This is a genomic window from Pontibacter akesuensis, from assembly GCF_001611675.1.
In the GTDB taxonomy this organism is placed as follows: Bacteria; Bacteroidota; Bacteroidia; order Cytophagales; family Hymenobacteraceae; genus Pontibacter; species Pontibacter akesuensis.
Map to the genome: position 1 here is coordinate 4,606,303 of NZ_CP014766.1, position 57,671 is coordinate 4,663,973.

48 protein-coding genes and 1 tRNA gene (2 of these 49 only partly in view) are annotated in these 57,671 nt (G+C 49.3%); 21 read left to right on the forward strand and 28 right to left on the reverse strand.

Annotated features, from left to right (window positions below; all coding sequences use genetic code 11):
* Together A0W33_RS19525 and mnmA are read right to left on the reverse strand one after the other, a co-directional pair.
* Positions 1–142 carry the start of a hypothetical protein gene (locus A0W33_RS19525; RefSeq protein ID WP_068839757.1) on the reverse strand. Its footprint begins 614 nt before the window's first position, so the window shows 142 of its 756 coding nt (coding positions 1–142); its start codon is at positions 140–142; the stop codon falls past the left edge of the window.
* Complete coding sequence (gene mnmA, locus A0W33_RS19530) at positions 142–1,269, reverse strand: tRNA 2-thiouridine(34) synthase MnmA (RefSeq protein WP_068839758.1); 1,128 nt, start codon at positions 1,267–1,269, stop codon at positions 142–144. The genes A0W33_RS19525 and mnmA overlap by 1 nt, the downstream gene beginning before the upstream one ends.
* A gap of 245 nt (positions 1,270–1,514) precedes the next feature.
* Here mnmA and trpF point away from each other — a divergent pair, with 245 nt between their 5' ends.
* Positions 1,515–2,138 carry a phosphoribosylanthranilate isomerase gene (gene trpF / locus A0W33_RS19535; RefSeq protein WP_068839759.1) on the forward strand — a complete coding sequence of 208 codons (624 nt, stop codon included), beginning with the start codon at positions 1,515–1,517 and terminating at the stop codon, positions 2,136–2,138.
* 129 nt (positions 2,139–2,267) lie between these two features.
* On the opposite strand, the gene trmB is transcribed toward trpF, so the two are convergent.
* From trmB to holA, 9 genes are all read right to left on the reverse strand, one after another.
* A complete protein-coding gene (gene trmB / locus A0W33_RS19540; protein WP_068839760.1) occupies positions 2,268–2,921 on the reverse strand; it encodes a tRNA (guanosine(46)-N7)-methyltransferase TrmB in 654 nt (217 codons plus the stop codon).
* 2 nt (positions 2,922–2,923) lie between these two features.
* Positions 2,924–4,216: a bifunctional folylpolyglutamate synthase/dihydrofolate synthase gene (locus A0W33_RS19545; RefSeq protein ID WP_068839761.1), complete on the reverse strand. Its 1,293-nt coding sequence runs from the start codon at positions 4,214–4,216 to the stop codon at positions 2,924–2,926.
* A gap of 18 nt (positions 4,217–4,234) precedes the next feature.
* Positions 4,235–5,155 carry a hypothetical protein gene (locus A0W33_RS19550; protein WP_068839762.1) on the reverse strand — a complete coding sequence of 307 codons (921 nt, stop codon included), beginning with the start codon at positions 5,153–5,155 and terminating at the stop codon, positions 4,235–4,237.
* Positions 5,156–5,163: 8 nt separating this feature from the next.
* Positions 5,164–5,562, reverse strand: coding sequence for an ExbD/TolR family protein (locus A0W33_RS19555; RefSeq protein ID WP_068839763.1), 399 nt, complete (start codon positions 5,560–5,562; stop codon positions 5,164–5,166).
* A 2-nt stretch (positions 5,563–5,564) separates the two neighbouring features.
* A complete protein-coding gene (locus tag A0W33_RS19560; protein WP_068839764.1) occupies positions 5,565–6,275 on the reverse strand; it encodes a MotA/TolQ/ExbB proton channel family protein in 711 nt (236 codons plus the stop codon).
* A gap of 1 nt (position 6,276) precedes the next feature.
* On the reverse strand, positions 6,277–7,425 hold the full coding sequence (locus tag A0W33_RS19565) for an HU domain-containing protein (RefSeq protein ID WP_082815314.1): 1,149 nt from the start codon (positions 7,423–7,425) through the stop codon (positions 6,277–6,279).
* 9 nt (positions 7,426–7,434) lie between these two features.
* Positions 7,435–9,123 carry a TonB-dependent receptor gene (locus A0W33_RS19570; RefSeq protein ID WP_068839766.1) on the reverse strand — a complete coding sequence of 563 codons (1,689 nt, stop codon included), beginning with the start codon at positions 9,121–9,123 and terminating at the stop codon, positions 7,435–7,437.
* Positions 9,124–9,153: 30 nt separating this feature from the next.
* Positions 9,154–12,285, reverse strand: a complete 3,132-nt coding sequence (locus A0W33_RS19575; RefSeq protein ID WP_068839767.1) for a tetratricopeptide repeat protein — start codon at positions 12,283–12,285, stop codon at positions 9,154–9,156.
* A gap of 269 nt (positions 12,286–12,554) precedes the next feature.
* Complete coding sequence (gene holA, locus A0W33_RS19580; protein WP_068839768.1) at positions 12,555–13,601, reverse strand: DNA polymerase III subunit delta; 1,047 nt, start codon at positions 13,599–13,601, stop codon at positions 12,555–12,557.
* 224 nt (positions 13,602–13,825) lie between these two features.
* Here holA and A0W33_RS19585 point away from each other — a divergent pair, with 224 nt between their 5' ends.
* On the forward strand, positions 13,826–14,989 hold the full coding sequence (locus tag A0W33_RS19585) for a hypothetical protein (RefSeq protein WP_082815315.1): 1,164 nt from the start codon (positions 13,826–13,828) through the stop codon (positions 14,987–14,989).
* 133 nt (positions 14,990–15,122) lie between these two features.
* Here A0W33_RS19585 and A0W33_RS19590 read toward each other — a convergent pair whose 3' ends face one another.
* Positions 15,123–15,704 (reverse strand): hypothetical protein, encoded by a 582-nt coding sequence (locus tag A0W33_RS19590; RefSeq protein ID WP_068839769.1) that lies wholly within the window; start codon positions 15,702–15,704, stop codon positions 15,123–15,125.
* 247 nt (positions 15,705–15,951) lie between these two features.
* On the opposite strand from A0W33_RS19590, the gene tyrS reads away from it, so the two are divergent.
* Positions 15,952–17,256, forward strand: coding sequence for a tyrosine--tRNA ligase (gene tyrS, locus A0W33_RS19595; protein WP_068839770.1), 1,305 nt, complete (start codon positions 15,952–15,954; stop codon positions 17,254–17,256).
* A gap of 74 nt (positions 17,257–17,330) precedes the next feature.
* Here tyrS and A0W33_RS19600 read toward each other — a convergent pair whose 3' ends face one another.
* Both A0W33_RS19600 and A0W33_RS19605 read right to left on the reverse strand, forming a co-directional pair.
* Positions 17,331–17,525: a histone H1 gene (locus tag A0W33_RS19600; protein WP_068839771.1), complete on the reverse strand. Its 195-nt coding sequence runs from the start codon at positions 17,523–17,525 to the stop codon at positions 17,331–17,333.
* Positions 17,526–17,630: 105 nt separating this feature from the next.
* A complete protein-coding gene (locus A0W33_RS19605) occupies positions 17,631–18,869 on the reverse strand; it encodes an aminotransferase class I/II-fold pyridoxal phosphate-dependent enzyme (RefSeq protein ID WP_068839772.1) in 1,239 nt (412 codons plus the stop codon).
* Positions 18,870–19,079: 210 nt separating this feature from the next.
* Between A0W33_RS19605 and accC the strand changes: the two genes are divergently transcribed.
* Complete coding sequence (gene accC, locus A0W33_RS19610) at positions 19,080–20,579, forward strand: acetyl-CoA carboxylase biotin carboxylase subunit (RefSeq protein WP_068839773.1); 1,500 nt, start codon at positions 19,080–19,082, stop codon at positions 20,577–20,579.
* 119 nt (positions 20,580–20,698) lie between these two features.
* Here accC and bshB1 read toward each other — a convergent pair whose 3' ends face one another.
* The 8 genes from bshB1 to A0W33_RS19650 form a co-directional block, all read right to left on the reverse strand.
* Entirely contained in the window at positions 20,699–21,418 is a 720-nt protein-coding gene (gene bshB1 / locus A0W33_RS19615; RefSeq protein ID WP_068839774.1) for a bacillithiol biosynthesis deacetylase BshB1, read from the reverse strand.
* Positions 21,419–21,432: 14 nt separating this feature from the next.
* Entirely contained in the window at positions 21,433–22,485 is a 1,053-nt protein-coding gene (locus A0W33_RS19620; RefSeq protein ID WP_068839775.1) for a M23 family metallopeptidase, read from the reverse strand.
* 142 nt (positions 22,486–22,627) lie between these two features.
* A complete protein-coding gene (gene trxB, locus A0W33_RS19625; protein ID WP_068839776.1) occupies positions 22,628–23,566 on the reverse strand; it encodes a thioredoxin-disulfide reductase in 939 nt (312 codons plus the stop codon).
* Positions 23,567–23,714: 148 nt separating this feature from the next.
* A complete protein-coding gene (locus A0W33_RS19630) occupies positions 23,715–24,578 on the reverse strand; it encodes a sigma-70 family RNA polymerase sigma factor (RefSeq protein ID WP_068839777.1) in 864 nt (287 codons plus the stop codon).
* Between the two features lie 194 nt (positions 24,579–24,772).
* A complete protein-coding gene (gene pnp / locus A0W33_RS19635) occupies positions 24,773–26,911 on the reverse strand; it encodes a polyribonucleotide nucleotidyltransferase (protein WP_068839778.1) in 2,139 nt (712 codons plus the stop codon).
* 131 nt (positions 26,912–27,042) lie between these two features.
* Entirely contained in the window at positions 27,043–27,318 is a 276-nt protein-coding gene (gene rpsO, locus A0W33_RS19640; RefSeq protein WP_068839779.1) for a 30S ribosomal protein S15, read from the reverse strand.
* A gap of 111 nt (positions 27,319–27,429) precedes the next feature.
* Positions 27,430–28,842, reverse strand: coding sequence for an LptF/LptG family permease (locus tag A0W33_RS19645; protein ID WP_068839780.1), 1,413 nt, complete (start codon positions 28,840–28,842; stop codon positions 27,430–27,432).
* 100 nt (positions 28,843–28,942) lie between these two features.
* Positions 28,943–29,347, reverse strand: coding sequence for an START-like domain-containing protein (locus tag A0W33_RS19650; RefSeq protein ID WP_068839781.1), 405 nt, complete (start codon positions 29,345–29,347; stop codon positions 28,943–28,945).
* Between the two features lie 135 nt (positions 29,348–29,482).
* Here A0W33_RS19650 and A0W33_RS19655 point away from each other — a divergent pair.
* A tRNA-Met gene (locus A0W33_RS19655) sits at positions 29,483–29,556 on the forward strand.
* 197 nt (positions 29,557–29,753) lie between these two features.
* On the opposite strand, the gene A0W33_RS19660 is transcribed toward A0W33_RS19655, so the two are convergent.
* Entirely contained in the window at positions 29,754–31,646 is a 1,893-nt protein-coding gene (locus A0W33_RS19660; protein ID WP_068839782.1) for a vWA domain-containing protein, read from the reverse strand.
* 112 nt (positions 31,647–31,758) lie between these two features.
* On the opposite strand from A0W33_RS19660, the gene A0W33_RS19665 reads away from it, so the two are divergent.
* Positions 31,759–32,358, forward strand: a complete 600-nt coding sequence (locus tag A0W33_RS19665; protein ID WP_068839783.1) for an RNA polymerase sigma factor — start codon at positions 31,759–31,761, stop codon at positions 32,356–32,358.
* Positions 32,345–33,745 carry a TonB family protein gene (locus tag A0W33_RS19670; protein WP_068839784.1) on the forward strand — a complete coding sequence of 467 codons (1,401 nt, stop codon included), beginning with the start codon at positions 32,345–32,347 and terminating at the stop codon, positions 33,743–33,745. The genes A0W33_RS19665 and A0W33_RS19670 overlap by 14 nt, the downstream gene beginning before the upstream one ends.
* A gap of 216 nt (positions 33,746–33,961) precedes the next feature.
* Here A0W33_RS19670 and A0W33_RS21015 read toward each other — a convergent pair whose 3' ends face one another.
* Positions 33,962–34,114, reverse strand: coding sequence for a hypothetical protein (locus tag A0W33_RS21015; protein WP_157578088.1), 153 nt, complete (start codon positions 34,112–34,114; stop codon positions 33,962–33,964).
* Between the two features lie 339 nt (positions 34,115–34,453).
* Here A0W33_RS21015 and A0W33_RS19675 point away from each other — a divergent pair, with 339 nt between their 5' ends.
* A complete protein-coding gene (locus A0W33_RS19675; protein WP_068839785.1) occupies positions 34,454–36,055 on the forward strand; it encodes an alpha-amylase family glycosyl hydrolase in 1,602 nt (533 codons plus the stop codon).
* A 111-nt stretch (positions 36,056–36,166) separates the two neighbouring features.
* On the opposite strand, the gene A0W33_RS19680 is transcribed toward A0W33_RS19675, so the two are convergent.
* Positions 36,167–38,092 (reverse strand): ABC-F family ATP-binding cassette domain-containing protein, encoded by a 1,926-nt coding sequence (locus tag A0W33_RS19680; RefSeq protein ID WP_068839786.1) that lies wholly within the window; start codon positions 38,090–38,092, stop codon positions 36,167–36,169.
* Between the two features lie 335 nt (positions 38,093–38,427).
* Here A0W33_RS19680 and A0W33_RS19685 point away from each other — a divergent pair, with 335 nt between their 5' ends.
* Positions 38,428–38,979, forward strand: a complete 552-nt coding sequence (locus A0W33_RS19685) for a 2'-5' RNA ligase family protein (protein WP_068839787.1) — start codon at positions 38,428–38,430, stop codon at positions 38,977–38,979.
* A gap of 430 nt (positions 38,980–39,409) precedes the next feature.
* Positions 39,410–41,620: a catalase gene (locus A0W33_RS19690; RefSeq protein WP_068839788.1), complete on the forward strand. Its 2,211-nt coding sequence runs from the start codon at positions 39,410–39,412 to the stop codon at positions 41,618–41,620.
* A gap of 81 nt (positions 41,621–41,701) precedes the next feature.
* Here A0W33_RS19690 and A0W33_RS19695 read toward each other — a convergent pair whose 3' ends face one another.
* Entirely contained in the window at positions 41,702–42,673 is a 972-nt protein-coding gene (locus A0W33_RS19695) for a deoxyhypusine synthase family protein (RefSeq protein ID WP_068839789.1), read from the reverse strand.
* A 238-nt stretch (positions 42,674–42,911) separates the two neighbouring features.
* Positions 42,912–43,454: an ATP-dependent protease subunit HslV gene (gene hslV / locus A0W33_RS19700; RefSeq protein ID WP_068839790.1), complete on the reverse strand. Its 543-nt coding sequence runs from the start codon at positions 43,452–43,454 to the stop codon at positions 42,912–42,914.
* Between the two features lie 222 nt (positions 43,455–43,676).
* Between hslV and A0W33_RS19705 the strand changes: the two genes are divergently transcribed.
* The 7 genes from A0W33_RS19705 (at position 43,677) to A0W33_RS19735 (ending at position 52,809) form a co-directional block, all read left to right on the forward strand.
* The gene (locus A0W33_RS19705; RefSeq protein WP_068839791.1) at positions 43,677–46,172 is read left to right on the forward strand and encodes a zinc-dependent metalloprotease; all 2,496 of its coding nucleotides are present in this window, start codon (positions 43,677–43,679) and stop codon (positions 46,170–46,172) included.
* A gap of 282 nt (positions 46,173–46,454) precedes the next feature.
* Complete coding sequence (locus tag A0W33_RS19710) at positions 46,455–48,068, forward strand: CTP synthase (RefSeq protein ID WP_068839792.1); 1,614 nt, start codon at positions 46,455–46,457, stop codon at positions 48,066–48,068.
* A gap of 29 nt (positions 48,069–48,097) precedes the next feature.
* On the forward strand, positions 48,098–49,930 hold the full coding sequence (yidC, locus tag A0W33_RS19715; protein WP_068839793.1) for a membrane protein insertase YidC: 1,833 nt from the start codon (positions 48,098–48,100) through the stop codon (positions 49,928–49,930).
* An 85-nt stretch (positions 49,931–50,015) separates the two neighbouring features.
* Positions 50,016–50,603, forward strand: coding sequence for a hypothetical protein (locus A0W33_RS19720; RefSeq protein WP_068839794.1), 588 nt, complete (start codon positions 50,016–50,018; stop codon positions 50,601–50,603).
* A 4-nt stretch (positions 50,604–50,607) separates the two neighbouring features.
* Positions 50,608–51,105, forward strand: a complete 498-nt coding sequence (locus A0W33_RS19725) for a DUF6438 domain-containing protein (RefSeq protein WP_068839795.1) — start codon at positions 50,608–50,610, stop codon at positions 51,103–51,105.
* 293 nt (positions 51,106–51,398) lie between these two features.
* Positions 51,399–51,947 carry a YsnF/AvaK domain-containing protein gene (locus A0W33_RS19730; RefSeq protein ID WP_082815316.1) on the forward strand — a complete coding sequence of 183 codons (549 nt, stop codon included), beginning with the start codon at positions 51,399–51,401 and terminating at the stop codon, positions 51,945–51,947.
* Between the two features lie 46 nt (positions 51,948–51,993).
* Positions 51,994–52,809 (forward strand): YsnF/AvaK domain-containing protein, encoded by an 816-nt coding sequence (locus tag A0W33_RS19735; protein WP_068839796.1) that lies wholly within the window; start codon positions 51,994–51,996, stop codon positions 52,807–52,809.
* Between the two features lie 84 nt (positions 52,810–52,893).
* Here the strand turns inward: A0W33_RS19735 and A0W33_RS19740 are convergent, their stop codons facing one another.
* Positions 52,894–54,549: an ABC transporter substrate-binding protein gene (locus A0W33_RS19740; protein WP_068839797.1), complete on the reverse strand. Its 1,656-nt coding sequence runs from the start codon at positions 54,547–54,549 to the stop codon at positions 52,894–52,896.
* Positions 54,550–54,631: 82 nt separating this feature from the next.
* Here A0W33_RS19740 and A0W33_RS19745 point away from each other — a divergent pair, with 82 nt between their 5' ends.
* The 4 genes in view from A0W33_RS19745 to A0W33_RS19760 are tightly spaced (at most 12 nt apart) and all read left to right on the forward strand, a layout consistent with a single transcriptional unit that may run on beyond the window.
* Complete coding sequence (locus tag A0W33_RS19745; protein WP_068839798.1) at positions 54,632–55,312, forward strand: metal-dependent hydrolase; 681 nt, start codon at positions 54,632–54,634, stop codon at positions 55,310–55,312.
* An 8-nt stretch (positions 55,313–55,320) separates the two neighbouring features.
* Positions 55,321–56,103 (forward strand): ParA family protein, encoded by a 783-nt coding sequence (locus A0W33_RS19750; RefSeq protein ID WP_068839799.1) that lies wholly within the window; start codon positions 55,321–55,323, stop codon positions 56,101–56,103.
* 12 nt (positions 56,104–56,115) lie between these two features.
* Positions 56,116–57,033, forward strand: a complete 918-nt coding sequence (locus tag A0W33_RS19755) for a ParB/RepB/Spo0J family partition protein (RefSeq protein ID WP_068839800.1) — start codon at positions 56,116–56,118, stop codon at positions 57,031–57,033.
* 6 nt (positions 57,034–57,039) lie between these two features.
* On the forward strand, positions 57,040–57,671 hold the 5' portion of the coding sequence (locus A0W33_RS19760; protein ID WP_068839801.1) for a DUF5683 domain-containing protein. It continues 40 nt past the right edge of the window; only the first 632 of its 672 coding nucleotides appear in the window; the start codon lies at positions 57,040–57,042; the stop codon falls past the right edge of the window.

Below are 57,671 nucleotides of genomic sequence, written 5' to 3' on the forward strand. Positions count from 1 at the left end.
TGACATTATAAATGCGGTAACTGCCCACCTCAAGCGGATAATACGCATAGCCCATTGCCTCCGGGTCCGGTTTCACAAAACTTTGCTCACAGGCTGTAACCAAAGCGGTCACCATCACCAACAGAAAGAGGGCTTTCTTCATTACTGCAAAACGTTCAGGTTATACTCCATGTTATAATTTGTCTCAATCCAGCCGCCGCCCACTACATCGTCGCCTTCATAGAACACGGCTGCCTGACCAGGAGCGATGGCATGTACGCCACTCAGGAAGTGAACTTTCATCTTGTCTCCCTCCTGCTCAATTATAGCTTCTGTGCCCGAATCGTTATAACGAACTTTGGTAACGGTTGGGATCGGCTGCCCAATGAGGTTCTCATACTTTGACATGTTGAGCTTGCCTACCGTCATCGCATTTTTAGAGAGCTCTTCGTAATTACCCAGCACCACGCGGTTCATTTCCTTCTCAATCCTAGTTACATAGGCTGGAAACCCTAAAGCAATGCCTAAGCCTTTTCGCTGCCCAATGGTATAGAACGGATAGCCCTCGTGCTTGCCTACTACGGTGCCATCCTCCAGCACAAACTCGCCACCGGCAACCTGCTCTTCCAAACCCTCTACACGGCGCTTCAGGAAGCCGCGGTAATCATTATCCGGGATAAAGCAGATTTCATAAGACTCTGGCTTATTAACCAACTCTGTAAAACCACGCTCTAGCGCCATCTGCCTGATTTCTGATTTGTGCAGCTTGCCTAGCGGAAAAATTGTACGGCTCAGGCTCTCCTGCGAAATTCCCCACAAAGCATAGGATTGGTCTTTATTGTCGTCAAGTCCCTTGGAGATAACATAACGGCCGTTTTCCTCACGCAGGTTAGCATAGTGACCTGTTGCTATATAATCGCAACCCAGCTGATCCGCACGGCGCAACAGCGCGTCCCATTTAATGTGCGTGTTGCAAAGTACGCATGGGTTTGGCGTACGGCCTGCCAGGTACTCATCCGTGAAATGGTTGATTACAAAATCACCAAACTCTTCGCGGATGTCAATAATATAGTGCGGGAAACCCAATTGCACGGCTATGTTGCGCGCGTCGTTGATGGAATCGAGGCTGCAGCAGCCTGTTTCTTTTTTGCTGGCGCCACTGGAGGCGTAGTCCCACGTTTTCATGGTCATCCCCACTACCTCGTAGCCCTGCTCATGCAGCATTACGGCAGCCACCGAACTGTCGATGCCGCCGCTCATGGCTACTAATACCCTTCCTTTTGTACTCATTATATTTAAAGGTATGTCTGTCTATCTAAAATTAAAATCAAATTGATACAAATATAGCAACAACTATAGAGTTATAAAGTTTCAGATTCTAATTAATACAGCTACTTAAGCGAAAGACACCGTAGAAAAGAAAGCGTTGTATGCAAAAAGAACAAAAAAGTTTGGGTAGATAGCGAAATAGGCTTTTACTTTGGGCTAAGAAAAAAGCAGAAAAATCGATCACTAAATATAAAGTATAAATTACCATGGGCCTACGTACCTCTGTGATAGTAAATGGGATAAACAACCTAAGCGATGCGCGCTACTGCGCAGGCATGGGTGTGGACATTATCGGATTTAACCTGAAACTGGACGATCAGGAGCGTGTGCAGCCCAATACTCTGAAAGAAATCACAAGTTGGGTAGCCGGCGTGAAGCTTGCAGGCGAGTTCTTAAGAGCCAGACCCGATACGATAAATGAGATAGCCTCAGAATTTAACCTCGATTACATCCAGCTGAACATCCCTTACCTGATTGATGAAATTGAGGAGATCAACCTACCGGTAATTCAAAAGGTGTTTATCAATAAGGACACTGTTGAAAGTGAACTCCTGGAAATGATGGAACTGTATAGTTCTGTGGTGCATGCTTTCATACTTTACTCTGATGATTTTGATAAAGTAGATGAAACGAATGCGCCTTTCCTGGCTGACATCTGCAAGCGGTTTGATGTCTACATTGGCTTCGGATTGGATAAAGGCAATATCAACACGGTGTTGAAGAAGATTAAGCCTACCGGCATCGGACTACAAGGCGGCCATGAAATTAAGCCGGGCCTAAAGGATTTTGACGAACTGGCCGAAATTTTTGAAGAGATTGAGGAAGCTTAATTTAGTTCTGAGTATCGAGTCACGAGTTCTGATTTAAATTTTTTTAGCTGCTAAGCAACGAGGCCAGCCGGTGTACCGGCTGGCCTCGTTGCTTTCAAATCTTTACCTAAATTTCTCAGGACTCAGAACTCACACTGAGTACTGCAGGTACTTAATCTTTATACCCTCAGCCAGGTAGCGTTTCTCATAGGTAGTTTGAATACCCATGGTATGCTCCTGCAGGTCGGAGTTATAGAGGTCTTTCGTCTGTAGCAAGTTCTTTACCTTTCGATCAGCGAGTATTTCAAGCGTATAATCGAAGAGCGGCTCGTTATCTGTTTTAAAATGAATAATGCCTCCTGGCTTAAGAATTCGCTCGTACAGTTCCAGGAAACGCGGAGAAGTTAGCCGGCGCTTGATGTCACGGTCGCGCGGACGTGGGTCCGGAAACGTAATCCAGATTTCGTCGATTTCATTTTCAGCGAACAATTCGCCAATGTTTTCGATAAAAGCGCGAAGGAAGGCAACGTTTTCAAGCTCCTCCTCCATCGCCATGGTACTGCCCTTCCAGATGCGGGCTCCTTTGATATCGGATCCGATAAAGTTTTTATCCGGAAACAAGCGGCCCATGCCCACGGTATACTCTCCGCGGCCGCAGCCCACCTCCAGCACAATTGGATTATCGTTGTTGAAGTATAATTTTCGCCAGTTACCCGCTAACTGGTCATACAGCTCATTGCCTGGTTCGAAAACGTTCTCGCGTTCCGCTACCACGGCGAATTTCGCCATTTTAGATCTTCCCATACTTATAGTTCTTCAATTTCAGCAACCACAAAGGTACTACCTCCTATAAAAATAACCTCATCGGGCGCTGCATTTGCTTTTGCCGCTGCTACGGCCTCAGTCACAGTTTCGAAGCCACTACCTTTCAAGCCTACTGCTTCTGCCTTTGTCATAAGTTCATGCGCTGGTAGCGCACGGGGAATGGCAGCTTGGCAAAAATAATAAGTATAAGTTAGTGGTAACAACTGCAGAATGGTAGAAACATCTTTATCGTTAACGGCACCAAAAACAAAATGCACTTGCTTCGGGTGAAGTTGCTTAAGCCCCTGAAGTATCTGTTTAATCCCGTCTTCGTTATGGCCTGTATCACAGAGCATCAGCGGATGCTCCTGCAGCACCTGCCAGCGACCTTTTAGCCCAGTGATACCTTTCACGTTGGCCAGCCCTGCACGTACCGCTTTATCGGAAATTGCAAAGCCCTTTTCGTGCAGCAGCTTCAGCACCTGCAGTACCCCCGGCAGATTATACATCTGATACGCCCCTGCCAGATCAAGCTCCAAGCCCTGCAGGAAAACCTGCTCCTTGTAGTACACCTGAAAAACTTGCCGTTGCAAGCTGGAACTGGTCACCTCTACTCTGAATTGGTCATCGGCGAAGTATAGCGGTGCAGTTACCTCCTCCGCCTTCAACTCAAATACCTCCTGGGCCTCCACCTGCTTTATACTTATGACCGCTGGAATACCAGGCTTGATGATACCGGCTTTTTCAGTGGCGATGGCAGTTATGGTATCACCCAGCATGCTCTGGTGGTCGAGGCTGATGTTGGTAATGAGCGTAATTTCGGGGGTGATAATGTTGGTGGAATCAAGACGACCTCCCAGTCCTACTTCTATCACGGCGATATCTACCTGCTCCTCTGCAAAATATTTAAAAGCCAGCGCTACCGTCATCTCAAAAAACGAAGGCTGTACCTGCTCAAAGAGCGATTTATACTTCCCCACGAAATCGACAAGGTACTCCGGCGGCAGTTCCTGTCCGTTTACGCGCACGCGCTCTGTAAAGGACTTTAGGTGCGGCGAAGTATAAAGACCTGTCTTATAGCCCGCCTGCTGCAGCACAGCCGCCAGCATGTGCGAACTGCTGCCCTTGCCGTTGGTGCCGCCCACATGAATGCTCTTAAACTCGTGCTGCGGCTGCCCCATAACCTCGCAAAGGGCTATAATGTTGTCGAGGCTCTTCTTAAAAGCAGCATTGCCGATGCGTTGGTACATCGGCAATTGCTGGTATAGGTAATCAAGACAATCTTGATAAGTCATCAAAAAGAATAATATAACTTAGTTAGCCCTAATTCTGAATGTTACAAAACCTGTAGCTCCGGAAGAATTTCCGGTACCTCCTGTTCGGCTAAAAGTGGTTTTACGCAATTGATCTTCGTACCACTTCTTTACCTGTGGCGACACGTTGCTTTCAATTGTGTTGATGCCGATCAGATTTCCGTCCCCATCAATTTTTATCTGAAAGCGGATGATACCGGTTTCGTTGCTGTAGGGGTCGCGCTTGGGCTCAATGTCGTAGCGCCAGCCTGCCATGTCAAGTGATCCGCCTGCACCGCCGCCTGCTTTGCCATACATGGCTTTCGAGTTGATGTCCCCGTCCGGACTGCCTTTGTCGCCCACTTTACCGGTATCGTCACCGTTGTTGTTGCCGGTAGCGTTATCGGATGTGCCGTTTTTACCGGTGCCAGTGCTTGTTGTTGGCTTGCCAGGATAAAGTGACTTTGGCTTCTCCGGCTCTTTGGCAACAACCTCTTCTTTAGGCGGTGTCTTCGTTTCCTTCTTCACCACTTCTTCCTTTGGCTGTGGCTTTGGCTGAGGCTTCACTTCTTCCTTTACCGTAACAGGCGCATCAGCTGTGGTGGTCACCACCTTGGGCGCCTCTACTGGTGTGGGTGGAGTGGCAGGCGAAGGCTTTACAACCGGCTCCGGGTCCGGCAGCGGGTCTGGCTCAGTTGGCGCAGGTTTGCTGTCCTCCACATTCTTCGATTTGTTCGGCGTAGCCATGGTCTGCACATCGCCACTTCCCTGCTCGTCTGTGCCGAAGTTCATCATAATGCCCAGTTCTTCGGCTGGAGGATCAGGTGCGCGCCAGGCCAGCATGTAAATCAGGAAAAGCAGGATAAGCGCATGCAAGCCAATGCTGACACCGGCCGCTATGCGTTTATTCTTTTCTTCTTCCTGTGAGTGCGCTATTGCCATAGTATAAGTTATTCAGTACCCGGCACGGTAGCCAGTGTTACAGATGCATTTAAATTCTTGGCGATACCGGCCACCTTTACCAGGTACTCCACCGGAACGCTCTTGTCTACATGTAACACAACTGCGCCCTGCTCTGTTCCCTGCAGCAAAGCGGTAAGCTGTGGCTCAATATCCTCTAGCGCAACAGGCTTGTCGTTTACAAAATACTGCAAGTCATCTGTGATCGTCACGCTGATCTTCTGCATCACGATATCACTAGCCTTGCTGCTCGGCAAACTCACCGGCAGGCCCGAAGGGGTTACAAAGTTAGAGGTCAGCATGAAGAAGATCAGCAACAAGAAAATAATGTCCGTCATAGACGACATGCTGAACTCGGCGTTGACCCTGTTTTTAGAGCGGAAATTCATGCTTAAAGCTGTGGTTCTTGTAAAAGATCAAGGAATTCAATGGAGGAGTACTCCATGGAATGCACAATGCTGTCGATTTTGGATACCAGGTAGTTGTACCCGACATAGGCAGGCAGACCAATAATCAAACCGGTTGCCGTTGTTACCATGGCCTCATAAATACCGCTGGAAAGCAGCTTCGGGCTTACAGAACCCTCTGCCTGGGCAATAGCGATAAAAGCACCGATCATACCTGTAACCGTTCCCAAAAAGCCCAGCATCGGCGCGGCACCGGCAATAGTTGCCAACGCAGACAAGTTCTTCTCCAGGCGGCTGATCTCAATTTTGCCTACGTTCTCGATAGAAGTCTCTATGTTCTTCAGCGGGTTTCCGATGCGGGAAACGCCTTTAGAGATCATGCGGGAAACGGGTGTGTTGGTTTGGGCACAAAGCATTTTCGCTCCGTTGATATCGCCAGCAAGTACCATGCTTTTGATCCGGTCGTTGAAACCCTCGGGGTTTTGTGCGGCTTTCTTCAGTGTCAGGTAGCGCTCCACAAAAATGTAGATAGCAACCAGCGACAACAGCGCCAGCGGAATCATGAACCATCCCCCGGCCAGGGTAAGGTCCCAAAGTGAAACAGATGTTTCAGCAGCAGCTTCAGCCCCTTCAGCTAAAGCAGTAGTCGTATCGGCAGGTGCCGAAGTGGTGATTTGTAATAAGAGTGACGTCATGTTAATTAGTAAGTACCCAAAGTGTTTCTCCGAATTTTTTTCTATAAGTGTTAAGTTCTGCCTGTGCTTCTTCTTTGGTTGAGAAATCAGCCACTGCTACCCTGTAAAGTCTGCTGCCAGGGCCAGGAAGTACCACCTTCACATCACCACCATCCTTTTTAAGTATGGCACGGCTTTCTTCCGCATTCTCTAAACGCACATAGCCGCCGGTTATGATATAAAAACGGCCGTCGTTGGCATTCACTATGTGTGCGGGCATCTTTGCTTCTTCCTCTTCTACTACTGCCACCTCTGTAACACTCTCTGCTGCAGCAAATTCAGCAGCATCATCTGAAGCCATACTTGCAGAATCAACAACTATTTCTTCCTCGGAGGCAAAAGCATCTGACTCTTCTATACCTGGTTGTGCCACTTCAGGAAGCATAATAGCATAGTGGTGCAGGCGCTCCTCTTCTGTGAAAGGCACGTAATCCGCCGCGTAGCGATCTACCGGGCTGGCTGCATAGGCGCTGTTGCCGCCGTTGAACAGCATGACAGGGTTGAGACTGCTCATGTTGTAGTTCGCCTGCAGCGACAGGAAGTATAAAGCAGACACAGACAAGCCAGCAAGCGCCAATCCGGCGGCCATGTGATACGCCCGTTTGATGCGCTTTCGAAGCGGAAGTGGCTGCTTCTGCTCTGCCAGTTCCTGCTGACGCTCTTTAATAAGGGTGCGAAGCACTGCTGGCTCCTCTACCCGCAGAGGCCTGGCCACCAGTTCCGGCAATCCAAAGCTCTCTTCCAGCATATTGTCTATTTCCACATACTCAAACACCAGACGATGCTCAGAGCTGTATCGGAAAAGCCCTATCTCGCTAAGCTCAAACCGGTTACTTTGCTGCAGCGCATTCTTAGCCGCATGCACAAACTTAGCAACCAGCGCCTGGGCTTCCTCTTTCGAAATATTGTTCTGGTGCGCGATCGTGCTGATCAGCAACCCGTCGTTCAGAACCAGCTTCTCATTGAAAGCAATGGTTTTTGACGGAGGCTGCAGCGTGTGCTTCACAGGGTTTATGCGTGCTGGCACGTAACGAGCTATTAATCCCCCAAAATCAGGGATAATAACACAGTCGTGGTCATACAAAAGTGACTTGATATGCTTCTCAACCATAGGCATTTGTTAGAAAGAATAAGTTACGCCGCCAATCAGATTTATACTTTTATTCGGGTAGTTCACAAAACGCTCGTACTTCTTCCCGAACAAGTTATTGGCCATCAGGAACACGGTAAAGTTGTTCGTGAATTTGTAATCCGCTTTCAGGTTCAGGTCGATGATGGAATCTGTCTGTCGCAGCACCGTTGTTCCATCCGGGCGGGTAATACGGCCAAATGAATCACCAATATAATAAAGTTCTGAATTAAAGAGAATCTTGTCGTAGAAGTTGTAGGTACCGTAAATGCTGGCCATCAGCTCAGGGCGGTGGAAGGGCTGCTCTAAGTTATCTGTGTTATAGCTGTTATAGTCAGCCTTTAAACCCAGTCTAATTTCGTCGGAATAGTTGAAGGACGCCTCTGCAAAAATATTCAACACATTCGTGATGCCGTCGTCATACAGCAGCTCGAACTTGGTGGAGTCCGAAACCGAGTTGTTGTAGAAGTATAAGTTGCGGAAATTCTGGTACGCCACACGTCCATTCAGGTGCACGTAATTGGCAATGTTGGCTTGAAAACCACCGTAAATCTCCAGTCCCTTGTTTACATCGGCCACCTGCACGTTTGGCGCCAGGAATGGATTCTCCTGCGTCAGTTCATATAAAGTGGTCCTTTCAAGGTCACCTCCTATCCCTCCGAACAGCAACAAGTTGCCTTCGATAGGCTCTACAGCCAGGCGCACCATCGGGTACACATTAAACTGACGCGCATCGTTTACCTCGTCGCCCGTATAGGCTACTTTGGCGCCCAATGTCAGGCGTAGGGCGTTGAGCTTGCGCTCGTAAGCTGCATTGAGTTTAAAGAAGCCACGGCCTACGTCTGCGGAGTCTCCATACGACACAAAGGATAAGTCTGCATCTACACGGAATGCTGACAGCTCATCGATGCCATACTCGCTGCGAAGATCAACCGCGAAATTGCTTTCGCTCATGTCGTAGTGATCGTTGATGTAGCGGAAGCGCGCTCCGGCTTTGTAAAGGAAAGGCGCACCGGAGGTCTGGTTATGAAAGTAGCCACCTGCATGGATGCGGTTGAACACCTGCTTGATCGTATCACGATTCACCTCCTGCTCCAACGATGGGGCGTAGCCATAGAAATAATGTTTCTCACGGCCATACTTTACATCGCCGCCAACTGTTAAACCTTTCAAGTAACGCTCGCCATGAACGCCCAGATCAGACTGTGACACAGCAGAGTTATCCTTGTCAACAGGGCCACGGGAAGAGGAAACATGGCTGACGTTGGCGCCATAGCTAGCCGTTTCGCTGCGCTTGTTATGAAAATAGCCTTTTAAGTAAAGTGTCCCGTAGTTGCCCAGGCCGGCCTTCAGGTAATTGCCGTACAGCTTTGTCAGTTCGTCCTGCTTAATGGTCAGCACGCGCATCTGCAGTTCAATGTCCTGCGAAGGCAAGCGGTAATCCGTGAAGCGGTAGCGTACGTTGCGGTCACCGATCTCTGGGGGCGTGATGCGGAATTTCTCGTAATTGCGGGCAGCCTGTGGCAGTTCTATCACACGGTTCTTCTCCACCACCACCTCTGCGTCCTCCAGCTTGGCTCCTTCGTTCCACCCCTGAGTCTGAGCCTGCGTATTGTTCAGGTAACTTTGCCCAACACAAAGCACGATGGCAAGAGAGGCAATTCTAAATTTATTTTTCATGCTGCTGATTCTCTTCTTAAACTAAAATTACTACTTCTGCTGGCCTGTTGAATCAACCGGCTGAACGGTGGTATCCCGAGGTTGGATGGTAGTGTCAACAGGGGCCGAAAGTTGCTGCTGTTGTGGCTGCAGGTTGTTAGGTGCTACCGTTGAGTTTTTGCCCTCCAGCTTTGCCAGCTTCTGCTTCGCCTCGGCCACAATTTCCTGGTTTGGCGCGTTTTCAATGATCGACGTTAACGTGGAGCGCGCCTGGAACATCTCGTTCTGAGCAGCATATATGTCAGAAATTAGCAGGAAAGTCTTTCCAAGCCAGAAATCATAGGAGCCATACTTGTTGCTGAAGGCAAAGGCGTTGTCAAGCGCTTCCTTGTTTTTCTTCTGCTTAAACAATATCTCACTGATCAGGTAATGCGCCTCTGCCCCATTCACATCGTTGGCCGAGGCCTCAGTCTCTCGCAATTCAGTAAGCGCCTGCTCCAGGTTGCCTTGGGCATAGGTGGCTTTACTTCGTAGCAGCAGCGCCAGGTTGTAAGCGTTCAGGTTTGCATTGCCCTGGCTAATCAATTCACCGGCCACGCGCTTGGTAGCTGCATAGTCGTTGGAGCGGTAGTAGCTTTGCATCAATCCTAGCAGCGCTGTTTGCTGCTCTTTTCTGTTCGTGGCCACATCGCGCAGGCGGGTGTAATATTTTATGGCCTCCGCGTAGTTTTTGGCTTCAAACTCCATGTCGGCCACACGTTGGATGGCGCGGTTCACAAACTCGGAGCGGTTCTCGGCAATCACCTGCTTCATCACCTTCATGCCCTGGTCCTTCTTGTTGCTGCGCAGGTAAGAATCTGCCAGGAAATAGCGGGCATCCGGTACGAAGGAGCTCTTTGGATAAGCCGTCAGGTAAGCCTCGAACTTTGCTACCGCCTGCTCATAGCGTTGGTTGAAGTACAATGTTTTAGCTGCTTCGTACTCAACACTTTCTAAGGCATTGCTTTCCGGGTTGGCGGACTTAAACTTGTCTACATAGGTATCGAATTCGCTACTTCTGTTCTCCTGGCCAAGCACCTCCTGCAAGCTATACAAAGCGCCGCTGGCTACTTTAGAGTTCGGGAACTCGTTTAGCACGCGCTGCTGGTCTGCAATCGCCAGATCGTTCTGACGCAGGTTGGTGTAGGCAATGCCACGCTTTTGCAGCGCGTTCGGAACCAGTTTGCTGTCGGGCATTCCGTTGATCAGCTTGGTAAACCCTTGAACGGCCGGCTGGTAGTTGCCCGACTCAAAATCGATGAGTGCATACTGGTACATGGCGTCATCACGGTAGCGGGAATTCGGGAACTTGTTGATCAGTTCCTCCAAGGAGTTCTTCGCTCTGTCGTTTCTGTTAAGGATGCTCTGCACCACGCCTTTCTGGAAAAGCGCATAGTCTCTGTCTGGCGAGCTGCTGGAGATTACGCGCTCGTACAGGTTCAGTGCCTCGTTGTAATTCTTATTTACATAGTATGTATCGGCCAGGCGAACCGTGGCGTCGTTGTAGTTTGGATTGCTGGGCTGTATGTTGTCCAGATAAGCCTTGAAATGTGTCAGCGCCTTATCATACTCCTTTGTGTTAAAGTAGGCGTAACCGATTCCGTAGCGCGACTTAACGTAATAATCTGCTTTGGTGCTCGGCGCGGCGCGGAAAACAGCGCCATAGCTGTTGATGGCATCGTTGTACTTCTGTCCAATAGAATAAGCCTCGCCCTTCACAAAATGGCTGGAGGCTGTCACTTCCTTATCGTAAGGGTACTGCAGCGATTTGTCGAGCATGGCCACCGCCTGTGGAAACTTACTGTCGTTAAACAGGTTTACGCCGTGGTAGTAGGTTACGCGCTGGTAGGTCTGCAGAATACGCCAGCTCTTCTTCTCAAGGCTTTCAATGTGCCGAATGGCCGCGGCATAATCGTTGGAGCCAAAGTATGATTCGCTCAGCAGCCTGTCTGCTTCCTCTGCCTGATCGGATTCCGGATAATTTTTACCAAAATCAGCCAACGTATTGATTACATCGCGGAAGTTGCCGAGCTCAAAGTTTACCTGCGCATATTTCAGCGTGGCAGCTTCTGTCACCGCTTTGTCCTGATCGTTCTTGCGGGCCTGATCAAAGGCGGTGAGGGCGAACTGCTTGTTATCTTCTTTCAGGTAGCTAAGGCCAAGATAATAGGCCGCGCTTTGCCCGAGGGAGTCTTTCTTAAGGGCTATTTCCTTGAAATTGGCAATGGCGTTCTTGTAGTTGTTATTCTTGTAATCAGTAAAGGCGATTTTATACTGCACCACCGGCTCCAGGGAACGCTTGCCCTGGGCATACTGGTTAAAGAACTTGCCGGCTGTGGCGTAGTCTGCCTTCTGGTAATAGGCATCGCCCACGAGCAGCGCAATCTCATCGGCCTGCTGCACCTGTGGCTGCCGCGCCAGCGCTTCTTCGCCGTAGCGGATCACCTCATACACATCCTTCTCCTTGTAAAGAATCTCGGTGATCATGTAAGGCACGATCTGCTTGTAGGCTTCGTTCTTCTCTGCAATCTTCAAATCCGCCTTGGCAGCTGCGTAGTCGCCTTTGCGGTAAGAGATATAGCCGGCATAATAGTTAGAGGCGTACGCAAACCGGTGCTCATCCTCGCGGAAGCCGGTTGTCTTGTTCTTGTCGAACCAGATCTTGGCGTTGTCAAAGTCCTTGGTGGCGAAGTAGGAATAACCGAGTTTAAACTCCAGCTCGTTGTTCTGCTTTATACTTAGCAGGTGGGTCGGCGCATCCTTTAACAGCTCTATCGCCTTTTTGTAGTCCTTCTGCTCAAAGTAATACAAGCCAAGTTCGTAGTTGGCCAGTGCAGTTTTAGGGTGCGTCGGGTATTTGCGAGCAAAATTGAGCACCAACTGTTCCGCATCCGGGTGCAATAAGTACAGACCGCTCAGGGCGTAGTAATACTGCGCATCGGCTGTTTTGGAATCGTCTCCTTTCAGCTCGATGTACTTTTCAAAAGCCTCCTGCGCCGCGCCATACTTGGCCCGGTCAAAAAGCTCCAGTCCTTCATGGAAGTACCTCTCCTCAGCGGTGAACGCCTGCGTGTGCTGTGCCACCGCCACGTGGGAGCCGCCAGCCAATACGGAGGCAAGTGCTATTTTGTAAGCTATCTTCATGTTTACTTTTATTCCCGGAAGGGTTAGCCGTTTTATTCAGATTAATGGAGCAAATAGCAATCGCGGCTGATACGATGCCGCAGCTACTGCCCCACTCAAAGTTAGTAATTTTTAGAGAGCAGCCACTTTCTTTAACATATTAAAAGTTAAAGCCCGGCTGCTATATCCTGTTGCTCTAATATAATGGGGAAAGTCTTTAAATATTGTCTTCTGTGGATAAAAACCTGATGCTTTGGCGCTTATTTTTCACACCTTCCCCTATTACCGGATTAAAAGGGCAAGGCACGAGGCACCGGGTGCAGCACCTTGAACACCAACTCGCGCAAAATGTCCGAATCACTCATATCACCTCCTGTTATGCCTTTCACCTGCAGGTCCGCCACCCGCACAAAGTGAATGATGTCGGTGCACCGCTGCAACGGAAAATGGCGCATGGCCAGCATGTATTCCTTTACCAGAAAACCGCGGTTGCCCAGGCTCTTGCGGATGCCCTGCTCTGATTTGTCCTGCTGCATGTGCAGGGTCAGGATTTTAGTAAAAAAGCTGAACAGCAGCGTCAGGTTGGGGATGAGCGGGTTGCTCTTGGGGTTTGCCTCGAAATAGTTGATGATACGGTTCGCCTTCAGCGCATCGCGCGCAATCAGGGCCGACTGCAGCTCAAAGATGTTATACTCCTTGCTGATGCCCACATTCTCCTGCACCAGCCCCTCGTCTACCGTGGCACCAGGCTTCAGGTTTATCAGGAGCTTATCTATCTCGTTCGCCAGCCGCGACAAGTCCGAACCGATGTACTCGCTTAGCAGCACCACCGCGGGTTGCGTGGCCTTCATTCCTTTGCTGCGCAGGTATGCCGTTACCCAGGCGGGCACCTGGTTGTCGTACAGCTTTTTAGTGGTAAGCAGCGCGGCGTGCTTGTTCACCGCCTTCGCCAGCGACTTGCGCCCGTCCAGCGATTTATACTTGTAGCAGAACACCAGGATGGTAGACGGGAGCGGGTGCTGCAGGTATGCCTCCAGTTGGCGCATGCCCTCCTCCTTCTCAATGTCAAGTATACTTTGTGCCTCTTTCACAATCACCACCGACTTCTCCGACATCATCGGGTAGCGTTTGGCCTGCAGCAGCACCGTCGACACGTCCACATCCTTGCCGTAAAGCACCACCTGGTTAAACCCTTTCTCATGCTCCTGCAGCGCGTGCTGCTCCACATAGTCAGAAATCAGGTCGATGTAGTAAGACTCCTCGCCCTGCAAAAAGTATACAGGTGCAAATTGCCTTTGCTTCAGTTGCTCTAGAATGCCCTCGGGTGTATGCGACATGTTGGGTTGTTCGGGTGATGGCACGGCCTGTTATACTTGTGCTGCTGCCTGCCTTCTACAAATTTAAGGCATCAGCCATAAAAGTAAAGTATAAAAGCACGAATAAAGAAGCCTTTTTTCAACTCCTTCAACCGAACTGAAAACAACGGCCTACTGTTCTTACTCTTGTGGATGGGGGCCCTGCATAGCGCTGTTGCACTCTCCGACAACTGACTAAAGCAAAGATGATTATCAAGTATAGAAATAGCAATCCAGCGCCACGCTGGAAGTATAAAGCGACGCTGGTGTTTGGGTATAGAGTAGCTTTTTGGGGCCTTGCAGCCTTGTTTCTGTTTTTCCTTTTAGCTGCCACGCTGCCAGATAAAGGAGTTTCGCCGCTGGTGCTTAAAACAGAGCAACTGCCTTTCGCACCCAAAGAATTTTACATTGCCGAAGTAGTGGATGCGCGTTCCGACAAAAAAACCGTGGCACGGCTCATTCCTGTACCTGCTCCCGGCGCTGCCTCATCAACAGTGGCTCAGCCAGTGGACTTGCAAGGTGGCGGACTTGCTGCCGTAAAGCAATTTATTAGCAAAGGACTGAAGCAGAACACCAGCTTACGTCCTGTAACCATCCGCCTGAAGGAGATGAGTATCGTTGAAACACCTGCTCCTCAAGGCCGTGTAGAGGGCAAAGCGGTGGTGGGAATGGAATTTGAGGTGATGCGCGAGGGAGAGCTGGTAAAGCTGACCGAATATAGGGGTGGCATGCGCTATATCAGGCCAGCCAGCCAAACCGATGTGGCAGAACCTGCCCTGCGGCAATCGTTGGTGGAGGCGCTAAAATACCTTAACACCTGGATCAACAAAGAGGCTAACACAAACGAAAGTCTCGCCAAAGGAATAAAAGTAAACTTCTCGAACTACAAAGGCGTCGCCTCCAGGGATACAGTATTCTATTCTCCTTCCCGGCTTCTGAAGTGGGATGATTTTAGCGGCAGCCCCTCTAAACCCAGCAAGTATGCGGCCGCTATTTTCCCTTCATTCGACTTTGTGGGCCATACAAAGGTGATTGATGGCATCGTGCATGTGAACCTGGAAATGAAAGTATACATGCTGCCGGCTTCTTCCTGGGTAAAGGCTGGCCATCTGGATGCTTACGGTCTGAACCACGAGCAAAAGCACTTTGACATTGCCAAACTGGTAGCGGAGCGTTTTAAGCACAAAATAACGCCTGAAATCCTGTCCTTAGCCGACTATAACAGCATTATCCAGTACCACTACATCGAGTCGTTCCGCGAAATGAACCAACTGCAGGAGCAGTACGATGCCGAAACGCAGCACGGGCTAAATGAGGCGGCACAGGCGAAGTGGAATAAGAAGCTGGAGGAAGAATTGGGGAAGTTATAGGTTCAACTGTAGTTAATTAGTTTTGTAGATATAACGGATTTGGCTTTGCGGTGGCGTAGCTACCGTAAAGGTTGGGTTAGCGCATGTGCTTCTATTTATCTAAGTTACTGATTATTTAAGTTACTGAATTCTACTATACTTCCTCTATCTGGTGTCCTTCCCATGTTGTTACAATAGGGCGCTTGTGCATTTTATACCATCGTTGAACAAAGTTTTCAATATTATTCAAATCCGTTTCAATGATTCTCTTTAGTTGCTTTACTCTTTTGCTAAAGCCATACTTCGAATAATAGCTTCCAATTTTGTGCTCCCTAAACATAAAGTCAGAGTCTAGTATCGGGGGTCCTTTAATATCATCAACCCGCAAACGCATTTCTGAAATACTATTAGGTGGAAGCTTATATTGAAGTCCATCCACACCATTTAGTTTGTTTATAGATTCAGGGTTCGGATTTAGTTTGAAGATATTTAAAATACACTTTATCCATCTGTCCTGTCGGTTTATCTGTATTTCAATTATTTCTAGTGTTGAATCAGGTTTTAGACGGCATAATTCATAGGTATAACCTTGAAGATTGTCCCTACAAAACCATGAAGTTGAAAAGGGTGATTTTTTAAAGCCATTCTTCTCTAAGAAAGGAATCCCGCATTCAAGAACTATTTGATTTCTAACTTCAAGTAATTCTTTTGCTGAAAGTTTAAAGAAAAGCCCCATTCTTACTTTTATCTACCGCTTTGAATTTGTAATTGTATTAGCGCTAACTATCGGCTAAACGGATGTCTATTCGGATTATCTGCACTATCTGCGGAGGCACTAGAGCTACTGGCAAACGTTTAAAGCTTTAGCTAATATAAATAATTATTTATCATCATAACACTGCCTTTTAGGCTTTCCGCCCCTTCCTCACTCCAATCTGCCAACTCTTTTCTATATTTGTCTTGAACAGAAGAATGAAGTATAGATGAATCTTATTGAAGAACTGCGTTGGAGAGGCATGCTCCATGATTTCATGCCCGGTACAGAAGAGCAACTGGCGTCTGAAATGACGGCTGGCTATATCGGTTTTGACCCAACTGCCAAATCGCTGCACATAGGTAACCTGGCCACCATCATGCTCCTGGTGCACCTGCAGCGTGCAGGCCATAAGCCGCTTGCCTTAGTTGGTGGCGCTACCGGTATGATAGGCGACCCGTCTGGTAAGTCGGCTGAGCGTAATTTGCTGGAAGAAGATACCCTGCTCGAGAACCAGGAAGGAATAAAGAAGCAACTGGAGAAGTTCCTGGACTTTAACTGCGGGGCTAACTCGGCAGAGATGGTGAACAATTACGATTGGTTTAAGGAGTTCAGCTTTCTGGGCTTTTTGCGCGAGGTGGGCAAGCACCTAACCGTAAATTACATGATGAGCAAAGACTCTGTAAAGAAGCGCATTAATGCCGACGAAGACGGTGACCGTGCGGAAGGGCTTTCTTACACTGAATTTGCTTACCAGCTCATCCAGGGATACGACTTCTACCATCTTTACAAAAACAAAGGCGTAAGGCTGCAAATGGGAGCCTCAGACCAGTGGGGAAACATCACGACCGGCACCGAATTAATCCGCCGCATAGATGGAGGTAAAGCCTTTGCACTAGTTGGCAAGTTGGTGACCAAAGCAGACGGCACGAAGTTCGGGAAATCAGAGGGTGGCAACGTATGGCTCGACCCAAACCTGACATCGCCATACAAGTTTTACCAGTTCTGGCTGAACCTCTCAGATGAAGAGGCGGAAAAGCTTATAAAAGTGTACACTTTGCTGCCGCAGGAAGAGATAGCCAGCATCACAGAGGAGCACAAACTGGCGCCACATCAGCGTTTATTGCAGAAAGCACTGGCTAAAGATGTTACAATTCGTGTGCACTCAGAAGATGATTACAATTCAGCTGTGGCAGCATCAGAAATATTATTCGGAAAAGGCGATTTACAGACGCTGAAGGGCCTGAAAGAGGATGTTTTGCTCTCTGTATTCGAGGGAGTGCCCCAGATTGAGGTCAGCAAGTCGGCCTATGCCGACGCAGCCACCGTAACCGACCTGCTTTCGGAGCTAACAGAGGGACAGATTTTCGAGTCGAAGGGAGAAGCACGACGCATGATCAAGAATGGCGGCGTAAGCGTGAACCGGGAGAAGGTGCAGGGAGCAGATGACGCCGTAAACTTCGAGCTGCTGCAGGATAAATACCTGGTGGTACAGAAGGGGAAAAAGAACTATTACCTTATTGCAGTTAACTAACTGATTTACAGATAATTACAAATAAAAAAGGTGACCAGATAGGCCACCTTTTTTATTTATGCTGTGAGTGCTACTTACTTAGCAGACTCAGGTTTAGAGTTTTTCTGATCCTGAACTTCCTTACGGATGTCCTGAGCCATGTTCTTAAGGTCCTGCATGCCTTTACGCACACGTGTACCGGCGGCAGCGTTACCTTTTTCATAGAACTTTTCGAAGTCGCCTTCCAGGGACATTACCAAGTCCTTCAGTTTGCCAAAGTTGTTGTTCATTAGAGCTACTGTTATTGTGAAACATTTGATTTTGTAGCTCTAATATACACATTAGTTACAAATAAGCAAAGATTAGCCAAATTTAATATAAGGCCAAAACGGCCGTTAAGCCGTAACTGTAGGGTTTGAGTATAAACCCTTATCTAGCTTTTGTGCAATTTTTTCGAAAGCAGCAATGGTTACCTGCACATCTTCCAGGGTATGAACCGCTGTTGGAATAAGACGCAGCATGATCACATCCTTCGGAACTACCGGGTAAACCACGATTGAGCAGAAAATGCTGTAGTTTTCACGCAGATCCAGTGTCAGTTGGGTGGCATCCGGAATCTGTCCGTTAAGGAACACAGGCGTAACCGGAGAATCCGTAGTGCCGATGTTAAAGCCTTTCTCGCGCAAACCGCTCTGCAGGGCGTGCACCACTTCCCATAGCTTGTCTTTCAGCTCCGGCTTAGAACGCAACAGCTCCAAACGCTTTAGTGCACCCACTGTAATGGGCATCGGCAGCGACTTAGCGAATATCTGTGAACGCATGTTGTAGCGCAGATACTCAACTACTTGCTCGTTTGAAGAAACGAAGGCACCGATGCTAGCCATTGATTTGGCAAAGGTAGAGAAGTAAATGTCGATCCCGTCCTGCACACCCAGGTGCTCTCCTGTACCGGCGCCTGTGGCACCCATTGTACCGAAGCCGTGGGCATCATCCACAAACAGACGGAAGTTGAATTTCTCTTTCAGCGCCACCACGCCGCGTAGGTTGCCCAGGTTACCTGACATCCCGAACACGCCCTCAGTGATGACAAGTATGGCACCGCCTGTATTTTCAGTCCAGCGTGTAGCACGCTCCAACTGCTTCTCCAGGCTTTCCATATCGTTATGGCTATAGACAAACCGCTTGCCCTGGTGCAATCTTACACCGTCAATGATACAGGCATGCGACTCGGCGTCATATACAATTACATCGTGGCGGTCGACCAACGCATCTATGATAGACACTACACCCTGGTATCCGAAGTTAAGCAGCAGCGTGTCCTCTTTCTTGATGAAATCAGAAATCTCAGCCTCTAACTGCTCGTGCTTGCTGGAGTTACCAGACATGATACGGGCACCCATCGGGTAAGCCATTCCCCACTCTGCAGCAGCCTCAGCGTCCGCTTTACGTACCTCAGGGTGGTTAGCCAAGCCAAGGTAGTTGTTCAGGCTCCACGTTAAAACGTCTTTGCCTCTGAACTTCATATGGGGAGCAATCTCACCTTCAAGCTTTGGAAACGTGAAATATCCATGCGCATAATGTGAGTGGCTGCCTAACGGACCTCTGTTGGTCAACAACTTTTCAAATAAATCCACTTGTGTAATAATTAGGTTATCGGGATATTTTCAAACTTAACTTGCGCATTATACACAATCCACCGAAATAAAGTATAATGCTGCGCAAAGTTATGGTTTCTAAGTTTCATATACAATCCATACACTATACTGCTACCCTCTTTTTAGAGGCGCAATTTTTAAGTTTGAGCTCAAAAGCTTTTCTTTGAAGAAAATTAACCTAGCTTCTGCATGAGAAAGATCAAAAAGATATTGGTTGCCAACCGGGGAGAAATTGCCTTGCGCGTAATGCGCTCTGCTAAGGAAATGGGTATCAGCACTGTAGCTATTCACAGCGAAGCCGATCGCAACGCTTTGCACGTGCGCTTTGCTGACGAGGCAGTATGCGTGGGCGGTCCCAAATCGAGTGAATCCTACCTGCGCGGCGACGTGATCATACAAGTGTGCAAGGATTTGGGCGTTGATGCCATTCACCCGGGCTACGGCTTCCTGTCAGAAAACGCCGGCTTTGCCAAGGCGGTGCAGGAGGCAGGACTCATCTTTATCGGCCCCTCGCCTGAGGCCATCAGCCTGATGGGCAGCAAGCTGGCTGCTAAGGCCGCTGTGGCCAAGTATAACATACCAATGGTGCCAGGCACCGAAGAGGCAATAACGGACGTAGAAGCCGCCAAAGTGATCGCACAGCAGGTTGGTTTCCCGATCCTGATAAAAGCCAGCGCCGGTGGCGGTGGCAAGGGCATGCGCGTGGTAGAAAGTGTAGAGGTGTTTGAAGAGCAGATGCAGCTGGCCGTGAGCGAGGCTACCTCTGCCTTCGGTGATGGCTCTGTCTTTATTGAAAAGTACATCGGCTCTCCACGACACATCGAAATTCAGGTATTGGGCGACACGCACGGGAACATTGTGCACCTCTTTGAGCGGGAATGTTCCATCCAGCGGCGCCACCAGAAGGTAATTGAAGAGGCTCCTTCTGCCGTGCTCACACCTGAACTGCGCGACGAAATGGGCCGCAATGCAGTGAACGTAGCCAAAGCCTGCGACTATGTGGGAGCCGGTACCGTGGAGTTCCTGCTGGATGAGAACATGAACTTCTACTTCCTGGAGATGAATACCCGCCTGCAGGTAGAGCACCCGGTAACAGAGCAGATCACCGGCCTGGACCTGGTAAAAGAACAGATTATGATTGCGGAGGGCAACCCTTTAGGTTTCAGCCAGGATGAGCTGAAGATTTACGGACACGCACTCGAGCTGCGCGTTTACGCAGAAGACCCCGCCAACAATTTCCTGCCTGATATCGGCACACTTGAAACATACAAGCGCCCTCAGGGCCTGGGTGTGCGGGTAGATGACGGATTCGAGCAGGGCATGGACATTCCAATATACTACGACCCGATGATCGCGAAGCTGGTAACATTTGGCAAAGACCGCCAGGAAGCCATCGACAAGATGCTACGCGCGATCGCTGAATATCAGATTACTGGAATCGAGACGACGCTACCGTTTGGCGCCTTTGTACTGCAGCATGAGGCGTTTGTCAGCGGCAACTTCGACACGAAATTCATCGAGCGTTACTTCACTCCTGAAGATTTGGCTGTTAAACCAAACTCAGACACTGAGGAGATAGCCGCTGCACTTGCTGCTATGCTGCTGAACAAGCAAAAGCCTGCCTCCAACGGAGCAACTGTTACCACAACAGAGGCCACTTCTTCCTGGCGTAGAAACAGAACTCGCTAAACTGATAGACAGGCAAGTATAAAATTACTTCAAGTATAAAAGGCTGGGGCGCTGCAGAATATGCAGCGCCCCAGCCTTTTATACTTATACTTGAAAGCTTAAGAGTCTTATACTTCTGCTCAGATAAGGTCAAAAAGGCTTTTTACGCCTATATGACGTTCCTTTGTAAAACCCTCCCCATAGGTAACGCCAATGGAATGCCCCAGCTCCAGCGCCCTTGCCTCCACGAATCTTAAGAACTCTGGAGAGGAGATGTACGTGTTGGGGGAAGTATCGTCCGGGTTGTAGAACTGTGATTTGAAGGCGCGGATCGTTTCCATCTTTTTCTCCCAGTAGGGCGTCACGTCTACCACCACATCCGGCGTGATAAGGCGGTCCTGTATGTAATGATATACCACCTTAGGGCGCCATGCCTCCTGCTCCTTCCCTGACTCCTCCTGTGTACTGATCATTTTCAACCCGGCTTTGAAGCACGACTCCGAAACAAGATCAGAACCCCGGCCATGGTCCGGATGGCGATCATGAACAGCATTCATGAGCACGATCTCAGGCTTATACTTCCGGATTTTTTGAATTACCTGCAGCTGGTGCTCCCTGTCGTTCTGGAAGAAACCATCTGCCATATCCAGATTGTCGCGAACGCTAACGCCCATTACCCTGGCGGCATCCTCACCCTCCTGCAACCTTATTTCAGGGGTACCGCGTGTGCCTAGCTCGCCCCGGGTAAGGTCAACAATGCCAACTTTCTTTCCAGCGGCTATGTGCGCTATCAATGTGCCTGAACAGCCCAACTCGATATCATCGGGGTGTGATGCAAAGGCCAGTATATCTAGTTTCATGTTGTGTTTTTCTGTTAACGGATACGCAAAGACTTGCCTACCCGTAAGGTAGTGCGCGAACTGATCCCGTTCAGGCGCGTTAGCTGACTTACGGTAACTCCGTACTTTTTGGCTATACCAGAAAGTGTGTCCCCGCTGCGTACCTTGTGGTAGGCTGCACGCCTGCCACTACTGGCACTACTGCTGCTCCTGGACCTGTTGTTATAGTTGAAGACAGCAGACGTAATCTGGTAGCTTTCACCCTTTAACAGGTAATCCGGGAAGTCGTACAGGTTCTCTGGGTCCATAGGGTTACCCTGGTAGCGAACTTCGTAGTGCAGGTGCGGGCCTGAGCTACGGCCGGTGCTGCCACCTAACCCGATCAATTCTCCAGCTTTCACAAAGTCGCCTGGCTGGGCAATGGCTTTGCTCATGTGGCCGTACAGGGTCTCCAGCCCGTTGTAATGGCGCACCACAATGTAGTTGCCATACCCGCCGCCGTCCCACTTGTTAATGCGCACAACGCCGTCAAACGCAGCGAAAATAGTATCCCCCGTGTCCAGGTCAATGTCTGTGCCATAGTGCCAGCGTCCTCCCCTTGCGCCAAAGTGGCTCGTGATGGGAGTTTTGACCAGGGGCATGTTGTAATTGCGGTTCTGCTTAGGATCGTAGAGTTGTATGTCTACCGTGTCTTTCAGCTGCCGACTGTCCATGCGATACGGATTTATGTTGCGGGTATCCCAAATGGCATAGTAACTGGCAATCCTGATCCAGGTAGAGTCCACCAGCACCTCCTCCGACATCTCGACAATATGCTGCTCACCCAGGTCAAGCTCAGTGGTATCTTCACTAACAATAGAAAGCTGCTTTTTGGGATTGAAGAAGATAGATTGGTCTGCATCAGAGTCATCATCCGGAAAATCCTCATACTTGATAAGGATAGTTGTGTCCGGGCGGACGTAATCTATTTTAGGGGTCTTGACCTTGAACAGGTCTTTCATCTTTCCCTGAGCCACCGCTCCTGTAGTGCACCACAAAAGGCAAAAGCAGGAGAACAGGAAAGCTAATGGGGCTTTTAGTTTGAACATGATTTTCAAAAGATAGGCTGTGCTGCCTCACTGCAGCACATCACTCGCTAAATAAAACTGCAGCACAGCCATTTTTATTGTGATACTCCCTGCTGCTTCGCAAAGGATGCAAAGCTAAGAGTTTTTGGGCTTTATGTTGCTATTAATGCAGCCCTTTTGCTGCCAGGTAACGCTCGGCGTCCAACGCAGCCATACAGCCTGAACCGGCAGCCGTTACGGCCTGGCGGTAGGTAAAATCCTGCACATCACCGCAGGCGAATACACCATCGATATTCGTTTTGGAACTTCCAGGAATGGTACGGATATACCCGTTCTCATCCAGGTTGAGGTAATCCTTGAACACGCCAGAGTTCGGCTCGTGCCCGATAGCCACAAAGAAACCCTGCACCGGTATTTCCTGAGTTTCATTTGTCAGCACGTTCTTCAACCGAACAGCCTCCACCGTGTGCTCCCCCAGAATCTCATCCGTCACCGTGTTCCACAGCACTTCGATATTCTTGGTGTTCAGCACACGCTCCTGCATGATAGTGGAGGCGCGCATTTCACCACGACGCACCACCATGTATACTTTGCGGCAAAGGTTAGAGAGGTAGGTTGCTTCTTCTGCAGCAGTATCGCCGGCACCCACAATCACCACGTCCTGGCCACGGTAAAAGAAGCCATCACATACAGCGCAGGCAGATACGCCGCTTCCGTTCAGCCTGGCCTCTGATTCAAGTCCGAGCCATTTAGCCGAGGCACCGGTGGATATAATCACGGTATCGGCTTCTATTGTCTTCTGGTCATCGATCACCACCTTGTGTGGCTGCGAAGAAAAGTCAACTGCGGTGGCAATGCCGTAACGCACGTCTGTACCGAAACGCTCGGCCTGCTTCTTAAAGTCCTCCATCATCTGAGGGCCCATAACTCCCTCTGGATAACCAGGGTAGTTTTCCACGTCATTTGTAATCGTCAGCTGGCCACCTGGCTGCAGCCCTTGGTATAGCACTGGATTAAGACCAGCTCTGGAGGCATAAATTGCTGCGGTATAGCCAGCAGGCCCAGAGCCGATAATAAGGCACTTCACTTTTTCTATTTCCATTTCTACTTTAGTCTAAAAGAAATTTGGATGCAAGTATACAAAAAATCCGGGCCTTTGCCTGCATGGGGCACTGTAAAAAGGCCGGACGATAGTACAACAAAAAAAGCCCCGGCTTGTTGGCCAGGGCTCCTCTTTGATGTTTAGGCGATTAACCTAAGTATGGCTTTAACGCTTTGCTTCGGGAAGTATGGCGTAACCGGCGGATAGCTTTCTCCTTGATTTGGCGAACGCGCTCACGGGTAAGGTTAAACTTCTCTCCTATTTCCTCCAGTGTCAGGGAATGCTCTCCGTTCAATCCAAAGTACAACGTAATCACGTCGGCCTCACGCTTTGTAAGCGTAGACAGCGCGCGCTGCACCTCCTTGCGGAGAGAATCGTTCATCAGGCCTGTGTCCGGCGACTCCTCGTCGTCGTTCTCCAGCACGTCCAACAGTCGGTTTTCCTCACCCTGCACAAACGGTGCGTCCACAGACACGTGGCGGCCTGAAATTTTAAGCGTATCGACTACCTCTGCAGTAGTCAGTTCCAGTACTTCGGCAATTTCTTCAGGCGATGGCTCCCGCTCGAATTTTTGCTCCAGCTCGGAGAATGATTTTGAGATCTTGTTCAATGATCCTACCCGGTTCAGCGGCAAACGCACAATGCGCGACTGCTCGGCCAAAGCCTGCAGGATGGACTGACGAATCCACCACACGGCGTAAGAGATGAACTTGAAACCCCTTGTCTCGTCAAACCTTTTGGCTGCTTTAATCAAACCAAGATTACCCTCATTGATTAGGTCGCCTAGCGATAGGCCCTGGTTCTGGTACTGCTTTGCCACCGAAACAACGAAACGCAGGTTGGCTTTTGTTAATTTCTCAAGCGCAAACTGATCTCCTTCTCTAATTCTCTGTGCCAGCGACACCTCTTCATCAGGAGTAAGCAAATCGACTTTGCCAATCTCCTGTAGGTACTTATCCAGTGATTGGCTCTCACGGTTCGTAATTTGTTTGCTTATCTTGAGTTGTCTCATCAGAGTATGTTGTTATTCTTTAAATTTTAATGTGAAACCTTGTTTTGGCTCGGTGACTTAACATCAGAAAATCGTGCAAAGTTCTGCCATCTTCATAATAAAGTCAAGATGCACGGGCAAGCGGCTAAAATATAAAACTCCTGGTGCCCTGAAAGCCACTAACGGCAGGCACCAAGAGTTTTAAAATAAGCTGATTACTGGGCTACTTCTTCGCCTGGCTTAGGAAGGATGGCCTTACGGGAAAGCTTGAACTTGCCTGTTTTCTTATCAACATCCACCAATTTCACCTTGATTTCCTCGCCGATTTCCAGCACACCGTCCATTGTCTCTAAACGTCCGTGCTTGATCTCAGAAATGTGCAGCAAACCATCTTTGCCTGGCATGAATTCAACGAAGGCGCCGTAAGGCTGGATTGACTTCACTTTGCCAATGTATACTTCGCCCATCTCTGGTTGTGCTGCAATACCTTTAATCTTGTTCACCGCCTGGTCCATAGACTCCTGGTTGCTGGCAAAGATGTTTACATGGCCCTTCTCATTTTTCTCTTCAATGATGATGGTGGCACCTGTGTCTTTCTGAATCTGCTGAATCACTTTACCACCCGGTCCAATGATAGCTCCGATAAACTCCTTGTCGACCACAATGTTGAACGAACGTGGTGTATGCGGCTTGTAATCAGCATTAGGAGCAGACAAGGTCTTAGACATTTCTTTCAGGATGTGCAAACGACCAGCGTTTGCCTGCTGAAGCGCCTGGCTCAGGATGTCGTAAGACAAACCTTTCACTTTGATGTCCATCTGGCAGGCAGTGATACCTTTCTCTGTTCCGGTTACTTTGAAGTCCATGTCACCCAGGTGATCCTCATCACCCAAGATGTCAGAAAGTACGGCAAATTTGCCTGTCTGCTCATCAGTGATCAGACCCATGGCAATACCAGATACAGGTGCTTTGATAGGAACACCGGCATCCATCAGGGCAAGGCTACCAGCACAAACCGTTGCCATAGAAGACGAACCGTTTGACTCCAGAATATCAGAAACGATACGAATCGTGTATGGGTTCTGGTCTTCCGAAGGAAGCACTTTCTTAAGTGCACGAAGCGCCAGGTTACCATGGCCTACCTCACGGCGGCCTGGGCCTCTGTTTGGTCTAACTTCGCCGGTTGAGAACGCAGGGAAGTTATAGTGCAAGAGGAATTTATTTGTACCAGATACCATGGCGCTGTCGATCATCTGCTCGTCCAGCTTGGTACCCAATGTTACGGTAGTCAAAGATTGTGTCTCACCACGTGTGAAAACGGCAGAACCGTGTGTCGCTGGTAAGTAATTTACTTCTGACCAGATTGGGCGGATCTCATCTAACTGACGGCCATCCAAACGCGTGCGGTCAGACAGGATCATGTTACGAACTGCCTCCTTCTCCACGTCATGGTAATACGTCTTGATCAAGCCAAGGTCATAGTTGTGATCTTCGCCAAGAGACTCGATAAACTCATCACGAACGGCTTTAAAGCCTTCAGAACGCTCAGACTTGTTGGCACGGCCTCTTTTGGCTACTTCGTATGCTTTGTCGTAAGTGGCTGCGTATACTTTCTGGCGCAATTCCTCGTCATGCGTTTCGTGCGAGTAAGTGCGCTTCTCAGTTTTGCCAACCGCTTCAGCCAAATCTAGCTGCGCCTGGCATTGTACTTTGATCGCTTCGTGCGCATATTGGATAGCTTCCAGCATTTCTGCCTCAGAAACCTCGCTCATTTCGCCTTCTACCATCACGACACTGTCCATAGATGCACCCACCATCAGTTCGATGTCGGCACGCTGCAGATCCGTTACACTTGGGTTGATCACCAGTTTGCCATCGATGCGGGCTACACGTACTTCCGAAATCGGGCCGTTGAAAGGGATGTCAGAAACGGCGATAGCAGCAGATGCAGCAAGAGCAGCCAAAGCATCAGGCATGATATCCGTGTCAGCAGATATCAGGTTTATAGTCATTTGTGTTTCCGAGTGGTAGTCTTGCGGGAACAGCGGGCGCAGTACACGGTCAACTAAGCGGGAAACAAGTATTTCATAGTCAGATAATCTGGCTTCTCTGCGCAGGAAGCCCCCTGGTATTTTGCCTGAAGAGGCAAATTTCTCCTGGTAGTCTACAGATAGCGGCAGGAAGTCAACCCCCTCACGGGCATCCTGGTTAGATACCACGGCAGCCAGCAGCATGGTGTTACCCATTTTCACTACGACTGATCCATCGGCCTGCTTGGCCAGTTTTCCAGTTTCAATTGTGATCTCCCGGCCATCCGGAAGAAAAATAGATTTTGTGATTGCGTTGTAGGACATCTTCAATTTTCTTTAGCATCAAAAAGACAGCGCTACCCATTGCAACACTGTCGGTACTGGCAATTTAAGGAAAGGGGGTAAAAAAGATTAGGGAATCCGTTGTAAGAATTCCCTAACACAATTTTATAAGCTTACTTACGAATACCTAGCTCGGCGATGATAGCTCTGTATCGCTCGATATCGTTTTTCATCAGGTAGTTTAGAAGTCTTCTTCTCTTACCTACCAGCTTTAAAAGACCCAGACGAGTGCTAAAGTCTTTCTTGTGGATTTTCAGGTGCTCAGTAAGGTCAGCGATGCGCGTTGTAAAAAGTGCGATCTGCGACTCAGGAGATCCTGTGTCAGTCGTTGCCTTGTTGAAACCGTGCTTTTCGAAAATCTCTTGTTTCGCTTCAGTGGTTAATCTCATTGCGTAAAAGTATCAATCTGTTTTTATCGTGCAAAGCTTGCTATACAAGCCACAAAGGTATATAATATACTTCTACAAAAAAAACATTTCTGAAATCTTTATATAGCGTAATCATATTTTATTTCTACGCAGGCGCGTCATCAGTTTGCGCCAGAAGTCCACTTCCAGCAAACTGGAGTCGTTGCGGGCCTGGTACAGGAAGAAAAGTCCTACCGGTAGCAGGATCATGTTGGCGGCCCACATCCCGGCGCCCACTGAAACAAGCCCTTCGCGCCCCCACTTCTCCCCCAGGATGGTCATCACATACATAATAATAAAAAAGGCAATGGATATAACCACCGGCACACCCAGGCCGCCTTTCTTAATAATAGCCCCCAGCGGCGCACCAATCAGGAACATCACAATAATGGAAATAGATTGGGTATACTTGCGCCAAATCTCCACCTCATAGCTGTTTGCCTCCCGATTAGTGTTCTTGATTCGCTCAACGTAGCTATTGGTGAAGCTCTTGATATTTCGTGCCTTGTTGGTGGCCAGAAGCAGGGTTTCATGTGTTGGGGCCGGCAACTCCCGTTTTACCTTCTTGTCCAGCAGGCGCAGGCCATTCTTTACCTGACCGGTATCTGCCTTGAAATACATATAAAAAGGATCCACGTTCGGTGCAAAATAGCTTCTGTCGCGCTCGCTGTACCGCTGCAGGGAATCCGTCACCACCTTCAACTCATCGATGTTCTTCATCATTTTGTTGTCGGAGAACAGTTCCTCTCTGGTACGGTCAAAATCGAAGGAAGCCATACTTAGCATAAGCTTGCTCTTGTCAAACTCCTGCCGCACGAACTGCTCATTCGAGCTTCTGAAAGAGGCATCGTTCTGATCAACATATGTATTGCCGTCAAACAGCTCCAGCACCAGGTAGGAATCATTGTAATCCATGTACATTTCGCCGGAGTCAGCAAGTATAACCGTGGTATTGGTGCCGCCTTTAGAGTGATCGTAGATCATCACCTCGCGCAGCGTACGCCCCTCGTTCATCTTCTCGTTCACCTTAATGCTGTAGCCGGGAATACCGTTGTAAAAAGCGCCTTCCTTGAAATTCATGGCAGGCTTCTTCTGGCGGATGTCCCACAGCAGGCTATAGGCCTTTAGGTTGGCCTTCGGAACGATGTAGTTGTTAAAGAAGAAAGCACCCACTGTGATGATGCTTACCGCGATCAGCACAGGGCGCAGCACGCGTGTTAGGGCAATGCCTGAGGTTTTGATGGCCGTAAGCTCATGGTGTTCACCTAAGGAGCCAAAGGTCATGAGGGAAGACAGCAACACGGCCAGCGGAAGCGCAACAGGAGCCATGTTGATGCTAAAGTAAAAAAGCAATTCGGCAAAAACCTGGCCTCCCAAGTCTTTGCCCACCAACTCATCGAGGTACTTGAGCATGTACTGCGTGAGCAGTATAAACTCCACTACCGAGAAGGTAAGTAAAAAGGGCCCAAAAAAGGCCTTTAGAATAAGCTTATCTAGTTTCTTCATGCGTAATAATGCGGTGGGCTATAGAGTAGTACAGCCACCCTCTGTATGGCATACGCCTGTAATTACCATGCAAAGATAAGCAGTTAGCCGCGCAAATAAGCTACCCTCCCACTATTTCGCGCAAATTCTGCATCAGGTTGTCCCACAGTTCCTCCATCTCCTCCTCGTCATCCTCATCAGAATAATCGACTACCTTCAGAAACTGCTCCTGTGTCAGTTCGCTTGCCTCGATGGAGAAATCTATGTAAGAGGCATCCGGCACATGCTCCCGCTTCTCGCTCAGGAAAAGAAAACGGACAGAGCGATTAATGCGATGGCTCGTTAGTTCGGCAAAATGAGTCTGTCCGTCCCACACGAACTTGTACTGCTTCTCGCTGTTCACAGTCGCTTCGTCGCAAAACCATTGGGCAAGGCCACCTGGGGTGCTAAGGTAAGGGTATAACAGCTTGGCGGAGGCATTTATAGGGTACTCCCGCACAAACTTTGTTTTTGTAGCTTTCGTCATACGCAATGGTATAAGTGTATGAGTAAGTATAGCATTATTTATTTGAACAACGTATATCTTAAAAATAAAATATTTTTTTTCTGAAAATCAGCTTGCATTTTCAGAAAAGTAACTGCTATATTTGCACCACAATTCGGCGGGGTAGCTCAGATGGTTAGAGCGCAGGATTCATAACCCTGAGGTCGGCAGTTCGATTCTGCTCCCCGCTACAGTAAAGCAAAAGAGCCGCTTAATTCAATTTAAGCGGCTCTTTTGCTTTTTTAATTGCCCAGCGTGGCGCACCATCATACTACGACAGAATCCTTCCCCCTACTGATGAAAGCTGATCCCACAAGTATGGCGACGGGTAATTTATACCTCATCCACTGAAACACGCACAGCCATACTTAAAGGTAGTTCCCCTCCTTTACCTCGCTAAATTGTCACTCAACAGCGTTCTCGAGTTCACTAAGCGGATAAACTCGGCGCGGTAACCCTCCTTGTCTGCACCGCGGGCACCTTCAGCCAACTCCAGCACCTGCGCAAAAGAAGCGTTCCCTTTAAATTCTGATTCGCGGAGGAGCATGCCAAAAGCAGCCACTGCGGCTGCGAAGCGGAAGTTATCAGAGGTAGCACGTGCAGCTACTGCCCGGGTTGAAACGGTGGAGGTGATGAGCTTGCTTTGTTTGCCATCGGGTGCTTTGTAGCGGAGCTTCAGCGTTAGTAGCTCGTCTGTGGAAGTAGCTCCGTCGCTAAGGTTGGTCTTCTGGTACTTCAGGTCATCCACGTTGCCACCTGCTATATCAGCAGCAGCTAGCTTTGCACCGGCAGGCACTATTTCATACAGGGCGGTCACTGTGTGGCCAGACCCGAGTTCGCCGGCGTCTTTTCTATCATCGTTGAAATCCTCGTCCTGCAGGGCTCTGTTCTCATACCCGATTAGCCGGTAAGCCTTTACCTTTGCCGGGTTAAACTCCAACTGCAGCTTTACGTCTTTGGCTATCGTAAAAAGCGTGCCGCCAAACTCGTTTACAAACACCTTCTTCGCCTCCAGAATATTATCGACATAGGCATAGTTGCCGTTGCCTTTGTCAGCGAGCTGTTCCATGCGGGAATCTTTCAGGTTGCCGGTGCCAAAGCCAAGCACTGTGAGGGCAATGCCTGTTTCCCGCTTCTTCTCAATGAGCCGGCTCAGTTCGCCGTCGCTGCTTACGCCCACATTAAAATCACCGTCTGTGGCAAGTATAACACGGTTGTTTCCGCCAGGCATAAACTGCTCCTGCGCCACCTTGTAGGCCAGGTTGATACCTGCACCGCCCGCTGTAGAGCCACCAGCCTCCAGCATGTGGAGGGCTTCCATAATTTTGTCCTTCTTGTTTCCCGGGGTAGGTGGCAGCACCAAACCGGCGGCACCCGCATACACCACAATGGCTATTTTATCCTGGGGCCGCAATTGCTCTACCAGCAGCCTGAAGCCCGCCTTCACCAGGGGCAGTTTGTCTGGCGTGTCCATAGAGCCGGATACATCTACCAAAAACACCAGGTTGGAGGCGGGCAAGTTTGCAGTAGGAATATCCTTCCCTTGCAGGCCGATGTGCAGCAGCTGGTTTTCTTTGTTCCAGGGACACTCAGATAACTCGGTCGTTACAGAGAAGGGGGCGTCTCCTGCAGGCTGGGGATAGTCATAAGAAAAGTAATTGATCATCTCCTCAATGCGGACCGCATCCACTGGCGGGAGTTGACCATTGTTCAGGAACCGGCGCACATTACTGTAGGAGGCTTTGTCCACATCAATTGAAAAGGTAGACAACGGACTTTTGCGGGCACTCTGAAAAGAACTCTCCTTGATGTAGTCGTAGTTCTCGGTGTTGTGATTTAACTTTTCCGCATCATAAAGCCCCACGCCCCTACCCTTTCTCACCTGCACTCCGGCCACCTGACCTTGCAAGGTGGCATTTCCCCGGATACGCACCTTGCTTTCTGTGGCGTAGCCTGTCATAACCACTTCCTGCAAGACCTTGTTATCAACTGAAAGCTGTACATCCATCACCTGCCTGTTTCCTACTTTTACCTCTTTAGGTTTATAGCCAATGTAGGAAAAGACAAGTGTGGCCTTATCGTCCGGCACCTGCAGGCTATACTTTCCCTTAGAGTCGGTGGTGGTTCCCTGGTTTGTTCCTTTCAGCTTGATAGCAACACCAGGAAGTGCAGCACCCGTTGCTGCATCGGTTACGGTTCCAGACACCTTCACTTCCTTTGCCTGTGCCTGCACTGCTGCAAACAGGAAGGCCAGCAGTAGCATGTAGATCGTTCTTTTCATGGTTTTAGTGTTTTAGTTTCTTATTGGATGCAGCAGCAACTCACTTTCCATAAAAAAAATTTCTGATTTTTTATGCTTCTTTTTTCTTTCCTTTAGGAACATAAGTCTTCCTATGCTACCTATTTTCCTCAAGCTTTTCTCCAACACCAAACCACCACCGGACGACCTGGAACTGGTGCGCCTGTACCGGCAGTCGGGAGACATGACACACCTTGGGGACCTTTTTCAGCGCCACACAGAAATGGTTTACCTGGTGTGCCTAAAGTACCTGAAGGATGAGGAGGAGAGCAAGGACGCCACGATGCAGCTGTTTGAGCACCTCGCAACGGCGCTGCTCAAACACGACATCACCAATTTTAAAAGCTGGCTGCACGTTACCACCAAAAACCACTGCCTGATGCAACTGCGCTCCAAAAAAAAGCGGCAAAGTATAAATCTGGAGGACTTGCCCCCGGCACTTATGGAAAACAAGGCAGACTTACATCTTATTGAGGCAGAAACGCCAGATAAGGTAGAACAGGTTCTGGCTGAAGGTATGGCTGGTTTACCTCCTGAACAGCGGCAATGCGTGGAGATGTTTTACCTGCAACAGAAGAGTTACAAAGAAATTGCCGCCCTAACGGGCTGTGAGTTGAGCAAAGTGAAAAGCTATATCCAGAACGGAAAGCGGAACCTGAAAATTTACATGGAGAAGAACCATGCCCCACAATAAGCACCACATACTGCTACCAGAAGGAGAACATCCCTCGCTTGCACTGCTGCGGCAGTACCATGATGATGCTTTGCCCCCTCCGCAGAGCCACCAGGTGGAAAAGCACCTTTTGGGTTGTGAGCTGTGCGCGGATGTACTGGAGGGTATGGCGCTATCTGATGCCGCCAGCACGCAAGCAGCTGTGGATGAATTGAACCAACGCGCGGCAGCAAGTATAAAACATAAACAAAAGCGCAGGGTTTTACCGGCGTGGCAGATGGCTGCGGCTGTGCTGCTCCTGCTGTGCACCACGGTTTTGGTATTATACTATAACTACAGCAACATACAGCAAGAGCAGGGAGGTAGGGCCGTAGGGAAGCAGGTAAAAAGTTCTCAGGCACTGTCTGTTCCTATACCTACTGACACAGAGATTATCTACGAAATCGAAGCCGACAGCAGTGTTTCAAGAAGTATAGCAGCGGTTGTACCCTCCGAAAAGGTAGCTATAGGACTTAAACGTTCAGTAACAAATTCAGAAGACTATGTCATTGATGATGTCACTCCAGAGGAACTGATGTCGGAAATGGATGAAAAGGCACACGAGCGCTACATCAGTAATATCATGGAAGGCATAGACTCTCCATCACTAGCTACAGCCACTCCCGCTAAATTGAAAGCTACAGAAGCCGAAGTTGCACCTGCACCCTCAAGCTTATCTCTGGCGCCTTCAACTGTGCCGGAGAGCACGAAGGTTGCCAATGCCTTACAAGGCAAAGCAGCAGGCGTTTCCGTACGCGGCATGAGCAGCCTGAGCAGAAGCGGAAATACAAGGGAAGTGTCTGGGCAAGTGCTGTCAGAGGATGGGCAGCCGCTCCCAGGTGTTACAGTTAGGCTGAAAGGCACCAACCTTGGCACCACCACCGACCCAAACGGTAACTTCAGCCTTTCTGTAGCTCAGGCTAACACCATACTTCAATTTTATTTTATTGGGTATGAAACAGCAGAGAAGGCTATAGCCGCGAATACCACCTCATTGAACGTGCAAATGACTACAGATAATCAGGCTCTGAGTGAGGTAGTGGTTGTTGGCTACGGCTCTGGTAAACCAGTCGAAGCCCCTGCAGTGGTGGCGGCAAAACCAATAGTGGGGTATAGAGCATACCGCAAATACCTGAAGGAGAACCTAAACATTCCTGCAGGCAGTGCAAGAGGCAAGGTAGTGGTGGGCTTTACTGTCTCCGCCTCCGGTGCTGTAAAGGATGTGCAGGTGCTGGAAAGCCTCTGCCCGGCATGTGATGCGGAAGCCATCCGTTTGATTTCTGAAGGCCCTGCCTGGAAAGCAGCCAGCCAGGCAGGCAGCCCCGTACAACAGCAGATAAAAGTAACGGTAAGGTTCAGGAGTAAATAACCTTAGATAATTAAATGGGGAGTCCAGCTTACTTTTATACTGCATCAGGCCTAAGGTATGGGTTAAAAATCAAAGTAGTAATTATCGTAAGGCTTCACCAGTACTTTCAAATTTTACTTTACTGCAGAAAAAAATTTTAGCGCCTCAAACCAAACAAGCCATGCCTAAATAGCATGGCTTGTTTGGTTTGAGGCATGAGGGCTACCGTGAAGTATACTATCTACGGCCCAGGTCCTTCAGAAAAGTGGGCTTGTTCAGTGGCTTATCTTTGGCAGAGGCATAAGCCGGGCAGCCGTACTGAGACTGGCAGGAAGAGAACAGCGCCACCACAAAAACGAACAAAAGAAGCTTTGGTAAAAATGCTTTCATACTTACAGTGTTTTAGTTGTTTAGTATAGTTAGATGTAAAAGACAGAGTTGGATTTATTTACAAACTATGATATATAGCAATTTGTAAATATATACAAAACTTTCTATACGCAAAGTCTTATTGCGTTAAAGAAGTATCACATCACACCCATTGCCTGCGCTTCAGTTTTGCAAGCCTGTACCGCATTACTGTTGTGCCGCTAAAACCTAAAGCCATACTTGCACCGGCATACCTGCAAAAACGCGCTATTTAATGTTCTAAGGCTGTAAGCTACATCCCAACTGGGTTTACTCCGTAGACCTAAAACCACAACTATTCAGACAATACAGAAATAAACTATGAAGGAAACAGCGCAGTATCTTTGGTGGCAGTCAGGAATAATTTACCAGGTGTATCCCCGCTCCTTTCAGGATTCAGATGGCGACGGGGTTGGCGATTTGCCGGGCATCATCAAGCGATTGGATTACCTGAAGTGGCTCGGCGTAACTGCAGTCTGGGTCTCTCCTATCTATCCATCGCCCATGGCTGATTTCGGATACGACATCTCTGACTACTGCGGCATCCATCCGCTCTTTGGCACCATGGCGGATTTTGACAAGTTGCTGGAGGAAGTACACCAGCGGGACATGAAGCTTATACTTGACCTCGTGCCCAACCACACTTCCAACAAACATTCCTGGTTTGAGGAATCCCGCTCCTCCCGCGACAACCCGAAAAGAGATTGGTACATCTGGCACGATGCGGCTGAGGATGGCGGCGAGCCCAATAACTGGCTAAGTGTGTTTGGCGGCAGCGCCTGGGAATGGGACGAGCAAACAGAGCAATACTACTACCATGCCTTCCTGAAGGAGCAGCCGGACCTGAACTGGCGCAACCCTGAGGTACAGCAGGCAATGTTCGATGTTATGCGCTTCTGGCTTGATAAGGGCGTGGATGGCTTCCGTGTGGATGTGATGTGGCACATGATTAAGGACAAACAACTTCGCAACAACCCTGAAAATCCGAATTACAAGATTTCGCAGTCCACCTATGAGCAATTGATTCCGGCTTACTCCACCGATCAACCGGAAGTGCACGACGTTGTGGCGCAGATGCGGGAGGTGATGGATGCGTACGATGAGCGCGTAATGATAGGGGAAATATACCTACCGATAGACAAGTTGGTGACGTACTATGGCCAGAACAGAAAAGAATCGCACCTGCCTTTTAACTTCATGCTGGTAACGCTCGACTGGGAGGCGCAGGCGCTTTCCTCTCACATTGATGAATACGAAGGCGCTATTCCCGAGGACGGTTGGCCAAACTGGGTTATTGGCAACCACGACCAGCCGCGCATTACCAGCCGCGTGGGCCTTTCGCAGGCAAAAGTGGCTGCTATGCTGCTGCTCACCCTTCGCGGAACCCCCACTTTATACTATGGCGACGAACTAGGCATGCGCGATGTGCCGATTCCGCCGGATGAGGTAAAAGACCCACAGGGCCTGAACATGCCGGACAAAGACCTTAGCCGCGACCCTGCCCGTACGCCCATGCAATGGGACAACAGTCCTCAGGCAGGATTTACGGATGGAAAGCCCTGGCTGCGGCTGCCCCACAATTACCAGCGGGTGAACGTAGAGGTGCAGCGGGATGATCCCTACTCCTTCCTTTCGTTCTACCGCAAGTTGATTGCGCTAAGGCAACAGGAACCCGCTCTGAATGTCGGGGCTTACGAACCGGTGCAGTCGCAGTCGTCGCTGCTCACCTACATCCGCAAGTATGAGCAAAAGCAGTTCCTGATCATCCTTAATATGAGCCACAAGCCGTGCATCTTCAGGCTTGGCAAACAGCACTACAAAGGCAAAATAGTAGCCGCAACAGATCCTGACAGGGAAGGAAACGAGGTAGACGGTAACATCACCCTGTATGGCGATGAAGGCTTTGTAATTGAGCTGGACTAAGTATAAGCTTGTACTTGTCCATCTTTTAAAAGATAAAATTCACCTCTGAAGAAACAAAAAGCCCCTGCAGCAGAAGCTGCAGGGGCTTTTTGTAATGCCTTACGCTTCCTCCTAGCTAGCCAACTTGGCTTCCAGAGATTCAACTTCCAGCATAAGCTTCTCCCACTCCTGCTGCTTTTTGTCCAGCTCGGCTTTAATGGCATCAAACTTTGTGGTTGCTTCCAGCAGTTTCGTTGGATCGGCGAAAACAGAGGGGTCGGCGATGTGGTTCTCCTGGGCGGCAAGCTTTTGCTCCAGTTTCCCTACCTCCTTCTCTACTTCATTTATTTTGTTATTCACCTGCTTTAACTGGTTCGACAGCTGGGAGTATTCGCTTTTATCCCGTGTTTGCTTTACCTCCTTCACCACAGGAGCGCTGGCAGATTCTTTCTTTGCCTCCTTTTCGCGCTTCTCCTGCCACGCCTCATACTCATGGTAGGTGCCCGGGTATGTTTTTAATTCATAGTCCTCGATGTACCAGATCTTCGTCGCCACATTCTCCACGAAGTACCGGTCGTGCGAGATAACCACAAAGGTTCCCTCGTACTGCTCCAGCGCCTGGATCAAGATGTTCACCGACTGCATGTCGAGGTGGTTGGTCGGTTCGTCGAGCATCAGGAAGTTTGCCTCCGAGATCAGCGTTTTGGCAAGGGCAACGCGGCTTTTCTCTCCACCCGACAGCACCTTTATCTTTTTGTATACTTCGTCGCCTGTAAAAAGGAAAGACCCTAGCAGCGTGCGCAGTTCCACTTCGCTTTTCTTCGAGCCGGCCTGCTGCAGCTCCGACAGCATATCATTTTCCACGTTCAATGACTCCAGCTGGTGCTGGGCATAAAAAGCAAGTATAACGTTGTGGCCCAGCTCCCGATTACCTTTAATAGGCTCCGTACCGGCAATAATGCGCAGCAAAGTAGACTTACCCTTACCATTCGCACCAATTAGGGCAATCTTGTCGCCTCGCTCGATGTGTACATCTGTATTCTGGAAAATTACCTTGTTGCCGTAGCTCTTGCTCATGTTCTCGAGGCGCAGAATGTGGCGGCCGGGGTGCACGTTAAACTTAAAGCTGAAGTTCACCTTGGCGGCATCCGGAGCCACTTCATCAATGCGGTCCATTCGGTCCAGCATCTTCTGGCGGCTTTGCGCCTGCTTGGCTTTGGTGGCTTTGGCCTTGAAGCGCTCAATAAAACGTTCGGCCTGCTTTATCTGCGCCTGCTGGTTCTCAAAAGCTCCCTGCTGAATTTCATTGCGCAGCGCCTTCTCCTCCACATAAAAGCTGTAGTTGCCGGCATAGGCGTTCAACTTGGCGCCAGACACCTCTACAATCATGTTGGTGGTGCGGTCGAGGAACTCACGGTCATGCGATACAATCACCACAGCTCCTTCAAACCGGTCCAGGTAAGCTTCAAGCCATTTGATGGATGGTAAGTCGAGGTGGTTGGTAGGCTCATCCAGCAGCAGCAGCGATGGCTTCTGCAACAGGATCTTTGCCAGCATCACGCGCATGCGCCACCCGCCCGAGAACGAGGCCAGTGGCTGCTGCAGCTCTTCTGTGCTGAAGCCCAACCCCTCAAGTATAGCCTCAGCCTCGGCCTGCATGGTGTAGCCACCCAGTGTTTCGAAGCGCTCCTGCAGTGTTGCCAGCTTATCCACCAGGTCATCATGGAAGTTATGTTCAAACTCCACCAGCACCTTATCTATCTCCTGCTGCAGGAAAATAGCCTCCTCAAAGGCCTGCATCGCCACTGAAAGTATACTTTCATGGGTTTCGTAGCTTAGCAAATCCTGGTTCAGAAAGCCGATAGTAGTTTCCTTGCTCATTTGGATGCTGCCGCCATCCGGCTTGTACTCCCCCACGATAATGCGCAGCAAGGTAGACTTACCCGTGCCATTCAAGCCGATCAGGCCAATTTTATCTTTGGGTTTTATATGCAGGTTGGCATCCTCATACATGGGGCGGCTGCCAAAATGGAAATTCAGGTTGTTGATGGAAATCATGTGATCCTTTATACTTTAAAAGGCAAAGGTACTTATTTTTAAGCGTGCCATGAAAACATCACAACAGCTGAAATAGTGCAGTTTACTTATAGTTGGTTGGCTCGTGCAGCTGCACACCATAAAATATAGAGAGATTAGCAACAGCGCGGGGTGATTTCTTAGTTAGAGAATAAATCAAACAGCAGGGCAAATGCAACAGAAATAAGGACTGACATAAAAAAAAGGTGAGTGTGATGCCCTAATAGCAGACTGTGCAGCCATGGGGTTGTTAAACTATTATAAAGAGCAGCCGTTAAGTTAACTTATGCTTATTTCAGTCTCTAAGGCTATACTATATGATTGCAATAACTACGCTACTAGATAAAAGAAGCTCTGACCGGGTTTCAGAAATTATTGAGCAACTAGAGAAAAAATTTGGATTACATGGCGTTAAAATAACGCCTTACCCGCATATAACGCTGCTGACCGCCGAAACCCCTGATTTGGAAGAACTAAAGCAGTACCTGGAGCAAAGCTGCATTACCATGCAGAAATTCACCATCCGCACCACTGGTTTGGGGATATTTCCAGGTCCTACTCCTGTTGTCTATATTCCTGCGCTGAGGACAAATGCGCTCAACGAACTGCACGATAACCTGCACCGCGATGTATCCGAAATGAGCAGCGAAATGGGAGTTTACTACAACCCCAACCTATGGCTTCCCCACATCTCCCTTGCCCTTGGCGATACCACGCCTGAAATTTTAGGACCTATTTTAACCTACCTGTGCCAGATTAACTTTAACTGGGAAATTACTATTGATAACCTCACCATACTTCAAAAGTGCGGCGACTTCTTCTTAAAAGACGAGGAGTTCCGCTTTGGCAGCCGCGAACTGACTTACTAGCTTGCAAGCAAACTTCAGCTCCTCGGTTTTCCTGCGCAACGCTTAGCAGCTTTTTCAAAAATGCTGCTGGGCTATACTACGCGCTTCAACCTTTGAATAGTCTATAAATCACACCTGCTGCTATTCTGGCATCATTTCAAATACAGCAGCAGGGGCTAATGTTATTTTGGATACCCTTATACTTGCAGGGGCATTTCAGGCACGAAGCCCTTTGCTACCACTGTAAGTACAAGGTTATACTTGCTGTCTCTTACTACTTTTATAAGTATAATTTTAATCTCTTTTTAATATCATTACGCATCAGAATTGTTCAACCTGAAGCAAAATGAGGCGTATTCCTAGAGAATCATACTTCATTTATGTTTCTCGAGCCTATACTTCGTTTGGGCATCCTGCAACAGCACCGTTCAATTATCATCTAAGCAAAAACATGAAAGAGCAAGAAGACAAAGGCAACCTTAAGGAAAACAAGCCAAACGTAAACGAGAACAGCAAGAACAAGCAACTCGAGCAGTTCCGGGAAGACTCAAAGGATCAGTTCATGACCACGGACCAGGGGGTGCGTGTAAACCATACGGCAGACCATCTGAAAGCCGGACCGCGTGGCCCACTCCTGATGGAAGACTTTCACTTCCGCGAGAAGATGACGCACTTTGACCATGAGTCTATTCCGGAGCGGGTGGTGCATGCCCGGGGTTCAGGTGCGCATGGCTATTTTCAAGCGTATGATGATTCTCTTAAAGAGTTTACAAAGGCTAAATTTTTGACAGAGCCTGGTACCAGAACACCAGTATTTGTGCGCTTCTCAACAGTAGTTGGCTCCAGAGGCTCTGCTGATACCGTGCGGGACGTACGGGGCTTCGCCACCAAATTTTATACTGAAGAGGGCAATTACGATTTGGTAGGTAACAACATGCCGCCTTTCTTTATTCAGGATGCCAACAAGTTTGCAGACCTGGTACATGCCATCAAACCAGACCCTGATAATGAAATGCCCCAGGCCTCTGCTGCGCACGATACTTTCTGGGATTTTGCCTCGTTAATGCCGGAATCTATGCACATGATCATGTGGGTGCTTTCTGATCGCGCCATTCCACGCAGTTTCCGGATGATGGACGGTTTTGGTGTTCATACTTTCCGCCTGATAAATGAAGCGGGCAAAGCATGTTTTGTGAAATTTCACTGGCGCTCTTTGCTTGGTTCCCACTCTTTGGTTTGGGATGAAGCACAGAAACTAGCCGGCAAGGACGCAGACTGGTTGCGACGCGATTTATGGGAAGCCATTGAAATGGGCGATTACCCTGAATTTGAGTTGAGCGTGCAAATTGTTCCTGAAGAAGACGAATTTAAATTTGACTTTGACCTGCTGGATGCGACGAAGATTATTCCAGAAGAACTGGTACCGCTGCGGCCAGTTGGCAAAATGATACTGAACCGTAACCCGGACAACTTCTTTGCAGAAACTGAGCAGGTGGCCTTCCACCCGGGCAACCTGGTACCAGGCATTGATGTAACGAATGACCCGCTGCTACAGGGCCGTCTCTTCTCTTACATCGACACGCAGCTTAACCGCTTTAACAGCGCCAACTTCGGTGAAGTGCCCATTAACCGCCCTATCACCACGACGCACAACCACCAGGGTGCTGGCTTTATGCGACACACCATCAATAAGGGCAAAGTTAATTATTGGCCTAACTCCCTTGGCGGAGGCTGCCCCATGATGGCTCCCGGAAACATGGGAGGCTACATACATCACATGGAGCGAGTGGAGGGACATAAAATACGAGGCCGCAGCGAGAGCTTTAACGACCATTACAGCCAGGCAACTCTTTTCTGGAATTCCATTACCGAGCCGGAAAGAAAGCACATCGTAAAGGCGGCACATTTCGAGTTAGGGAAAGTAATGTCGAAAGAAATTCGCCAGCGCATGTTGGGTCACTTTAATAAAATATCGCCTGAATTGGCTCAGCGGGTGTCGGAAGGTATCGGTGTGGAAATTCCTAAGAACTTCGAGCCAGAGAAAAGCGACAACAACTATGTGGCCGATGATGCCAGCAAAAAGATAAAGAAAGGAAAGTCTGTTAAAGAGACGGACTTTGTAAGTATGGAGAAACATAAGATTGAAACAGCAAAGTCGCGCCAAATTGCTATACTGCTGGAGGATGGCTACGACTATTGCGAGGTGATGCAGGTAAAAAGCGCTTTGGAGGCAGCGGGTGCTCATGCAAAGATTGTCTCTAAATTCCATGGCATGCGCAAAGCCAGTTCGGGCGAGGAAATAGAGACAGACAAAAGCCATATCACCACCGCTTCTATCATGTATGATGCCATATATATACCTGAAGGCGAGGAACATATAAAAGCACTGCTAAAAGAGGGTGATGCCATTCATTTTGTGAATGAAGCCTTCAAACACTGCAAACCTATCGCTACTTCGGGCAATGGCATCGCCTTGCTTCAAAAAGCCTCTGTTTTAGGGATAGACTTCGCGGACGAAAACTCGCAGGATGTCCTCACAGATAGCGGCGTTGTGACTGCCGGAAATGATGCGGACGCAGATGAATTCGCTGCTGCTTTTATAAATGCCATCAAAAAGCACCGCCACTGGGACCGGGAGGAGAAAATGATGGTGCCGGCTTAAATTTGCAACCATCAAGTACACTTAAACGAAAAGCGGCTGCAGTTACCTGCAGCCGCTTTTGTACTTTATAACAAACCTGGATTAGTAATCCAGCACAATGGCGAATACTAATGGTGCCACAATCGTAGCATCCGATTCGATCATGAACTTAGGAGTATCCTTGCCCAATTTACCCCAGGTGATTTTCTCATTCGGTACAGCGCCAGAGTAGGAACCGTAGCTGGTGGTAGAGTCAGATATCTGTGCGAAGTAGCCCCAAAGCGGAACACCCTCACGCTGAAGATCCTGGTGCAGCATTGGAACAACACAAATCGGGAAGTCACCGGCTATACCGCCGCCAATCTGGAAGAAACCAATCGTAGACTCTTCTTTGGCAGTCTGAGTATACCACTCGGCCAGCTCCATCATGTACTGGATACCCGTTTTCATGGTATGCACATTCTTGATGTCACCGCTGATCACGTGGCCTGCATAAATGTTACCCAAGGTAGAATCTTCCCAGCCCGGGCAGATGATAGGCAGGTTTTTCTTGGCCGCTTCCAGCATCCAGCTGTTCTTCGGGTCGATCTGGTAGTACTGCTCCAGTTCGCCTGAAAGCAAAATCTGGTAGAAGAACTCGTGCGGGAAGTAGGCCTCACCGGCCTTGTCTGCTTTTTCCCAGTACTTCAACACTACGTGCTCCAGGCGGCGCATGGCCTCCTCTTCCGGAATACAGGTATCTGTTACGCGGTTTAGGTGGCGGCTTAAAAGCTCCTCCTCATCGGCGGCAGAAAGTTCGCGGTAATGCGGCACGCGCTCGTAGAAGTCGTGCGCTACCAGGTTGAAGATATCCTCTTCCAGGTTGGCACCGGTACACGAAATTGCATGGATCTTATCCTGGCGGATCATCTCGGCAAGTATAATACCCAGCTCAGCAGTAGACATGGCACCTGCCAGTGTTACCAACATTTTGCCCCCGTTGTTCAGGTGCGTTTTATACCCTTCGGCAGCATCGATTAAAGAGGCTGCGTTAAAATGCTTGTAGTGTTTCTTTAAAAAATCTGTTACCTGCATAGTTGCTTTTTTTGTTCCAATCGCTGCCCTAGTGTGCAGACTGGTTCGGCAATTTATTAATTTTTTACTGATTTATACCTTACGGCATATAAACAGCAGCTGTTCAAACACCATGCGTCAGTGGGTGGAATGATAGCCGGGTCTATGTCCTCCGGATTCAGATGCATAACACAAACTGAACAAAAAAATTCAAGTTCAGCAGCACCTTTTTTATACTTATAGTATCAGGAAAAGCCGCTTATTGAGCAGGTTTTTCTATGATCAGGTTATGGTTGGTATAAATACAGATATCGGCCGCAATGGTCAGCGCCTCCCGTACCATCTCCTCTGCGGTTAAGTGCGGTGCGTGCTTTTTAAGTGCCAATGCGGCAGCGTGCGCGTACATACTTCCCGAGCCGATGGCAGCAATCTGGTTGTCCGGCTCCAGCACATCACCCGTACCTGAAATAATCAGCAGTTCTTCCTTGTTGGCCACTACCATCATGGCTTCCAGCTTGCGCAGGTACTGGTCTTTGCGCCATTCCTTTGCCAGCTCAATGGCGGCTCGCTTCATGTTGCTCTGGTAAGCGCCAAGCTTCTCCTCGAAGCGCTCCAGCAAGGTAAAGGCATCGGCAGTGGAGCCAGCAAAGCCTGTTACTATCTTGCCATCCAGCAGCTTACGGATTTTCTTCACGTTGCTCTTGGCAATGTGCTTGTCCATGGTAGCCTGTCCGTCTGCGCCAAGCGCTACTTCGCCGTTGTGGTAGATGCCACATACGGTTGTTGATCTTATCTTCGTCATAAAATATTTCTGATTGCTCTTTTAAACCTTCGCCTGTACAGAAGTCTAAACCACTGCCTATACTTCGTAAAGCTACGGTTACTTCAAACAAAAGGCCAATGCCGCTGTGCACGCCAAATTGTCTGACTTTGGAATCCGGTACCCCGAAGCGTTCTTTGTTGTTAGAGCATTATCACTAACTTTAAAACCTATACTTAATCTAACCACCTACCTTTCCAATTTATGAGTAAGAATTTACGCTTTGCTCCTCTCGTTGCCTTGTTGATGACGGGGGCCGTGTTTGCAACACCTGCCCACGCGCAAAAAAGCAAAAAGAAGAAAAAAGAAAAGCAGGAAACTGCTGCTGCGACACCCGCCGCTAAAAAGGATGACAACACCCCTAAGCCTTATGGCGAAGTAATCACAGCCAAGGCCGTAACAGATGATGGGCTTTTCAAAGTGCACCGCATCGACGAAAAGTATTACTACGAGATTCCGGACACGCTCCTGAACCGCGACATGCTGCTGGTAAGCCGCATCGCCAAAACAGCTAATAACATCGGCTACGGCGGCGAGGAGCTGAACACGCAGATGCTGCGCTGGGAAAAGAAAGGAAACCGTGTACTGCTTCGCGTTATCTCAACCGAAAATGTGGCCGCAGACAGCCTGGAAGTGTTCCAATCAGTGCAGAACTCCAATCTTGCTCCCGTTATACAGGCTTTCAACATTAAAGCCTTCGGACAGGGAACACAGGTGGTGGAAGTAACCGATTTCTTTTCGAAAGATGTACCCGCACTTGGCCTGGACAAGGATCGCCGCGAGGAGTACAAAGTAAAGAAGCTGGATGATAACCGCTCTTTTATTGAGAGTGTGAAAAGCTTTCCGATGAACATCGAGGCCCGCTCGCTGATGACGTATGACGCAGGCGGTGCTCCCTCCAACTCCAGTACAGGCACCATCTCACTGGAGTTGAACCATTCCATGGTGTTGCTTCCGCGAACGCCGATGGCCGCGCGCAAGTTCGATCAGCGCGTGGGCTTTTTCACCATCAACCAAACCGATTTTGGAACTGACGAGCAACGTGCCGCCAAACGTGAGTACATTGTGCGCTGGAGGCTGGAGCCAAAGGATGAAGCAGCCTATGCCCGTGGCGAACTGGTAGAGCCGAAGAAACAAATCGTATACTACATTGACCCTGCCACCCCAATGAAATGGCGCCCTTACCTGAAGCAGGGTGTGGAGGATTGGAACAAAGCCTTTGAGGCTGCCGGTTTTAAGAATGCCATTGTAGCCAAAGACGCACCTACCTTTGAGGAGGATCCTGAGTTCAGCACAGAGGATGCGCGCTACTCAGTTATCCGTTACTTCTCCTCCGAAACACAGAATGCCTACGGCCCTAACGTGCACGATCCGCGCTCAGGTGAAATCCTTGAAAGCCACATTGGCTGGTACCACAATGTCATGAACCTGCTGCGCAACTGGTATTTCGTGCAAACGGCTGCCGTTAACCCCGATGCGCGAGGCATTCAGTTCAAAGATGAAGTAATGGGTGAACTTATTCGCTTCGTTTCTGCACATGAGGTAGGCCATACCTTGGGCCTGCCGCACAACATGGGTTCCAGCGCTGCCTACCCGGTGGAGAAACTGCGTGACCCGGAGTTTACTAAAACCATGGGCACGGCACCTTCCATCATGGACTATGCCCGCTTCAACTACGTGGCTCAGCCAGAGGATAAAGGCGTATCGCTGATGCCGGCCATAGGCGTGTATGACAAGTACTCTGTAAAGTGGGGTTACTCCTACTTCCCGGAGAAAAACGGGGCGGATAACAGTGAGAAGCTTTCTGCCTGGATAAAGGAACACGAAAACGATCCGATGTACCGCTTTGGCCGCCAGATGGGCCGCCCTACGGATCCTTCCTCGCAAACAGAGGACTTGGGAGATGACGCGATGAAAGCCAGCACCTACGGTATTGCCAACCTGAAGCGTGTGATGCCCAACCTGATCACCTGGACAGCGGAAGACAATAAGGCTTACGATGACCTTCAGGAAATGTACCTGCAGGTGCTGGGCCAGTGGAACCGCTACATGGGCCACGTAACCGCCAACATCGGCGGCGTGTACGAGGACTACAAAACCTACGATCAGAAAGGGAATGTGTATGCTGCCGTTCCGAAGGAAAAGCAGCAGCGCGCCATGAAGTTCCTCAACGAGCAGGGCTTTGCCACGCCAACCTGGATGCTGGATGAGAACATCCTGCACAAAATAGAGGCGGCCGGTACGGTAGACAGAGTGCGCAATGCCCAGGTAAACATCCTGAACAACGTGCTGGACCCAAGCCGTATGGCACGCATACTGGAGGCTCAGGCCATGCAAGGCAGCAAAACATATACCTTGCCTGAGATGATGGCAGATTTGCGCACCGGCATCTGGGCAGAGGTAGGCACAGGCAAAACGATTGACATGTACCGCCGCAACCTGCAGCGCGGTTACCTGGAGCGCATGGAGTACCTGATGAAGGAAGAGCCGAAGCCAGTTACTGGCAGAGCGCGCGCGTTCAGTGGCAGTACGGCCATTAACGTTTCCCAGTCAGACATCCGGCCGATGGTGCGCGGAGAGCTAAACACCCTGCGCAACCAGATAAAGGGCTCGCTTGCCAAAACCAGCGACGCCATGACCAAGTATCACCTGCAGGATGCGCTTGTCCGCATCGATACCATACTTGATCCGAAAAGCTAAGCTTCGTTAGATTTTGCTAATTGTTATAGCAAACCGCCTCAACCTATCTGGTTGAGGCGGTTTGCTTTTTATAGAACACCAGAACCAGGTATGGCTGAAGTATAAACCAGGAAGTATGGCAGCTGAAGCAGGATGGGTGTCTCTTATACTTGCTACTGCCGGATTGCAACGGTTTGTTCATTTAATATGACATATCGGTGAATAGCCGATATCTATGAAGGATATGTCAGGTTAATCAAATAAATCTGGTACCTTTGCAGTCCATAAGACTTACCCTAACTTATGGCAACGAAATACATATTTGTTACTGGTGGCGTAACATCCTCTCTTGGTAAAGGCATTATCTCTGCATCCCTTGCAAAACTGCTGCAGGCCAGAGGCTTCTCCGTTACAATCCAGAAATTTGACCCCTATATCAACATTGATCCCGGCACGCTCAACCCTTACGAGCACGGCGAATGCTATGTAACCGAGGACGGTGCCGAGACAGATCTTGACCTGGGCCACTACGAGCGCTTCCTGAACAAGCCTACTTCCCAGGCGAACAACGTGACCACCGGCCGCATTTACTACAACGTGATCACCAAAGAACGTGAAGGCGCTTTTCTGGGCAAAACGGTACAGGTAATTCCCCACATCACAGATGAGATCAAGCGCCGCATGCTCCTGCTGGGAGAATCGGGTGAGTTTGATATTGTAATCACAGAAATTGGAGGTTGCGTGGGCGACATCGAGTCGTTGCCATTTATTGAAGCCGTGCGCCAGTTGCGCTGGGATTTAGGTGTTAACGAAACTTGCGTAATCCACCTGACCCTACTGCCCTACCTCCGAGCGGCTGGAGAACTGAAAACAAAGCCAACCCAGCACTCTGTTCGCGATTTATCGGAAGCGGGTGTGCAGCCAGACATCCTGGTGTGCCGCACCGAACACTCCATCCCATCTGACCTGCGCAAGAAGATTGCCCTGTTCTGCAACGTGAAGGCGAACTCAGTTATTGAATCCATCGATGCGGAAACCATTTATGACGTGCCGCTGCTGATGCGCAAGGAGAAGCTGGATGAGCGGGTGATTAGCAAACTGAAACTGCCGAGTAAGTCTGAGCCTGAGCTGGATGCCTGGAAAGAATTCCTGGGTCGCCTGAAAAACCCGACTTCTGAAGTAAACATCGCCCTGGTAGGAAAGTATGTCGAGTTGCCCGATGCCTACAAATCAATCATAGAAGCCTTTGTGCATGCCGGTTCTGCCAACGAGTGCAAGGTTAACATCAAGTGGTTCCAGTCAGAGAACGTGAATGAGGACAATGTGGGGGCCCTGCTGCAAAATATGGATGGTGTGCTGGTGGCGCCTGGCTTCGGCGAGCGCGGGTTTAAGGGAAAACTGGAAGCTATCAAGTTTGTGCGTGAGAACAATATACCGTTTTTCGGTATTTGCCTGGGCATGCAGTGTGCCGCAGTGGAGTTTGCGCGCAATGTGCTGGGGCTGCAAGGGGCCGCATCCACTGAGATGGACCCGGAAACGCCTCACCCGGTGATTGATATGATGGAAGATCAAAAACAAATCACGCAAAAGGGTGGCACTATGCGTCTTGGTGCTTATACTTGTGAACTAAAAAAAGGCTCTAAAGCTTATAATGTGTACGGAAAGAGCAAGATTACCGAGCGCCACCGCCACCGTTATGAGTTCAATAACAAGTACATAGCGGCCTTTGAGGAAGCTGGCATGCACGCTACAGGCATCAACCCTGATACCGGACTGGTAGAGGTTATTGAGCTGCAGAACCATCCATGGTTCGTGGCTGCACAATATCACCCCGAGCTGAAAAGCACCGTGTTGAACCCGCACCCGCTTTTTGTTAAGTTTGTAAAAGCGGCAATTAATTTCGCAAAATCAAAATAAGCACAAACACACAATTCAAATTTTAGTAAATGGATAGAAATCAAGCGATTGGCTTCGGACTGATGGCCTTACTGCTGTTGGCTTACTCCTTCTTCTTTGGGGGAACTGAGCCAGCAGAGCAAGCAGCCGTGCAGGAGATAGCCAAGGTAGAGCAGTTGCAGCAGACAAGCGCACCTGCCGAAGATGACTCGCTGGCGCAGGTTCGCAGAGCGGCGGCTCTGGGTGCTTTTGGCACTGCTGCTACCGGTGAGGCGAGTACCGTAACCCTCGAAAACGAAAACCTGCGCGTAGCTTTCAGCACAAAAGGCGGCCAGGTAGAGGAAGTGCTGCTCAAAAACTACAAGACCTACGAGGGGGACCCGCTGCTGTTGTTCGACAGCGAAAGCAGCGAAACGGACATTGCCTTCAAAACCAACGACGGCAAAACAGTACGACTGTCTGATTTATACTTCACGCCTACTGCCATAAAAGAAGTAACAGCCGAGGGTAAAGCCGGAAAAACACTTAGCTTCCGCGCCGACTTAGGCAACGGCCAGTATATTGAGCAGGTATACACACTCTACAAAGAGAACTTCCTGATGGGCTATCAGCTCAACTTCAAGGGGCTTGAGCAGCAGGTAACCGGCAACACCATCGTTTTCACCTGGACTGACCGCCTGAAGCAATTGGAGCGTGACCTTAGCCAGAACCGCGCGAAGTCTACCATTAATTTTTATACTACCGAGGACGGATTTGACGACCTGGCCATCTCTGAAACAGAGGAAAGCCTGGTGGTAGAGGAGCCGATTAAATGGGTGGCGAACAAGCAGAACTTCTTTACAGCTGGCATTATAGCGGGCAGCACCTTTGCCGGCGCTGAAATGAAAGCTACGGTAGATCCGGCCGACAGTACTGTTGTAAAGACACTGGCCTCTCAGATTTACATTCCGACAAAGGATGTGCTGAGCGGAGACGGGGAGTTCATGTTCTACTTCGGACCGAACGATTACAAGATCCTCAACAACATCGGCCATGAATTTGACGAGAACCTGGACCTTGGATGGGGCTTTTTTGCCTATGTAAACAAATGGCTGATCATCCCGGCGTTTGACTTCCTGGAAAACTACATCGGCAACTACGGTATCATCATCATGCTGCTGGTGCTTTACATCAAGACACTGCTCTTCCCGCTTACTTACAAGTCGTACGTGTCGATGGCAAAGATGAAGGTGCTGAAGCCGGAGATAGACGCCATCAAAGAGCGCAACGACGGCGACATGCAGAAAACGCAGGTGGACACGATGAAGCTGTACTCTGAGATGGGCGTGAGTCCGCTTAGTGGCTGTTTGCCGATGCTGCTGCAGATGCCGATCCTCTTTGCGATGTTCAACTTCTTCCCTAACTCAATAGAACTGCGCCAGGAGCCGTTCCTATGGGCTGCTGACCTTTCAACGTACGACGTGTTCTACCGCCTGCCATTCACTATTCCGTTTTATGGCAGCCACGTAAGTATGTTCACGTTGCTGATGACTGCATCGACCATACTTTATACCTGGTCTAACAACCAGATAAACACCTCAATGCAGGGCCCGATGAAGTTCTACAGCTACCTGATGCCGTTAATCTTCATGTTCGTGCTGAACTCCTTCCCTGCCGGCCTTAGCTTCTATTACTTCGTTTCCAACATCGTGACCTTTGGCCAGCAAGCTGCCATCCGTAAGTTTGTGGATGAGGGCAAGCTGCGTGCGAAACTGGAGGACAACAAGCACAAGATCAAAGAGAAGAAGAAAACCGGAGGCCCTAGCTTTACCGAGCGTATGCAGGAAGCCATGCGCCAGGCCCAGGAGCTGGAGCAGCAGAAAAAGAAAAAACTGAAAAAGTAAATAATCTATACTTCTTAAAAAGCCTTTCCGGATATGGAAAGGCTTTTTTTATGCCTTTGCCCGTGCTTTACACGTATGGCCAAGTATGGCACTACAATTAAAATCACTGAAATTATACTTGCTGCTTTTACCACTGGCCTTGCTTGGTTGCCAGGAACAACAGCAGGAAGAGAAAGGACTCGCCACCACGCACCCGGAGCTTGCAGAAGAAATTGCTGAGGATTCTGTTGAGGTACCATATACTGATACCACTTCTGCTAAACTGTACGACCGCTACCGCATCACCACGGAAGAGTTCCAAACCAACAGCACCTATAAGGTGCAGGAAACATACACCGGCAAACTGGCTCCGCTGAACGAAAGCAGCCATCCGGACACAAGGCTATACCGCACCATGCTGGATAAAGGACTGGAAGAAGGCGTTAATTTCGCGGGCAAGTATACGGTGGTAAGTATAGGCTGCGGCACCGCGTGTCAGCAGCATTATATAATTGATCGGGAAACTGGAAAGGTAACGGATAAGGTGCAAAGCAGCATGGGTGCAAAGTATAACACGGATAGCCGCCTGTTTATACTTACCCCACCGGACTCCGCTGTGAACTACAAGGAATGTAACGGTTGTGAACCGCAGGCCTACGTGCTGGAGTCAGGGAAGCTAATTAAGGTGAATTAGCGGGATGACACGTTACAAGCTATTTCTCTTGCTGTTGTTTGTTGGGTTTGTACTTGGCACAAGTGGCTGCGCCTCCACTACTAGCTGCAATGTGCAGACCGCCACAAATGCTCAGCCTGTGCTACTGTTTCAGAAAACACCCTGCTACGGCAGTTGCGCCGCCTACAATGCCACCCTCTATGCCGATGGAAGCATCCGCTATGAAGGGATTCGAAATACCCCGGTTATGGGGGAATTGACTTTATGTCTGCCAGCAAAGCAATTGAAGAAAGTTGAGGCACACCTAAAGTTACTTGATGTTGCTGCTTTAAAGGATAACTATCTGAGCCCTTTTACAGATCTACCTTCCTCCTACCTCACCTTTTATAGCCAAAACAAAGCTGAAATACGCATAAAGCACCAACAGGACGGTCCAGCTGAACTGCAGCAATTAATTATGCTGCTGGATAGGGCAGTAACGCAGCTGGTACAGGAGCATAAACAGGCCGATAATACTGATTGAAGTATAATTCTAACCAATCAGTTAAAGGCCTGATGGCGAGTTAAGCAACCCCCAGCAGGAGGGGCAGCTACAGTTGTTACGGTCTATACATTGTCCCCCCTGCGCGAATGCCTTACGGTAAATTATAAAGGCCATTCCCCCTGGCTTATACTTACAAGCGAATAAGGTTCTCCCAACCTCCAATAATGAGCGGCGGCCAACAAATATGCGACACACCCCGTACAATAATTATAAGGGCACGACAAAAGCATCCTTGTAAAAGCTATATTCTAATATGCCCATATGCTATAAAAATGGACAAAAGAAAAGACAAAATACAAACTTCTGAATTCGAGCAAAAGCTACAGGAGAGCATTCGTGAGGATAAACGCCTTGAAGACTTTCGTGAGGAGCATCACCGTGACACGCGCCATTATGATGAGTCACGCCCTGATGCGCCACACCTAGAAGCTAATACAGAATCAGAGACCATACCTGTAGTGGAGGAAACCGTGCGGGTAGGCAAAGAAATAGTGGAAACAGGAAAAGTACGCATATCAAAGCGCGTGCATGAAAGTGAAGTTGACGTGGAGCTCCCCACCGTGCACGAAGAGATTGATGTGCAGCGGGTGCCCGTAAACATGCCTGTGGAAGACACCCCACCCCCGGTGCGGTACGAGGGAGATGTAATGATTATCCCGGTGCTGCGTGAAGAGGTGGTGGTTCAGAAGCGCCTGGTGGTGGTAGAGGAACTACACGTTACCAGAAAGCGAACACAAACAAATGAGACAGAAAGAATTGTCCTCCGAAAAGAGGAAGTAAATGTTGATCGGGTTGACAACACAAACCACAACCCGCGCTAAGTTTGATAATCAGACTTACAAATGTTCAATTAAAACACAAGAAGCTATGAATCAACAAACAGAAAGACAAACAGTAATAGGAATTTTTGATTATGGAGTAGACGCGCAGATGGCTGCCCAACAACTTGAAAAAGCTGGTATTGCCAGTAGCAAGATTGATGTGGTGGTAAACGGTGCCCGGGATAAAAACACTGCAGGCGCCCAGCCAACAACCAACCGCGATAACGACAATAAAACAGGTAATTTTTTCAACTCATTGATGGATAACCGTGATGAGTCTACAAAGTACTCAGAGCTGGCCAAAAACGGTTCTGTTGTAACAGTGCATACTTCATCCAGAACCGAAGCCAAAACAGTTTCAGAGACATTGGATAAGTGCGGTGCCATTGATGTAAACGAACGCGCAGCACAAGGCGGCATGATGTCCTCATCTACTAAAGGCAAATGGACCGACTCCAGCTCATCGATACCGGTAGTAGAAGAAAACCTGCAGGTAGGTAAGCGTGAGGTGGAAACCGGCGGCGTAAGACTAAGAAGCCGCATAATTGAGCGGCCTGTAGAAGAGCATCTGCGTCTGCGTGAGGAGCACGTGCATGTGGAGCGCAACGCTGTAAACAGACCAGCAAATGAGCGGGATCTGGCCAACTTCAAAGATGGTGAGAAAGTAATGACTGAGCACGCAGAGGTACCAATCGTAAACAAAGAGGCACGCGTAGTGGAAGAAGTTAGGTTAGAAAAAGACTCTACCACACGTGATGAGACCGTGAGAGACACAGTTCGCAAGCAGGATATTGATGTAGACCAGATCAATACTGACAAAAACGAGCGCACGGATCGTGATATCAGAAACGACAGACTATAAGATGGTTTAGGCTAAACGCCTGAAGTATAAATAAAGGCCCGGCTGAGGATTCAGCCGGGCCTTTTGCATTAAGTAGCGGTATACTTACAGCTTCCGTACCTGCTCCAGTTTAAGGGTATTCATGGGGTTTGCCTCCAGCCCTACAATGTTGTTTTGCGTCAGCATAATCACCTCGTCATAAAAGAGTACGATTACCGGGGCTTCATCCATCACAATTTGATCCATCTGCTGGTATAGCGCCCACCGCTTTTTCACGTCCCGTTCCAGGTTCGCTTTCTCATATAGCCGGTCAAACTCTTCGTTAACAAAATGCGTTTTGTTGGGGCCGGCCGGCGAAAAGTTCTTGCTGTAAAACAAAGCCAGGTAGTTTTCGGCATCCGGGTAGTCGCCCAGCCAGGATTTCATAAAGAAGGGAGCGCGGCCGTTGTCCACGGTTTCCTGGTGCGCTGGTGCCTGGTTGATGTCGATCTGCACCTTTGCCCCCACCTCAGCCCACTTCTTCTGCATGTACTCGGCTAGTTCCTTGTGCTCGGCCACCGTGCTAAGGCGCATTTGCAGCGGGTTGCCTGCATTGTAGCCTGCCTCCTGCAGCAAGGCCACCGCCTTCTGCGGGTTATAGCTATACCCTACCACGGCCTTGGCATCAAAGGAGGGCAGCGATGGCGGCACCATGCCCGACTCACCGGGAATGCCCATGTTGTTACGAAAGTAGGCGATCATCTCCTTCTTATTGATGGCGTAGCTCAGCGCCTGCCGTACGCGCTTATCCTTTAGCGCCGGGTTTGGATTGCTCAAATTGGTTGGGTCCAACTGAAAGCCTATATACTCGGTGTTCAGGTAAGGCACTTTCTGAACCGTGAAAGCATCTTTGAAGTCTTCCTGAATGGTGCCATCGTTGTTAAGGATCAAATCGCGGGAGCCTTCCTTGATTCCGGAAAGGTAATCGAGCTTGCCCTGCATAAAGGTCAGGAACTCAGATTTCTTATCGGTGATAAAGGTTATCTGTACCGCATCCAGGTATGGCAGTTGTTGCCCCTGAGCATCTTTTTTCCAGTACCTCGGGTTGCGGTGCATAACGATAGCATTGCCTTCATCCCAAAGCTTAAAAACGAAAGGCCCTGTCCCTACCGGGTTCGCACGAAAATCTTTGCCATACTTGGCTACAGCCTCCTGCGGCACTACATAGGCATACGGCATCGTCAGAATCTCCATGAAAGCGATAAACGGCTCGTTCAGGTAGACTTTAAACGTGCTGTCGTTCACTGCCAGAAAAGCCGTGTCTGAGATAGCCCCGGAGGCATCAGTCAATACCTTATCATTAAAGACCCAGGCACCTGTGCTGGCGGTGGCAGGATCGACAATTCGCTTAAAAGAGTACTCAAAGTCGGCGGCAGTAACTTTGCGCCCTTTGCCACTTTTAAATACTTCACTGTCGTGAAAGTATACATCATCCCGCAGGTGGAAGGTATAGCTGCGGCCATCTTCGGAAACCTCCCAGCTTTTAGCTATACCTGGTCCGGTCTTCAGTTCCTGGTCCAGTTCCACAAGGCCGTTGTACAGCTGCGTCACTGCCCGGATGTTGGCCTGGTTTCGGGCAAAGGCAGGGTCAAGCGACGACAAAGCTTCGGGCTGGTTATACCTAAAAACTGTTTTGTCCGTTCCTGTTTTAGCGGCTTCAGAGCAGGCGGAAAAAAGCCCCAGAATTGTGGATAAATAAAGGATAAGTGATCTGAAATGCATCAATCTTTATGGCTAAAAAATGTATCTTTGTGCAAGTTTAAGGTATCTTGCGTAGATAAGTAAGAACTAAATATATCAGACTATGAAAATAACGTACTACGGCCAATCATGCTTCTTATTCGAAATTGGAGACAACCGCGTCTTGTTCGACCCGTTTATCTCCCCCAACGAATTCGCATCCAGCATAAACGTAGACGATATCAAGGCAGACTACATCCTGCTCTCCCACGGCCACCAGGACCATGTGCACGATGCTGAGCAGATAGCCAAGAACAATAACAGTACCATTATCGCCATACATGAGATTGCCAACTGGTTTGGCAACAATGGTGTGGAGAAAACGCACCCGATGAACATTGGCGGTAAAGTAACGCTTCCTTTCGGAACCGTTAAAATGGTGAGTGCCATACATTCCAACTCTTTGCCTGATGGCTCCTATGCAGGGGCTGCGGCAGGCTTTGTGGTGGAAGCGGAGGAGAAAACATTCTACTTCGCCGGCGATACCGCCCTCACTTATGACATGAAACTTATCCCGGAGCAGTTTGATGTGGACTTCGCACTGATGCCAATCGGGGATAACTTTACCATGGATGTACATGACGCCATGATCGCTGCCGACTTTGTGCAGGTTGACAAGGTAATCGGGATGCATTATGACACGTTCCCTTACATCAAAATAGACAAGGAAGAGGTGATGGAAGTGGCGAAAATGGTAGACAAAGAACTTATTTTGATGGAGATAGGTCAAACTATCGAATTATAGCGGATAGAATGGGAAAGATAATTGCGGTTGCAAACCAGAAAGGTGGCGTAGGCAAAACAACCACCGCCATTAACCTGGCGGCCAGCCTGGCAGCTTTAGAGTACAAAACACTTTTAGTGGATGCAGACCCGCAGGCCAATGCCACGTCGGGATTGGGCTTTGACCCTGCCACCATAACGAGTAGCATTTATGAGTGCATGGTAGAGGACGTGAAAGCGCAGGATATCATCCTGAAGTCGCCTAACTTCGATTTCCTGGACCTTATCCCGTCGCACATCGACCTGGTTGGTGCCGAGGTGGAGATGATCAACATGCCAAACCGCGAGGAAAAAATGCGGGAGGCACTAAGCACCCTGAAGCAGCAGTACGACTACATCATCATCGACTGCTCCCCTTCGCTTGGCCTGATCACGGTTAACTCGCTCACAGCAGCCGACTCGGTGGTGATACCGGTGCAGTGTGAGTACTTTGCCCTGGAAGGCTTGGGCAAGCTGCTGAACACCATCAAGATCATACAGTCGCGCTTGAACATGGAGCTGGCCATTGAGGGCATCTTGCTCACGATGTACGACGTGCGCCTGCGCCTGAGCAACCAGGTGGTGGAAGAGGTGAAAACGCACTTCCAGCAAATGGTGTTCGATACCATTATTCCCCGCAACGTGAAACTGAGTGAATCACCTAGCTTTGGCATTCCGGCACTGCTGCACGATGCAGAGAGCAAGGGCGCGTTAAGCTACCTGAACCTTGCCCGCGAGATAGCAGAGAAGAACAGTGTAGCGCTGGCAAAATAATTACACGAGTACATGTCCGAAAACACGAATTCTGCACCTAACAAACGCAAAGGCGGCCTTGGCAGAGGCCTTGGATCCCTGCTAGAGGGAAATAAATACACCGGCAAAACCGAGTCATCCACCTTAAACGAAGTTAATACCATCGCAGATATAGCCATTGATCAGATACAGACGAACCCCTACCAGCCGCGCACGCATTTTGACCAAACCGCGCTGGAGGAATTGGCAGAGTCTATCAAAGTACAGGGAATCATTCAGCCGATTACGGTGCGCCAGCTGGACGCTAACTCTTATCAGCTGATTTCAGGAGAACGCCGCTACCAGGCTTCTAAAATTGCTGGCCTCACTGTAATTCCCGCTTACATCCGCAAGGCCGATGACCAGCAGATGCTGGAGATGGCCCTGATTGAGAACATCCAGCGCGAAAACCTGAATGCCATTGAGATTGCCCTCTCCTACCAGCGCCTGCTCTCTGAGTGCAGCATGAAACAGGAAGAACTGGGCGACCGCGTCGGCAAAAAGCGCACCACCGTTACAAATTACCTGCGCCTGCTCAAGTTGCCTCCGGATATTCAGATCGCCCTGCGCGATAACCTGATCACCATGGGCCACGCCCGTGCCCTGATTAACATCGATACAGTGGAGCAGCAGCTCGATGTGTTTAAGGAAGTGGTGGCGAAGGAGCTGTCGGTACGAAAGGTTGAGGAGCTGGTGCGTAACCTGCAGAATGCCAAGAAGAAACCGGAAGCACAGCACAAGCTACAGTTCAACAAGTATGAAGATGAGCTAAAGTCGGTGCAAACCAGACTGTCGTCACAATTCGGAACAAAGATACAGGTGAAGGCGAACGAGGAGGGAAAAGGCGAAATCAAGATTCCGTTTGTGTCGGTGGATGAGCTGAACCGTATTCTCGAAATCCTAAACTACTAACAACCGATGAGGCTAAAGGCAGGTACAGTAATCTGGCTGCTGGGCATGGTTTTATACTTTGCTCCGGCTACCCCGCTGCTGGCGCAGGTGATTACCGTAGGTCCTGATTCTACCCTTGTGCCGACAGTGGAGGCCGCTGAACCCATTCCAATTCTCTATGACTCAATAAATGAGAAAAAATGGTTTTTCCTGAGTGAGTGGGACAAGCCAGCCAAAGCAGCCTTGTTCTCGGCCGTTGTTCCGGGAGCAGGCCAGTTTTACAACAAAGCCTATTGGAAAGTACCCATTGTTTACGCCACAGGCGCTGTATTGGGGTTTTTCCTTATAGATAACAACAACAAGTACCAGGATTTCAGAGTGGCCCTGCTTCAGCGTAAGCGCAATGAAGTGGACAAGTATGTGGATCATCAGGTTTATGGCAAACAAAAACAAAATGGAACCATTAACCTGGAGGGAAGCCGCGACTTTTACCGCCGCAATCGCGACCTGACTGTTATACTTTCAGTAGCTGCCTGGGGGTTGCAGGTGGCAGAGGCCTATGTGCATGCGCACATGAAAGACTTTGACGTGAGCGATGATCTGGCGCTACGCATGGAGCCCAGCCTTCTACCTGTCACTTCACAACCCGGAAGCGTTAC

Bases quoted from the DNA above. Each gene is read 5' to 3' on its own strand.
- mnmA (WP_068839758.1), bottom strand. From the start codon at position 1,269: ATGAGTACAAAAGGAAGGGTATTAGTAGCCATGAGCGGCGGCATCGAC.
- trpF (WP_068839759.1), top strand. From the start codon at position 1,515: ATGGGCCTACGTACCTCTGTGATAGTAAATGGGATAAACAACCTAAGC.
- trmB (WP_068839760.1), bottom strand. From the start codon at position 2,921: ATGGGAAGATCTAAAATGGCGAAATTCGCCGTGGTAGCGGAACGCGAG.
- A0W33_RS19545 (WP_068839761.1), bottom strand. From the start codon at position 4,216: ATGACTTATCAAGATTGTCTTGATTACCTATACCAGCAATTGCCGATG.
- A0W33_RS19550 (WP_068839762.1), bottom strand. From the start codon at position 5,155: ATGGCAATAGCGCACTCACAGGAAGAAGAAAAGAATAAACGCATAGCG.
- A0W33_RS19555 (WP_068839763.1), bottom strand. From the start codon at position 5,562: ATGAATTTCCGCTCTAAAAACAGGGTCAACGCCGAGTTCAGCATGTCG.
- A0W33_RS19560 (WP_068839764.1), bottom strand. From the start codon at position 6,275: ATGACGTCACTCTTATTACAAATCACCACTTCGGCACCTGCCGATACG.
- A0W33_RS19565 (WP_082815314.1), bottom strand. From the start codon at position 7,425: ATGGTTGAGAAGCATATCAAGTCACTTTTGTATGACCACGACTGTGTT.
- A0W33_RS19570 (WP_068839766.1), bottom strand. From the start codon at position 9,123: ATGAAAAATAAATTTAGAATTGCCTCTCTTGCCATCGTGCTTTGTGTT.
- A0W33_RS19575 (WP_068839767.1), bottom strand. From the start codon at position 12,285: ATGAAGATAGCTTACAAAATAGCACTTGCCTCCGTATTGGCTGGCGGC.
- holA (WP_068839768.1), bottom strand. From the start codon at position 13,601: ATGTCGCATACACCCGAGGGCATTCTAGAGCAACTGAAGCAAAGGCAA.
- A0W33_RS19585 (WP_082815315.1), top strand. From the start codon at position 13,826: ATGATTATCAAGTATAGAAATAGCAATCCAGCGCCACGCTGGAAGTAT.
- A0W33_RS19590 (WP_068839769.1), bottom strand. From the start codon at position 15,704: ATGGGGCTTTTCTTTAAACTTTCAGCAAAAGAATTACTTGAAGTTAGA.
- tyrS (WP_068839770.1), top strand. From the start codon at position 15,952: ATGAATCTTATTGAAGAACTGCGTTGGAGAGGCATGCTCCATGATTTC.
- A0W33_RS19600 (WP_068839771.1), bottom strand. From the start codon at position 17,525: ATGAACAACAACTTTGGCAAACTGAAGGACTTGGTAATGTCCCTGGAA.
- accC (WP_068839773.1), top strand. From the start codon at position 19,080: ATGAGAAAGATCAAAAAGATATTGGTTGCCAACCGGGGAGAAATTGCC.
- bshB1 (WP_068839774.1), bottom strand. From the start codon at position 21,418: ATGAAACTAGATATACTGGCCTTTGCATCACACCCCGATGATATCGAG.
- A0W33_RS19620 (WP_068839775.1), bottom strand. From the start codon at position 22,485: ATGTTCAAACTAAAAGCCCCATTAGCTTTCCTGTTCTCCTGCTTTTGC.
- trxB (WP_068839776.1), bottom strand. From the start codon at position 23,566: ATGGAAATAGAAAAAGTGAAGTGCCTTATTATCGGCTCTGGGCCTGCT.
- A0W33_RS19630 (WP_068839777.1), bottom strand. From the start codon at position 24,578: ATGAGACAACTCAAGATAAGCAAACAAATTACGAACCGTGAGAGCCAA.
- pnp (WP_068839778.1), bottom strand. From the start codon at position 26,911: ATGTCCTACAACGCAATCACAAAATCTATTTTTCTTCCGGATGGCCGG.
- rpsO (WP_068839779.1), bottom strand. From the start codon at position 27,318: ATGAGATTAACCACTGAAGCGAAACAAGAGATTTTCGAAAAGCACGGT.
- A0W33_RS19645 (WP_068839780.1), bottom strand. From the start codon at position 28,842: ATGAAGAAACTAGATAAGCTTATTCTAAAGGCCTTTTTTGGGCCCTTT.
- A0W33_RS19650 (WP_068839781.1), bottom strand. From the start codon at position 29,347: ATGACGAAAGCTACAAAAACAAAGTTTGTGCGGGAGTACCCTATAAAT.
- A0W33_RS19660 (WP_068839782.1), bottom strand. From the start codon at position 31,646: ATGAAAAGAACGATCTACATGCTACTGCTGGCCTTCCTGTTTGCAGCA.
- A0W33_RS19665 (WP_068839783.1), top strand. From the start codon at position 31,759: ATGCTACCTATTTTCCTCAAGCTTTTCTCCAACACCAAACCACCACCG.
- A0W33_RS19670 (WP_068839784.1), top strand. From the start codon at position 32,345: ATGCCCCACAATAAGCACCACATACTGCTACCAGAAGGAGAACATCCC.
- A0W33_RS21015 (WP_157578088.1), bottom strand. From the start codon at position 34,114: ATGAAAGCATTTTTACCAAAGCTTCTTTTGTTCGTTTTTGTGGTGGCG.
- A0W33_RS19675 (WP_068839785.1), top strand. From the start codon at position 34,454: ATGAAGGAAACAGCGCAGTATCTTTGGTGGCAGTCAGGAATAATTTAC.
- A0W33_RS19680 (WP_068839786.1), bottom strand. From the start codon at position 38,092: ATGATTTCCATCAACAACCTGAATTTCCATTTTGGCAGCCGCCCCATG.
- A0W33_RS19685 (WP_068839787.1), top strand. From the start codon at position 38,428: ATGATTGCAATAACTACGCTACTAGATAAAAGAAGCTCTGACCGGGTT.
- A0W33_RS19690 (WP_068839788.1), top strand. From the start codon at position 39,410: ATGAAAGAGCAAGAAGACAAAGGCAACCTTAAGGAAAACAAGCCAAAC.
- A0W33_RS19695 (WP_068839789.1), bottom strand. From the start codon at position 42,673: ATGCAGGTAACAGATTTTTTAAAGAAACACTACAAGCATTTTAACGCA.
- hslV (WP_068839790.1), bottom strand. From the start codon at position 43,454: ATGACGAAGATAAGATCAACAACCGTATGTGGCATCTACCACAACGGC.
- A0W33_RS19705 (WP_068839791.1), top strand. From the start codon at position 43,677: ATGAGTAAGAATTTACGCTTTGCTCCTCTCGTTGCCTTGTTGATGACG.
- A0W33_RS19710 (WP_068839792.1), top strand. From the start codon at position 46,455: ATGGCAACGAAATACATATTTGTTACTGGTGGCGTAACATCCTCTCTT.
- yidC (WP_068839793.1), top strand. From the start codon at position 48,098: ATGGATAGAAATCAAGCGATTGGCTTCGGACTGATGGCCTTACTGCTG.
- A0W33_RS19720 (WP_068839794.1), top strand. From the start codon at position 50,016: ATGGCACTACAATTAAAATCACTGAAATTATACTTGCTGCTTTTACCA.
- A0W33_RS19725 (WP_068839795.1), top strand. From the start codon at position 50,608: ATGACACGTTACAAGCTATTTCTCTTGCTGTTGTTTGTTGGGTTTGTA.
- A0W33_RS19730 (WP_082815316.1), top strand. From the start codon at position 51,399: ATGGACAAAAGAAAAGACAAAATACAAACTTCTGAATTCGAGCAAAAG.
- A0W33_RS19735 (WP_068839796.1), top strand. From the start codon at position 51,994: ATGAATCAACAAACAGAAAGACAAACAGTAATAGGAATTTTTGATTAT.
- A0W33_RS19740 (WP_068839797.1), bottom strand. From the start codon at position 54,549: ATGCATTTCAGATCACTTATCCTTTATTTATCCACAATTCTGGGGCTT.
- A0W33_RS19745 (WP_068839798.1), top strand. From the start codon at position 54,632: ATGAAAATAACGTACTACGGCCAATCATGCTTCTTATTCGAAATTGGA.
- A0W33_RS19750 (WP_068839799.1), top strand. From the start codon at position 55,321: ATGGGAAAGATAATTGCGGTTGCAAACCAGAAAGGTGGCGTAGGCAAA.
- A0W33_RS19755 (WP_068839800.1), top strand. From the start codon at position 56,116: ATGTCCGAAAACACGAATTCTGCACCTAACAAACGCAAAGGCGGCCTT.